Source organism: Verrucomicrobiota bacterium, from assembly GCA_016200005.1.
Taxonomy (GTDB): Bacteria; Verrucomicrobiota; Verrucomicrobiia; order Limisphaerales; family PALSA-1396; genus PALSA-1396.
Genome location: JACQFP010000010.1, coordinates 1 through 50,428, shown reverse-complemented (window position 1 = coordinate 50,428; position 50,428 = coordinate 1). Strand labels below are relative to the sequence as shown.

The 50,428-nt window shown below is 58.2% G+C and carries 41 protein-coding genes; 17 read left to right on the top strand and 24 right to left on the bottom strand.

Annotated elements, in window-relative coordinates; all coding sequences use genetic code 11:
* Positions 1 to 167: 167 nt before the first annotated feature.
* From HY298_03465 to HY298_03455, 3 genes are all read right to left on the bottom strand, one after another.
* Positions 168 to 1,826, bottom strand: coding sequence for a hypothetical protein (locus tag HY298_03465; protein MBI3849341.1), 1,659 nt, complete (start codon positions 1,824 to 1,826; stop codon positions 168 to 170).
* Positions 1,827 to 1,999: 173 nt separating this feature from the next.
* Complete coding sequence (locus tag HY298_03460) at positions 2,000 to 2,956, bottom strand: ABC transporter ATP-binding protein (GenBank protein ID MBI3849340.1); 957 nt, start codon at positions 2,954 to 2,956, stop codon at positions 2,000 to 2,002.
* 13 nt (positions 2,957 to 2,969) lie between these two features.
* Entirely contained in the window at positions 2,970 to 5,231 is a 2,262-nt protein-coding gene (locus tag HY298_03455; GenBank protein ID MBI3849339.1) for a hypothetical protein, read from the bottom strand.
* 149 nt (positions 5,232 to 5,380) lie between these two features.
* Here HY298_03455 and HY298_03450 point away from each other — a divergent pair, with 149 nt between their 5' ends.
* A complete protein-coding gene (locus HY298_03450; GenBank protein MBI3849338.1) occupies positions 5,381 to 6,184 on the top strand; it encodes a hypothetical protein in 804 nt (267 codons plus the stop codon).
* Positions 6,177 to 7,244 (top strand): site-2 protease family protein, encoded by a 1,068-nt coding sequence (locus HY298_03445; GenBank protein ID MBI3849337.1) that lies wholly within the window; start codon positions 6,177 to 6,179, stop codon positions 7,242 to 7,244. The genes HY298_03450 and HY298_03445 overlap by 8 nt, the downstream gene beginning before the upstream one ends.
* A 30-nt stretch (positions 7,245 to 7,274) precedes the next feature.
* On the opposite strand, the gene HY298_03440 is transcribed toward HY298_03445, so the two are convergent.
* From HY298_03440 to HY298_03405, 8 genes are all read right to left on the bottom strand, one after another.
* Entirely contained in the window at positions 7,275 to 8,084 is an 810-nt protein-coding gene (locus tag HY298_03440) for a response regulator transcription factor (protein MBI3849336.1), read from the bottom strand.
* Positions 8,048 to 9,337: a GAF domain-containing sensor histidine kinase gene (locus tag HY298_03435; GenBank protein MBI3849335.1), complete on the bottom strand. Its 1,290-nt coding sequence runs from the start codon at positions 9,335 to 9,337 to the stop codon at positions 8,048 to 8,050. Before HY298_03435 ends, HY298_03440 begins: the two co-directional genes overlap by 37 nt.
* 201 nt (positions 9,338 to 9,538) lie before the next feature.
* The gene (locus HY298_03430; protein ID MBI3849334.1) at positions 9,539 to 10,009 is read right to left on the bottom strand and encodes a rubrerythrin; all 471 of its coding nucleotides are present in this window, start codon (positions 10,007 to 10,009) and stop codon (positions 9,539 to 9,541) included.
* 72 nt (positions 10,010 to 10,081) lie between these two features.
* Positions 10,082 to 11,374 (bottom strand): 2-oxoglutarate dehydrogenase complex dihydrolipoyllysine-residue succinyltransferase, encoded by a 1,293-nt coding sequence (odhB, locus tag HY298_03425; GenBank protein ID MBI3849333.1) that lies wholly within the window; start codon positions 11,372 to 11,374, stop codon positions 10,082 to 10,084.
* A 2-nt stretch (positions 11,375 to 11,376) separates the two neighbouring features.
* Entirely contained in the window at positions 11,377 to 14,271 is a 2,895-nt protein-coding gene (locus tag HY298_03420) for a 2-oxoglutarate dehydrogenase E1 component (protein ID MBI3849332.1), read from the bottom strand.
* 61 nt (positions 14,272 to 14,332) lie between these two features.
* A complete protein-coding gene (locus HY298_03415; GenBank protein ID MBI3849331.1) occupies positions 14,333 to 14,743 on the bottom strand; it encodes a CBS domain-containing protein in 411 nt (136 codons plus the stop codon).
* A gap of 3 nt (positions 14,744 to 14,746) precedes the next feature.
* Positions 14,747 to 14,950, bottom strand: a complete 204-nt coding sequence (locus HY298_03410; protein MBI3849330.1) for a hypothetical protein — start codon at positions 14,948 to 14,950, stop codon at positions 14,747 to 14,749.
* Between the two features lie 19 nt (positions 14,951 to 14,969).
* On the bottom strand, positions 14,970 to 15,140 hold the full coding sequence (locus HY298_03405) for a hypothetical protein (protein ID MBI3849329.1): 171 nt from the start codon (positions 15,138 to 15,140) through the stop codon (positions 14,970 to 14,972).
* Positions 15,141 to 15,646: 506 nt separating this feature from the next.
* On the opposite strand from HY298_03405, the gene HY298_03400 reads away from it, so the two are divergent.
* The 4 genes from HY298_03400 to HY298_03385 are packed head-to-tail and all read left to right on the top strand — an operon-like array spanning position 15,647 to position 16,785.
* Positions 15,647 to 15,796, top strand: a complete 150-nt coding sequence (locus HY298_03400; protein MBI3849328.1) for a lmo0937 family membrane protein — start codon at positions 15,647 to 15,649, stop codon at positions 15,794 to 15,796.
* 50 nt (positions 15,797 to 15,846) lie between these two features.
* A complete protein-coding gene (locus HY298_03395; GenBank protein MBI3849327.1) occupies positions 15,847 to 16,068 on the top strand; it encodes a DUF3185 domain-containing protein in 222 nt (73 codons plus the stop codon).
* The gene (locus HY298_03390) at positions 16,068 to 16,532 is read left to right on the top strand and encodes a DUF948 domain-containing protein (GenBank protein ID MBI3849326.1); all 465 of its coding nucleotides are present in this window, start codon (positions 16,068 to 16,070) and stop codon (positions 16,530 to 16,532) included. Before HY298_03395 ends, HY298_03390 begins: the two co-directional genes overlap by 1 nt.
* Positions 16,519 to 16,785 carry a YtxH domain-containing protein gene (locus tag HY298_03385; protein ID MBI3849325.1) on the top strand — a complete coding sequence of 89 codons (267 nt, stop codon included), beginning with the start codon at positions 16,519 to 16,521 and terminating at the stop codon, positions 16,783 to 16,785. The genes HY298_03390 and HY298_03385 overlap by 14 nt, the downstream gene beginning before the upstream one ends.
* Before the next feature lie 271 nt (positions 16,786 to 17,056).
* Here the strand turns inward: HY298_03385 and HY298_03380 are convergent, their stop codons facing one another.
* Complete coding sequence (locus tag HY298_03380) at positions 17,057 to 17,734, bottom strand: hypothetical protein (GenBank protein ID MBI3849324.1); 678 nt, start codon at positions 17,732 to 17,734, stop codon at positions 17,057 to 17,059.
* 127 nt (positions 17,735 to 17,861) lie between these two features.
* Between HY298_03380 and HY298_03375 the strand changes: the two genes are divergently transcribed.
* Complete coding sequence (locus tag HY298_03375; GenBank protein MBI3849323.1) at positions 17,862 to 18,620, top strand: SDR family oxidoreductase; 759 nt, start codon at positions 17,862 to 17,864, stop codon at positions 18,618 to 18,620.
* 304 nt (positions 18,621 to 18,924) lie between these two features.
* On the opposite strand, the gene HY298_03370 is transcribed toward HY298_03375, so the two are convergent.
* The 3 genes from HY298_03370 to HY298_03360 all read right to left on the bottom strand — a co-directional run bounded on the left by HY298_03370 (position 18,925) and on the right by HY298_03360 (position 22,221).
* A complete protein-coding gene (locus HY298_03370; protein MBI3849322.1) occupies positions 18,925 to 19,857 on the bottom strand; it encodes an efflux RND transporter periplasmic adaptor subunit in 933 nt (310 codons plus the stop codon).
* A 53-nt stretch (positions 19,858 to 19,910) separates the two neighbouring features.
* Positions 19,911 to 21,485 (bottom strand): hypothetical protein, encoded by a 1,575-nt coding sequence (locus HY298_03365; GenBank protein ID MBI3849321.1) that lies wholly within the window; start codon positions 21,483 to 21,485, stop codon positions 19,911 to 19,913.
* 91 nt (positions 21,486 to 21,576) lie between these two features.
* Positions 21,577 to 22,221 carry a hypothetical protein gene (locus tag HY298_03360; protein MBI3849320.1) on the bottom strand — a complete coding sequence of 215 codons (645 nt, stop codon included), beginning with the start codon at positions 22,219 to 22,221 and terminating at the stop codon, positions 21,577 to 21,579.
* A gap of 233 nt (positions 22,222 to 22,454) precedes the next feature.
* Between HY298_03360 and HY298_03355 the strand changes: the two genes are divergently transcribed.
* The 3 genes from HY298_03355 (at position 22,455) to HY298_03345 (ending at position 26,556) form a co-directional block, all read left to right on the top strand.
* Entirely contained in the window at positions 22,455 to 24,260 is a 1,806-nt protein-coding gene (locus tag HY298_03355; protein ID MBI3849319.1) for a 2-oxoacid:acceptor oxidoreductase subunit alpha, read from the top strand.
* 5 nt (positions 24,261 to 24,265) lie between these two features.
* Positions 24,266 to 25,186: a 2-oxoacid:ferredoxin oxidoreductase subunit beta gene (locus HY298_03350; GenBank protein ID MBI3849318.1), complete on the top strand. Its 921-nt coding sequence runs from the start codon at positions 24,266 to 24,268 to the stop codon at positions 25,184 to 25,186.
* A gap of 92 nt (positions 25,187 to 25,278) precedes the next feature.
* Positions 25,279 to 26,556 carry a hypothetical protein gene (locus HY298_03345; GenBank protein ID MBI3849317.1) on the top strand — a complete coding sequence of 426 codons (1,278 nt, stop codon included), beginning with the start codon at positions 25,279 to 25,281 and terminating at the stop codon, positions 26,554 to 26,556.
* Positions 26,557 to 26,786: 230 nt separating this feature from the next.
* On the opposite strand, the gene HY298_03340 is transcribed toward HY298_03345, so the two are convergent.
* The 4 genes from HY298_03340 to HY298_03325 form a co-directional block, all read right to left on the bottom strand.
* Complete coding sequence (locus HY298_03340; protein MBI3849316.1) at positions 26,787 to 27,398, bottom strand: YceI family protein; 612 nt, start codon at positions 27,396 to 27,398, stop codon at positions 26,787 to 26,789.
* Between the two features lie 2 nt (positions 27,399 to 27,400).
* The gene (locus HY298_03335; protein MBI3849315.1) at positions 27,401 to 27,679 is read right to left on the bottom strand and encodes a hypothetical protein; all 279 of its coding nucleotides are present in this window, start codon (positions 27,677 to 27,679) and stop codon (positions 27,401 to 27,403) included.
* 92 nt (positions 27,680 to 27,771) lie between these two features.
* Positions 27,772 to 28,110 carry a hypothetical protein gene (locus HY298_03330; protein MBI3849314.1) on the bottom strand — a complete coding sequence of 113 codons (339 nt, stop codon included), beginning with the start codon at positions 28,108 to 28,110 and terminating at the stop codon, positions 27,772 to 27,774.
* A gap of 234 nt (positions 28,111 to 28,344) precedes the next feature.
* Entirely contained in the window at positions 28,345 to 29,019 is a 675-nt protein-coding gene (locus HY298_03325) for a lipid-binding SYLF domain-containing protein (GenBank protein MBI3849313.1), read from the bottom strand.
* A gap of 372 nt (positions 29,020 to 29,391) precedes the next feature.
* Here HY298_03325 and HY298_03320 point away from each other — a divergent pair, with 372 nt between their 5' ends.
* On the top strand, positions 29,392 to 30,105 hold the full coding sequence (locus HY298_03320; GenBank protein ID MBI3849312.1) for a hypothetical protein: 714 nt from the start codon (positions 29,392 to 29,394) through the stop codon (positions 30,103 to 30,105).
* An 85-nt stretch (positions 30,106 to 30,190) separates the two neighbouring features.
* On the opposite strand, the gene HY298_03315 is transcribed toward HY298_03320, so the two are convergent.
* The 4 genes from HY298_03315 to HY298_03300 all read right to left on the bottom strand — a co-directional run bounded on the left by HY298_03315 (position 30,191) and on the right by HY298_03300 (position 34,315).
* Complete coding sequence (locus HY298_03315) at positions 30,191 to 30,763, bottom strand: HDIG domain-containing protein (GenBank protein ID MBI3849311.1); 573 nt, start codon at positions 30,761 to 30,763, stop codon at positions 30,191 to 30,193.
* Between the two features lie 59 nt (positions 30,764 to 30,822).
* Positions 30,823 to 31,776 (bottom strand): D-2-hydroxyacid dehydrogenase, encoded by a 954-nt coding sequence (locus HY298_03310; protein MBI3849310.1) that lies wholly within the window; start codon positions 31,774 to 31,776, stop codon positions 30,823 to 30,825.
* 220 nt (positions 31,777 to 31,996) lie between these two features.
* Positions 31,997 to 33,016 (bottom strand): phosphoglycerate dehydrogenase, encoded by a 1,020-nt coding sequence (locus HY298_03305; protein ID MBI3849309.1) that lies wholly within the window; start codon positions 33,014 to 33,016, stop codon positions 31,997 to 31,999.
* Positions 33,017 to 33,184: 168 nt separating this feature from the next.
* A complete protein-coding gene (locus tag HY298_03300) occupies positions 33,185 to 34,315 on the bottom strand; it encodes an exo-alpha-sialidase (protein ID MBI3849308.1) in 1,131 nt (376 codons plus the stop codon).
* Between the two features lie 254 nt (positions 34,316 to 34,569).
* Between HY298_03300 and HY298_03295 the strand changes: the two genes are divergently transcribed.
* From HY298_03295 to HY298_03270, 6 genes are all read left to right on the top strand, one after another.
* Positions 34,570 to 36,558 carry a hypothetical protein gene (locus tag HY298_03295; GenBank protein MBI3849307.1) on the top strand — a complete coding sequence of 663 codons (1,989 nt, stop codon included), beginning with the start codon at positions 34,570 to 34,572 and terminating at the stop codon, positions 36,556 to 36,558.
* Positions 36,559 to 36,756: 198 nt separating this feature from the next.
* Positions 36,757 to 39,789 (top strand): tetratricopeptide repeat protein, encoded by a 3,033-nt coding sequence (locus HY298_03290; GenBank protein MBI3849306.1) that lies wholly within the window; start codon positions 36,757 to 36,759, stop codon positions 39,787 to 39,789.
* Between the two features lie 276 nt (positions 39,790 to 40,065).
* Positions 40,066 to 40,629 carry a sigma-70 family RNA polymerase sigma factor gene (locus HY298_03285; GenBank protein ID MBI3849305.1) on the top strand — a complete coding sequence of 188 codons (564 nt, stop codon included), beginning with the start codon at positions 40,066 to 40,068 and terminating at the stop codon, positions 40,627 to 40,629.
* A 206-nt stretch (positions 40,630 to 40,835) separates the two neighbouring features.
* A complete protein-coding gene (locus HY298_03280; protein MBI3849304.1) occupies positions 40,836 to 41,735 on the top strand; it encodes a PD40 domain-containing protein in 900 nt (299 codons plus the stop codon).
* A 43-nt stretch (positions 41,736 to 41,778) separates the two neighbouring features.
* Positions 41,779 to 43,539, top strand: a complete 1,761-nt coding sequence (locus HY298_03275) for a hypothetical protein (GenBank protein ID MBI3849303.1) — start codon at positions 41,779 to 41,781, stop codon at positions 43,537 to 43,539.
* A 235-nt stretch (positions 43,540 to 43,774) separates the two neighbouring features.
* Positions 43,775 to 44,944 carry a DUF1080 domain-containing protein gene (locus tag HY298_03270; GenBank protein MBI3849302.1) on the top strand — a complete coding sequence of 390 codons (1,170 nt, stop codon included), beginning with the start codon at positions 43,775 to 43,777 and terminating at the stop codon, positions 44,942 to 44,944.
* Positions 44,945 to 45,058: 114 nt separating this feature from the next.
* On the opposite strand, the gene HY298_03265 is transcribed toward HY298_03270, so the two are convergent.
* The gene (locus tag HY298_03265; GenBank protein ID MBI3849301.1) at positions 45,059 to 50,026 is read right to left on the bottom strand and encodes an Ig-like domain repeat protein; all 4,968 of its coding nucleotides are present in this window, start codon (positions 50,024 to 50,026) and stop codon (positions 45,059 to 45,061) included.
* Positions 50,027 to 50,428: the final 402 nt, after the last annotated feature.

Sequence of the window (50,428 nt, the reverse complement as noted above, 5' to 3'; positions counted from 1 at the left end):
TCTTAACAGCGTCTTTAGCGCGACCAAACGCAAAGCGCGCGGCTATCGTTCCACCACGCACCTGATCACCATGCTCTACTTCGTGGCCAGCAAGCTCCGCTTCCCCCAGTTCTGAGGCTCCACCGACAACAGCGAAGAACCAATATGCTGATCGTGGCGTGCCGGGTTCAGCTCAGTGCCCGGTCCAAAGCGAAAGTGCGCCCTGTCAGGTTGCGGTGAAGCCGTTGCCAGAAGTGAGCAGCAAAAACAAGCTGGATAATAATGGTAAAGAAAGTGGCGCTCGGATGGTTATACGCCCTCCCGTAGAAATAATTTTCGGTCAACGTCGAAACATACCAGCCAGCCACCCGCCCCAGCATGACCGGCAACAGCAACCCGACCAGAATGGTCACCAGGAACGCGCTAACGAAGTTGGTGCTCCTTAACGAAAAATAAAGCCCGATGACCGGCAAGGTCAGGAACGTGTTCCCGAAAAATAAAATCTCCCCGAAGGCCACGCGTCCGCCGGGCACCGAGCTGTCGCCCAGAGAAAAGATGTTCGCGAAGTAGAGCCAGATGCCGAGCAGTAGCGCCATGGCCGGCAGAAACTGTCCCCACAATCCACGCACCCGCCCGCCGATGATGTGGCGCACACCCACCGGCGACACCAGCAATAACTCCAACACGCCGGTTTCGCGTTCGCGCCGCAGGCTCCCCGCCGCGCTGAAGGCAATGGTGCCGACCAACAACCACGCCATGAACGATTGCAACGAGCCAAAATGCTGTAGATAAACGCCCGAATTCGACATCACGGCGCTATACAGCGAAATCATCACCGCGAACCAACTCCACGTGACCAGCCGCCCGCTCCAGGTGCGTTGCTCCAGCCAGCCGATGGGATTCCGTTCCAGTTTGTGCCGCATCATGCGCCGGAAAAAAGTCAGCCAGATGATCGGCGTGCAAAACGTCCGCTCCCACCAAAGGATTCGCGCCGAAGGCGGCTCTTCGCGCCACGTTTGGTCCACGCGCCGCGCCGCCAGCAACGCAACAAAAACAAAAAGAAGCATGGAGAGAGCAAACATTTGACCGAGTATCAGAAACCAGAATTGCACGACGCCCCCGGGGATTCGGACAAAATAATTACTCCAGCCACTGTTCCAAAAGTTTATCCCACCAGCTCCTGTCGATAAGATCGCTCCTTCGATTAGCTGGCCCAAACCAAAACGAAAGCCGTTGGAATAGGTCGAGGCGGGCAGGTTACCTCTTATATTAAACCAAAAAATGAACGACAGCAGACAGCCAAACACTATCGCGAAAAACATCGAATTGATCTCCGCCAGTACCAATGCCCGCGTCCAACGTTTGGCTGATGAAGAAGCCAGCAATCCCGCTGTGAGCGCCAGCAAAACGGCGCACAGTTCCAAAGTAAACGCAGTGACGACGTCCAGCCATCCGACACCCCCAAGCAATATTGGAATTGCCAGAATCGGCACCGCCGCGAGCCACAACGTCATCGACCGCAAGGCGTGCACCAGACTCTTGCTGACGACGATGGATCGTGCTGTCAACGGCGTCAAAAACAATAGCCCCAATGTTCCCTCTCGTCTTTCCCGGCTCAAACAGTCCGCCGTCAACGCGGGTACCATCACCCAAATGGTGAGCAAGATCGTCGAGTGAAGAATCGCGAACAGCCGAGCACCAAGTTTTGCCGGAGGCACATGGGAATCCCAAATCAGACTGGCGCAAACCAAGAACGCCGCTGCCGCGCCCATCACGCGCAGCCAGTAGTTGAACGGTCTCCGCGCTTCGGAGCGCAATTCGCGTTTGATCACGGGCAGAAAGATCATATCAACTGCCTACGATGATCGGCAAAACCAGTAAAGCACCCCTCACCCCTGCCCTCTCCCCATCCGATGGGGAGAGGGTGGCCGAAGGTCGGGTGAGGGGCTGGTGTTGCATTCTACCGTTCTTTTTCCGCGATTGGTATCCTTGCTTACGTCGTCGAGCGGTTCAACGAGCATTACTGCGTTTCGCCGCGTGTGACGCGCATGAACACTTCCTCCAGACCAAGTTCTTCTTCCCGCAGTCCCACCAGTTTGATTCCGCCATTGACCAGTGTTTCCGCCACGCAACTGGCGTCCATCTGGTGATCGTTCATCGTCACCTTGATCCTTCCAGCCACGGATTCTGCCGCGGAGATTTCGGAACGCGCCTTCAACAACTCAATGGCGCGCGATTCGTCGCCCAGCACCTTGACCCAGACCACCAGCCCGGTCGCCAGTTGATCGCGCACGCCTTGCACCGGCCCGCTGTAAATCAACTTGCCTTTTTCGATGATGGCGACGCGATTGCAGAGTGTCTGGAGTTCGCTGAGGATATGCGAGGAGATGATGATGGTTTTGCCGAGACGCTGAAGTTCTTGCAAAACCGCCATCATCTCGATGCGGGCGCGCGGGTCGAGGCCGCTGGCGGGTTCGTCCAGCAGCAAGAGTTGCGGATCGTGAATCAGCACCCGCGCCAGACCGAGTCGCTGTTGCATGCCGCGACTCAGCGCGCCGATGAGCGCGCCTTTCTTCTCGCTAAGGCCGACGAGTTCCAAAACGTCGCTGACCGTTTTCTCGCGCTGGTTGGTGGGAATCTTGTAACAGGCACCGAAGAAATCGAGATATTCGGTCACTTCCATGTCTTTGTACACCCCGAAGAAATCGGGCATGTAACCAATGACGTGGCGCACCGCGTCCGCATCACTCACCACATCATGCCCGAGAATCACCGCACGGCCGGCGCTCGGCGCAAGAAACGTGGCGAGGATTCGGAGCGTGGTCGTCTTGCCCGCACCATTCGAGCCAATGAAACCGAACAGATCGCCGCGATTCACCGTGAGGTCAAGCCCGTAGAGTGCCGCAAGGCTGCCGTACATGCGCGTCAAGCCGAACGTCTGAACGGCGGGCATCGGAGGAGCGGAATCGTTGGCCATAATTTTTCAACAGTTAGTTGGTTACGGGAATGGCAAGCCGCAGAAGTGTGTCGTGGGTTGAGCGGCGCGGCGTAAAACGGTTCATCGCGGTGGTGAACAAATGCCCGGCATCCCACGCCAGCAAAACTGCGTCACCTCGTTCCGTCAATGCACTCAGGTCAAAACCCGGCGGCACCAGAAACGAGTTTTGATAATTGTTGGCGACATTTCTCCGACCGCCCAGTTGCGTGACGAACGACGCTGCCATCGCACTGAGCGGCACGTTGGACAGGTGAACCGATTCACCGAACGCCGCACGGCGACGTTGGGCCGCCGACTGGAATTCGTTTCCATACTGCTGCACAAACGCTGTCAATTCCGTCCACGGCAATTTTTCCGACTGGAATTTTTGGGTCTGCCGGGCCGGCAATTCATTCAGCGTGTACACGCGTGCGCCCAACACCAGCCGCGCTTCGGTCAATTTGCGGTCGAGCAGATTCTCCACCGTGACTTCGAACTCATCGCCCACGCGGGTGACGCTGGCTTTAAGCGGCAGCGCCGCCGACTGCCACCAGTCGCTGATATAAAGTTGACTGGTCCAGACCGGAACAAAGATGTCCGCGCGATAACCATCGCCTTTTTGTTCCACGTTGCCCCGCCCACTTTCCTGACCTCCGCCCCAGGAACTCTGGAACTCGCCACGCAACGCGGCGTAGCGTTGTTCCCCCACGAGCTGGTAGCGGGCGTTGACCGGAGAATAAATCGAACCGTAGGCGCGACCGCGTAATTCCGCCCGCTCCCCTTTCTGCAAAACATCGAGGACGTGCAGTTCGTTCCATTCGGATTCGCCGGCGCGTAATTTGTAGCCGATGAAATATATCAGCAGTGAGAAGAGCACCACGTAAATGGGGAACGTCACCCAAGTGAGCATCTGCCGGTTGATGCGCTTGAGCCAGCGTTGGTCCAGCGGCCCGATGACCAGCAGATACACCGCCAGCAACAAGAGCAACCCGGTGACCGGCAGTTTGCGCACCTGCTTGCTGTCGATCATCGCGCCGAACACCCCGTCCAGACTCCAGCCGCCCGGCTGGTTGAAATCCGCCGAGGTGTACCAAGCCATGGGAACGTCCGCCAACCGCGCCCAAAAGGAAGGACTGTTTTTCCAGGATCGAAACGGCTCGCGTTCCGGACTGAACAGCAACGCCGTGATCCGGCCGCGCCCGCGCTTGGCCGTGACGATGAACGGCGTCCCCGGGGTGCCGGCCAACACTTTTCCGTCGCGCATTGCGCCGACGGCGACGGGTAATTCCGCCTTTTCGAAATCCGGATCGTCGGCCATCTCGGAGAACGGGACGGGGGTTGGTGCAGTTGGTCGATTCGCTCCACCTCTCAAACGTCTCGTCTGCTCGCTCGCTGTGACAGTGGAAAGCAATTTGTTGGTCTGGCTCGACCCGCCGCCCGCCGCCCGCAGCCATTCCTGAATCTCAGAATGACCCTGCACGGTCCGCACGCTTGTCACCTCGCAGGGAAAAACATTGCGCAACCAGGGACTCGAATTGATGTCCGAAATTTGTTCGACGCCAACAATCAAATGCCCGCCAGCGTGCATCCAAGTCAGCAGGGCGTTCACCTGGTTCACATTGAGTTCCACCGCCTTTTCCGAATTCAAGTAGAGCGCGTCGAGTCCTTCCAGCACCAGAGGGTTGTCGGGAATAAGCGCCGGTTGCAATCGTGCCGATGTCGGCTGCAGGTCGGTCTGGCGAGGGAGAATCTGTTGGATGACGGGCACCCCACCGACGGTCCGAGCCAGCGCGCCGATCAACGGACTTTCCCAAGCCATCTGTTTTCTGGGCCGGAGATTAGGCTGCTCGCCACGCACCTTGCCGCGCTCATCGAGCAGCCGCGCGCTCCACATGCTGTTGTAACGGGTCGTGGCGAAAACCGGCATCACGAAACGTTTGAGCGTGCCAGTAGGCAGTTCCACGACCATCGTCCGCGTCTGGCTTTGATTGTAAGCTCCCGACGACAACTCGAAGGTGGCGGTGAACGGCGGCCCGTCATTTTTCACCTCGCAAATCACGGGAAACCAACTCGCCTCCGGCACCACGCCGTCGTAACCGAGGAACACGTCGAACTGCAAGGCCGCCCGAGCGTTGATCGTGACCCCACCGCCAACGCTCAAGAGCCAGGCGAGCGCAAAGAAGAAACAAAAGCGGCGATGCCTCCGGGTCGTCCGGCAGGAAACCTTTCGCGAAGACAATTTGTTCAATTGCTCCAAAGCAACAGTTGCGGGCACACGGTTTTGTACTCCGGGTTGCGCCGGTTCGCAACTTCAATTCAGCGCGCTTGACCGCGCCCGGGGATTTTGTTTCTCTCGCCTCAATGCCATTCCGCTGTCCATTGGAATTGTCGCGAACGGAGTTAACCAACCAACCAACCTGAGCCATGAATGATCAACCACCCACGCCACCGACCAGTGACGGCGGACTGCAGTTTGAGCACGCCGAATACGCAAGCCCCGCCGCCAGCCGATCGTGTGTTGTTTGCAAACAGCCGATCACCGACTCGTATTATCAGGTCAACGACAAGAGCATCTGCCCCAGCTGCCGGGAGCAGATCGAGAAAACGTGGACGGGCGGTTCGGGCGTGGCTCGTTTTGGACGCGCGACAATTTTCGGGGCGGTGGCAGGAATTTTGGGGGCGGCGATCTGGTATGCGATTGCGGCGACGACCGGATACGAACTGGGTTTGATTGCCATCTTGGTTGGTTTCATGGTGGGCTGGGCGGTACGCCGCGGCGCGAACGCCCGCGGCGGATGGCTTTATCAGGCTCTGGCAATCTTACTGACTTACACCGCCATCGTATCAACATACATTCCGCCTTTGCTGAAAGAGTTTCGTAACGCAGCATCCGAAAGAAACCATCCCACAGTGGCGTCCACCAATGCCGTCGTGAAAACCGCGCAAGCAACCGAGCCTGCGCAGCCCGCCGCCGACCAAAAGCTCGAGGTGCCACTGGAACAAGTCGGACGTTCGGGACCGGGTGGGCTCGTTGGTTGGGCGGTCGCTGGGGTGGTGGTCTTCGCCATCGCGTTCATGGCGCCGTTCCTCGCCGGATTTGAAAATTTCATCGGCTGGATTATCATCGCCATTGCCTGTTACGAGGCGTGGAAGCTGAACAAGCGCGCCTTACTCCAAATCACCGGTCCGTTCCAGATTGGCGCCACTGCAGTGCCGCCGGCTGCCTAGCGTGCCTGAACCGGAAATAATCTGTCCCCAATGCAGCACGCAGATCGCACCGACGCTGCTCAGTTGCCCGCGTTGCCAGCGGCTTGTGCACACGGAAAAATTAAATCACCTGGCGCGTGAGGCGGAGCGGCTGACGCAACAGCGTGACCTGTCGGGCGCCCTGACCACGTGGCGCGACGCCCTTGAACTCCTTCCGCCCGGCTCGCGCCAACATCAGATTGTCCTCGCCTGGATTAAGAATCTGAGCGGGCAAGTCGATCAAGAAACCGCGCCGGCCTCCACCTCTCGAACGCCCGCCCTGCGTCAAGCCTCAACCCAGAAGAAAACCGGCATGCAGGCGGCGGGGCTGGGTGCCATTGGTTTGTTGCTTTGGAAATTCAAATTCGCCGTCATCTTCGTTCTGACCAAACTCAAGTTCCTGCTGCTGGGATTGACCAAGGCCAGTACGCTGTTCTCAATGCTGCTTTCCTTCGGCGTTTACTGGGCCGCTTGGGGATGGACATTCGCGTTGGGATTGGTGCTTTCGATTTACGTCCACGAGATGGGTCACGTTTTCGCGCTTCGTCGTCTCGGTATCCGCGCCACCGCCCCAATGTTCATTCCAGGTTTCGGTGCGATGGTCAGGCTCAAACAGTATCCCGCCGATCCACATGAAGACGCCCGCATCGGTTTGGCCGGTCCGCTCTGGGGTCTCGGTGCCGCGGTCGCGGCATTTGCCGTCTTTCTGATCAGCGGCGGACTCTACTGGGCCGCGATTGCGCGCGTCGGCGCGTGGATCAACCTGTTCAATCTTCTGCCGGTCTGGCAACTGGATGGCGGCCGCGGCTTCCGCGCCTTGTCGCGGGCGCAACGCTGGCTGGTCGTCGCGAGCTTGGCGGTCATGTTCGTGTTGACGAATGAGGGTTTGCTCCTTCTGCTATTGCTGGCTGCCGGATTTCGCGCCCTGCAAAAGACCGATGCGCCCGCGTCGGATCGCCTCGCCTTGCTGCAGTTTATTTTCCTCGGGGTGACGCTATCGTTACTCTGCACGATTCACGTGCCGATAGAGTCGGCGCCTTGAAAAGGGCGCAAAGCGCTTTTGCGTTAAGCATCAACGCAATTTCGCACCCGATTTCACAATGGGCGCCGCCTTCAGTGCTTTGGTTGGTGCCAATCTTTCCGCAGGTTCGCCGGCGCCGGACTCGCGATGGCGTTGCCAGTGGATCGCGAAGCGGGACAGCTCTTCGATGGATTTGAGATTTAACTTCTTCTTTATGTTCTCCCGATGGGAGGCAACAGTTTTCGCGCTGAGGTGAAGGCGATCGGCGATTTCATGCGTGGCAAAACCATCGCCAATCAATTGGAACACCTGCAGCTCGCGGTCGCTCAACTGCTGGGCGATGGTCGTGATCTCGCCTTCGGGCGGGTTGCCGCCGAGACGATTCACGATGGCGTCCTTGACCTTCTCGCTCAGATAAACCTGGCCGCCCAACACCTGACGGATCGCGCGCAACAACACGTCGGCTTCCTCCTGCTTCATCACGTAACCCTTGGCGCCCGCGTGCAAACTGCGTTCGGCATACAACGCCTCATCGTGCATGGACAACACCAGCGCCGGCAGTTTCGGAAAGCGCACCTTGATGTCTTTGATCAACTCGATGCCGCTCGTATCTCCCAACGCGATGTCCACCACCGCAATGTCCGGTCGCAACTTCTCGATGGCTTCCAACGCAGCGTGAGCGTCGCGCGCCTGCCCGCAGACCATCAAGTCCGGTTCGCCATTGATCTTTTGCGCCAGCCCCTCGCAAAGGATGGGATGATCGTCCACCAACAAGACCCGATGCTTGTCGTTGGCCGCGTCTGCCGGCTTGCCGCGAGCGTGTTTCACTGGTGACTCTCCTCCTGTTTCAAGACTGCGCATTTCATAATCGTGCCGCCACGATCGCGCGGCGCGAACTGCAGTTGCGCGCCGATGGCCCGCGCGCGGTAGCTCATGTTTTCAAAGCCCATGCCGTCACCACCGTTCGTGACCCTGGAAAGTCCGCGGCCATTATCTTTGACGCTCAGCACGATCCCTTCGGGCGCGCGGCCGAGCGACACAACAATCTCAGAGGCCTTGCCGTGGGTGATGGCGTTGTGGATGGCTTCTTGCGCGATGCGATAAAGGTGAACCGCCGTTTCATGATCGCGCACAAAGACGCGATGCTGACATTCAAACCGGCAGGCAATGGAGAACATCGAGCGGATGGTGGCCGCCAGCTCATTCAACGCGGCGATCAAGCCCACGCTGCCCACCTTCACGGGGTTCAATCCGCGCGCGATCTGGCGCGCCTGGACGCTCGTCTCCCGAGACAGCTCGGCGATGCGCGCGGCGATGGCCATTTCGGGGACTGATCCTTTCGCCAGCCGGCTTTGTAGATCGCTTGCCATGTAAGCGATGCCAGTCAGTCGCTGGCATAGGCCATCGTGCAAGTCTTGGCCGATGCGCTGCTGCTCACGCTCGCTCACCTCCAGCAACTGCCGCTCCGCCCGTCGCCGTCCCATCACCTGACCAATCTGGCTGCAAATATCCCGGAGCACGCGCAACAGATGTTTGTCTGGTGGCAACACCTGACGGCTGAACATGGCGATGACCCCGAGCACTTCCTGATTCAGCCGAATTGGTAAGGCGAACACCGTGCGTAGTCCATGCCGGGCGACCGTCGCGCGTTGATAGCCGGGTCGCCTGGTGACATCGGTGATCCAGAGCGGTTTGTTGCGCGCCCACACGGTGCCGGCGATTCCTTCGCCGCGCGCAAAGGCCGCGTGCCGCGCCACCCCGCCTTCGATCCAGGCCGGCGCTCCGGGGTGCCAGATTTGTGCGCAGCGCAGCAGATTCTCTGATGTGTCCACTCGCCAGAGTTCGCCCCAGTCGCAACCGAGCGTTTCGCACAGCGCCCGGAAAATCTTGGGACTCGCCTCCGCCACGGTTGAAGAGTCGGCCAGCGCCCGGGTGACGGCGTGTTGCGCGCGGGCGAGCACTTCGTGTCTGGACTTCGACTCACCAACCTCACGAAATATGCCAACCGCGCGTTTGACTTTGGCTGGAAGGGAAAGAAAAGGAAGTCGCGGTTCCCCGTCGGCGCTGTTCGCCCGCAACACTTCGCCGTAACTTCGGTTAATCCCTCCGATCATGGTTGCCACGAGTTACACCCAAACTTTGGCTACCGTCAACCAGTTTCCAATCAGTTTTTCAGGCTGCTTGCCGACCGCGGTCCGGGTCGTTGAAGTGAACAATGGCCACCGCGTGCTCTTGCTGGCTTACAACAGGTGATCGGAAAAGGACAGCAGAGTTGCCTGACCGAGCGCGGGTATGCGTTGCTTATTGTCCTGATTCTACCGTTTGTATTCCTTCAGAAAGCCGACGAATTCGCGGTGATGGTCCTCTTCGCTGCCGAGGATTTGAATGACCAGTTCTTGGGTGACGTAGTCCCGCTTTTCACACAACTTGATGAGCGTGTTGTAATGGGTGATGGCGGTCTGCTCGGCGGTGATGACGCCTTTGATGACCGCGACGACGTTGGTCGGATCTTTGGGCGGTTGGAGGTAGGTTTGCGTGCGGGTGAGTTCGAGCGAGCCGGGCACCCGGCCGCCGAGGGTCTTGATGCGATGCGCCAATAGCTGCGCGTGGCCCACTTCAACCGGCACATCCGCGGCCAGTTCTTTTTTGACGACTTCGGAGCGCACGCCATCCAGATGAACCGAGTTGGCGATGTAGTTTTGCACGGTTTCCACTTCCATGCCATAAGCGAGACGCAATTCGCGGATGATGTCCGCGTTGTTCTTACCGTTCGTTTTGTTTTTCATAAACTTCCTTCTTGTTGTGTGAGGCGAATGAACCACCTCATCATTCTAAAGTTTCCGCCGATGCTCGAAATGTCAAATCTCCATCAACATCCGCGCCGGTGTTTCGACGATCTCTTTCACGCGGCGAAGGAACAAAACTGCTTCGCGACCGTCCACGATGCGGTGGTCGTAAGTCAGCGCCAGATACGTCATCGGACGAATGACCACTTGTCCGTCCACGGCAACGGGCCGTTCCTGAATCGTGTGCATGCCGAGAATTCCCGACTGCGGCGGATTGATGATGGGCGTGGAAAGCAACGAGCCGAACACGCCGCCGTTGGTGATGGTGAATGTGCCGCCTTCCAGTTCGTCGGGTTTCAATTTGCCATCCTTCGCGCGCTGGGCAAAATCGCCGATGGCTTTCTCCAGCTCCGCGAAACTCAAACGCTCGGCGTTTCGCAACACCGGCACGACGAGTCCGCGTTCGGTGGCAATGGCCACGCCAATGTCGAAGTAATTATGATAAACAATATCGTTTTCGCGAATCTCGGCGTTGAGTTGCGGGAATTGTTTCAATCCATCAATCGCCGCTTTCACGAAAAACGACATCAGGCCCAACTTCGCCTGGTAACGTTTTTCAAATGCCTCCTGATGCTCCTTGCGCAACGCCTGCACGGCGGACATATCCACTTCGTTGAACGTCGTCAACATCGCCATCGTTTGCTGCGCTTCGACCAGACGGCGCGCAACGGTGCGGCGCAACATGGTCATGGGCACGACCTCCTCTTCGCGGTCGGCGGAAGGCTTCGCGGACGCAGGCTGCGCCGAAGTTGGAGGTTTGGCCTCCGGGACTTTTGTTTCTGTTTTGCGAGCCGGCTGGCGATTTTCCGGTTGAGCTTCTTCCGGCGCGGTCTCTTTTTCGTCGCGGTCTTTTGGTTCTTCTTTTTTCACTTCAGCCCGTTCGCCTTTTTCCTCTTTGGGTTTTTCGCGGTCAGGCTCGCGTTCCTTGGCAGGTTTCTCGGCTGGACTGGTTTTCTCGGCGGCTTTCTCCGTCGTGGCTTCAGACTTGGATTCGTCAGGACGTTTTGATTCCGGCTTGGACTCGACATCGGTTTTCGCTTCGGCAGGCTCCGCTTTGGCCGTTTCGCCGTCCGATTCAATGTGCGCGATAACCTCGCCGACCCTGACTGTGGCTCCCGCCTTATGCAAAATCTTTGTGAGCCTGCCACCCATCGGCGCGGGCAACTCGAAAGTCGTCTTCTCGGAATCAATGACCGCCACGCCCTCGTCCTGCTTCACAATGTCGCCTTCGGACTTCAGCCATTCACTGATTTGGACTTCAGTGATGGATTCGCCGACCTCTGGGATTTTCAGTTCGTTTGGCATGGTCAAGTCTCCTTTGGCTTGAAAGCTTGGGATTGCTCCTGGTCTTCCTTTTCTGGTTTTGCCTTGGGCTTTTCGGCGAGGAACACATCATCGGCATTGGGTTCAGGGTCGCCAAACGCCCGGGCAATGAGTTGCGCCTGCTCCAACTTATGGGCATGAGCAGAGCCGGTCGCCGGGCTGGCAGATTCAAAACGGCTGCTGGGGGCGAACGGAAGACGGTCGAAAAGTTTTTTGCCGAACCGTTCGTGCAGATAGCGCCATGCGCCCATGTTCGCGGGTTCTTCCTGAATCCAAAGTGTTGGCGTGTTGTCCGCGTAAGGCTTCAGCGCCTCCTCCAACAGTCCGGCGCGCAACGGATAAAGTTGTTCCAGGCGGATGATGGCCACGTCGTTGCGCTTTTTTTCTTCACGGTAGCTCGTCAGCTCATAAAACACTTTGCCGGTGCAAAGCAGGACACGCTTCACATCACGCGGCTTGGAATCGTCCGGCAGCACGCGCCGGAAACGGCCCTGCGCACAGTCCTCAATGGTTGACGCCACTTTCGGATGACGCAGCAGACTTTTCGGTGTTAAGACCACGAGAGGCTTGCGCCATTTGCGGAGCGCCTGTCGTCGGAGCACGTGAAAATACTGCGCGGGCGTGGTGGGCTGGACGATTTGGATGTTGTCCTCCGCTGCGAGCGTGAGAAACCGCTCCAGCCGCGCGCTCGAATGTTCCGGTCCCATGCCTTCGAATCCGTGGGGCAGAAGCAAAACCAATCCCGACAGCCGACGCCACTTGTCTTCAGCGCTGGAGATGAATTGATCCAGGATGACCTGCGCGGCGTTCACGAAGTCGCCGAACTGCGCCTCCCAGAGCACCAACCCGTCCGGGCAATCGAGACTGTAACCATACTCAAAGCCGAGCGCGCCGGTTTCGCAAAGCGGGCTGTTGTGAATTTCCACAGGCGACTGTTCGGACGCGAGGTGTTGCAGTGGCACGAACGGATGACCGTCCTGCTGGTCGTGGAGAATTGCGTGGCGCTGGCTGAATGTGCCGCGTGCGGTGTCCTGTCCGGTGAGGCGAATGGGCACGCCTTCCGTCGCGAGCGTGGCGAGAGCGAGAGCTTCAGCGGCAGACCAGTCGAGCGGGTGTTTGCCGTTGGCCATCTCGCGGCGGGTTTTCAATCCCCGCTCCAGTTTGGGATGGACGTGAAATCCGGCAGGCAGGTCGGTGAGTTTGTGGAGTAGCGTGGCGAGGTGGTCGATTTCCACGCCAGTATCGGGTTCGTCCTCAGGTTCAGGGCCGCCCGTGTAATCGCGCCAGACATTGCGCTGTTCCGGTGCGGGCGGGCGTTGGTCGTCGTGAGCGGCTTTCAACTGCGCTTCCAGTTTCGCGTGGCGCGCGGTCATGATTTCATCCGCTTCCTCGCGCGAGACACTTTTGAGTTCGAGCAGATGTTTAAGATAACCTTCGCGGACGTTCGGTCGCTCATTGATGGCGCGGTAAAGGAGCGGTTGCGTGAAGGAAGGTTCGTCGGTCTCGTTGTGTCCCCATCGCCGGTAGCCATACAGGTCAATGAAGACATCGGTCTGAAACTCCGCGCGGAAATCCATCGCGAGACGCACGACTTGTGCGACAGCCTCCGGATCTTCACCGTTCACATGGAAGATGGGCACTTGCAAAATGCGCGCCACATCGGTGGCGTAGGTGGTCGAACGTCCTTCGCTCGGCGGCGTGGTGAAGCCGATTTGATTATTGACGATGATGTGAAGCACGCCGCCCACCGAGTAGCCGGAAAGTTTGCTGAGGTTGAGCGTTTCCTGGACCACTCCCTCGCCGGCAAACGCCGCGTCGCCGTGAATCAGGAGGCCCATCACCTGGCGGCGGTCGCGGTCACCCAGTCGATCCTGTTGCGCGCGCACGCGACCGGGCACTACTGGCTCAATAAACTCAACATGGCTTAGGTTAAAGCATAGGGAGAGATGGATTTTTCGGCCATCGGTCGCCATCCAATCACCGCTGTGGCCGAGGTGATGTTTCACGTCCCCGCGTCCTTCCCAAAGTTCCGGTTCAGCGTCCGCAAACTCCCGGAAAATTTCGCGGGGGTCTTTGCCGATAATATGGGCGAGGATGTTCAAACGACCACGATGCCCCATGCCGACGACGATATTCCGCACGCTTTGATGACCGGCTTTTTCAATGGCGAGGTCGAGTAACGGGAGGAGTGTTTCGCAGCCTTCGAGTGAAAAGGTTTTCGCGCCGAGAAATTTTTTGCGCAGAAATTTCTCGAAGACCACCGCGTCCGTGAGGCGCGTGAGGATGCGGAGTTGCTCATCGCGGGAAAGTTCCAGACGATTTTGGGAGCTTTCCATGCGCTGTTGAAGCCATTGCCGCACGGTCAAATCGTCAATATGCATGAACTGCGCGCCGATGGAACGGCAGTAAGTATCGCGCAACCGCTGAAAAATCTCGCGAATGGTGAGGGGCGTGTCGTAATGGAGCGTCGGGGAATTCGTGAGCAGTTCGAGTTCGCTTTGGGAGAAGCCGTAAAAATCCAGCTCCAGTTCCGGCGGACACGGGCGCGTCATTCCCAACGGGTCCACGGCGGCAATGATGTGACCGCGCACGCGATGGTTGCGAACAAGCTGATCCAGCCGATCGCTCACATTTGCCGCACGCGGGTCGGCTCGAAACTGAGCCCGCCCGGTCGAGGCGGATGAAGTTGGGTTGAACACGCTGCGCGGTTTGAATGAAGGGCCAAGTTGCACTGTGCCGTCAGCATCGCCATCGCCAGCCGCAGCGAAATATTCGCGCCATTCCGCCGGCACCAAACTCGGATCGCGCCGGTAGTCTGCGTAAAACTGCTCAATGTAAGCGAGACTTTGAATCCCGGTTTTGTTTCTCAATTCACTCATACGCCCGAATGATTATAGCCGGTAGTCCGGACTCACCTGCCCCCGAGTCGGTTCAGGTCGCTCATTGACGGCGATCCAGGTCACTGAAGTAAACCATTCCGACGAGGTCCTGCTGCCGGTTCACAACGGGCAAATGAAAAAGATTGTACTGTTGCATAATGGCGACGGCCTGCCGGAGGTCTTCGTCTTCCTCGACACACAGGACCCGGCGGGTCATCACTTCGCGCACAGTGCTGGTTTGCGGATCAAGGCCTTCGGCAGTGGCGCGCATGGTGAGATCGCGAGCGGTGATCACGCCGACGAGTTTCGGACCGTCGCAGACCGGCAACCGCGTCACGTTCAACGCCCTCATGCGCCGCGCCGCCTCACCCAACGGAGTGTCCACCCCGACCGCGGTCACCTGCCGATGCATGACCTCCCTTAGTTGCTTGCGCAATTTTCTACCGGTGCCCTGCCGTTCTCTGGTTCGCATACTTCACATAACGAGTTCGTCGGTTAGGATTAGTTCGCGCCGGTTTACCCGAATGGCTGCAAAATACGGGCGTTCCGCGCCCGACAACGAATCGTCGATGACGCGTGACGGGACTGGCGGCTTCTTCACCGGAATAAGGTGCAGGCGTGAAGTGAACCACTGCACCGGGATGCGCAGCGCATGGTTTGTTGGATTCCGATTCATCATAATGCTCCTTTCCAGACTGTCATTGTCCTCTGCGGTGATGCTTGAGTTTATGGTGTTTCAAGACGGTGCGGGCGGCCACCTCCTTGGCGCGTTTGCCGTAGCGACCCGATCGTCGGGAGCTTTCCAAGATGTGCTCAAACATCCGTTGCTCCTTCGTGCTTACCCCGCGCACATGTTGTTTGACTGGCATGTCTCATCACCTCGTCTCTGTTCTGTTTTGATTAAATCTTAAATGCGGCCGCGAGGAGTTCAATTGGCGCCGTCGCCGGTTGCGCCCTCGGACAAGCGCCGGGGGTGGGTCGGACGCACGCCCAAGAGACGATCAGCCTTGGTGCCAATTGTTCCCTGGCAAACTGCGGGCTAAACTTGGGACAACGAAAGAACTGGAGGGAAAGTTCAATGAAATCACTGCAATTAATCATGCTGACAGGAGTTCTGGCGATGTCCGCGTTGTTCTGCGGCTGCGTGGTTCATGAACATGGCTATCTTCGTACGGGAGCACGCGTCAGGATCGAGACGGGTCACGTGTGTTCGGGCCGTTGCAATCACTATTATGGATCAGGGTATTGGTACTCTGCAGGCCATGTGCACGGCCCCCGGCTGCGGACACGTATTGCGCGGGGGCATTTGGGTGGTGGGACCTTAGCTGGTTCGGAGACGTAACGACAAAAACAGAGACTAACGAAAGGGAATCCTATGTTATGGACGATCGCGATGATACTAATAATTCTGTGGCTGCTGGGGTTGGTGACCGGCTACACGATGGGGGCTTTTATTCACATTCTGCTGGTGATCGCCCTCGTCATGATTCTGGTGAGGATCATTCAAGGGAGGAAGCCTTTGTAAACAGCGGTGCCTGAAATCAAGTAATCGGCAACGCGCACAGAACCAACCGGATGAAACCAAACACACTAATCGGAGTTGCACTGATTGCTCTGGGAATTGTCGCTTTCGCATATCAAGGCATCAGCATCAAAACCCGGGAGAAGGCGGTTGATCTCGGCCCCATCCAGGTGACGCATGATAAAACAAGAACCCTGCCGCTGCCGCCCATCGTCGGAGTGGTGTCGATGGTTGGCGGCATCGTATTGCTGGTCGCACGAAATCAAAGAAGCTGATGAAGGAGACAATGGAAATTTCGGTTGCATTACAAGTTGCCCTGTTTTGCGCGTCAGTGTCGGTCATTGTGCTGGCGGCCTGTCTCATTCCCATTGAGTTTCGGACACGACGCAATTCGGAACAAGTGTTGCGAATCATCGAGGAACTCAAATCGAACACGCAGTTTCTCGTGCAGGATGGCCGTGAATTGGTCCGCAGCCTGAACGACCTCTGTCGGGGAGCCAACCGGCAGATGGATGAGATGGGCCAGATAGTGCATACCGCGCAACAATGGGCGATGCGAGCAGACCGGATCGTGGAGGAAGTTGGCTCAGCGATTGAGCCGCCGGTCTTTTCGTTCGCCCGCAACATGAATCTGCTTCGGCTAGGAGCGACCACGTTTCTGCAAACTCTGTTTCATTGGAATCATCACAACCAGACACATAACCAAACAAAGGAAAGGGAAAACCATGTCAGACAATAATTCATCTCAAGTGCGCGGTTTTTTGACCGCGTTTGCAGTCGGTGCGCTCATGGGCGCCGGGATGGCGCTGCTCTATGCGCCCCGATCGGGGAAGGAGACACGCGACCTGTTGGCCCAGCGGACGCGTGAGCTGAAAAACAAAGCCGGTGACGCTCTGGATCAGGCGAAGGAAACGTTCCTCGGCAAGAGAGCGCAAATCACAGCGGCCATCGAAGCGGGCAAAGAGGCCATGCGCGAACAACGGCAAACATGAAGAAAGCTGCGAATTCAAATTAGGTAAAACAAGGAGAAAGGGTCAGCCATGAAACTTATGAAACTCTGGATGACTGTCGCTATTTGCACGACAGTCACTGCGGCAACGGCGCAATCCAATGTGAGGAACGACTCCATCTTTCGCGCCGACGAAACATCACTCGACTTGTTTGGCTCGGTGTCGATAGGCCAGGAAACGATCAACCACATTTCCGGTCGCCGAGTGGTGGACGACGGACGATTAGGGGCGGGTTTGGGCATGAATCACTTTTTCACCCGTTATTTCGGCATCGGGGCTGATGCTTACACGGAAAATACGGAGCATCGCTTTCTGGACAATGCCTCGGGCAAGTTGATCGGCCGATTTCCCTTCGAATCAATACACCTCGCGCCTTACGTTTACGGCGGCGGCGGACGTCAATTTGATCCGTCCGAATTGTGGTTCGGGCAGGCCGGCGCCGGACTAGCCGTTCCTCCAGCCACTTTGCCAACTTCAAATGCGCCACTTCATGAGTAAGTTGATGAACGGACTCGTGCAGCATCCAGTGGTAGGGGTTGATCTCGCCGGAGGAAAAGTAGGCGCGGCAATACGATTCGCGATAGTAGGCTTCCGCCCAGCCCAGTCCAGGATTGATTCGCCGAAACTCCGCACGGTCCTTGAACAAGTTGACTTTGAGCTTCGGATGGTCGCTTTGAATATCCTTCAAGGTTTGGAAACGATTCGAGTACGCTTTGTAAAGCAGTTCCATGGCGTGGGCGGTGTCCTCGGTTTGTTGCCGTGTCGCGCTTGAATAAATTGTGTGATGCGTGCCTTCGAACGTGATTGTAGGATGCCACGGTCGCGGAATGAATTTCCAGCCCACCACACCGAGCACCACGAGCAAATAGAGCAGCATCCGCGTTTCGCGCGCCTTCAATTTCCAGCGGATGGACTTTTTCTCCGCAGTCATGGTTTCGGTCAAGGATTGCCGTTCATTCCATCACACGCAAACGCTAATGTGGCAGACGGAGTTTTCGTCACCAGGTCACGCACTGACCGCTTTGCCTTATGACATTTGAATGCTATGACTTACGCGCATGAACAATAAAAAACTCCAGGGCAAGATCGCGTTGATCACCGGCGCGAGCAAAGGACTCGGCAAGGCCATGGCGCTCGCCCTCGCCGAAGCTGGCGCGCGCCTTGCCTTGGTTGCGCGCAACCTCGATCAACTGAATGAAACCGCCGCCGCTGTGCGCAAACTTGGCGCGGAGGCTGTCGTCTTTCAAACGGACGTCACGGACGAGGCCCAGATCGCGTTGCTGGAAAAAGCTGTCGCTGAGCAATTGGGGCGGTTGCAAATCCTCATCAACAACGCCGGCATCAACATCCGCAAGTCCGTCACGGATTTTACCCTGGCGGAATGGCGGCAGGTGATGGACACCAACCTCACCGGCGTGTTCCTGATGTGCCGGGCGTTCGTTCCGCAGATGAAGGGACAGGGCTACGGTCGCATCATCAACCTGACGTCAATCATGAGCCATGTTTCGATTGCCGGGCGCACGGCGTATTGCGCGAGCAAGACGGGGCTGCTCGGCTTCACCCGCGCGCTGGCGCTCGAACTGGCCCCGGAGAAAATCACCGTCAACGGGATCAGTCCCGGCCCGTTCGCCACCGAAATGAACACGCAACTGATGCAAAACCCTGAACTGAATCAGCAGTTCCTCTCCAGGATTCCGCTGGGCCGCTGGGGTAAAGTCGAAGAAGTCGGTCAACTCGCCGTTTACCTTTGTTCCGAGGACGCGGGTTTCGTCACCGGCACGGACTTCCTGATTGATGGTGGGTGGACGGCGCAGTGAGTTGGACGGCCGATGGACACGGAGGAACAGGAGTTCAAGGCAAGCCGCCATCAAACGACATTTCCAACGGTTCGCCTGCCTCTCCCCCAAGGAGAGGGAGAATCGCTAGCCAACTTGTTGCGCCGATATGTCGTCACGCAATTCGTCCGTCTCCCGCTTCGCACCACCGGCCGGCGGCGACAGGCAAACAGACTGCCGAAAATTCAGAGTCGCGCGACTGCTATTCCCTCTCCCCGGGGGAGAGGGTAAGGGTGAGGGCGAGCCAAACAACCATTTAGATCCGTGTCCCTTCGTGGTCAAAGATTCACTTCGGCACGTTCGAAAAAGACACATCCGCCGCCATGCCGGCGCGGAGTTGGCCTTCGGCATTGACGAGCTTCACTTTCACGCCGAAGACCTGCTTCACACGTTCGCCCACGGTTTGCACGTTGCGCGGCGTGAACTCGGCGCTGCGCTGGATTTGCTCGATGCTTCCGCTGAAATCTTTTCCGGCAAACGCATCCACGCGCACCTTCACCAGGTCGCCGAGCGTGATATGTCCCAGCCACGGCTCGGGCACGAACACGCGCACCCAGATGTGATTGGTCAAGAGCAGCGTGGCGACTTGTTGATTCGGCGCAAGCACGTCGCCCACCTTCACGCTGAGAACCTCCAACACGCAATTCGTCGGCGCGTAAATCTTCATCTCGCGTAGCTGCGTGTCCAATTCAGCCAGTTGCGCGCGTGCCTGCGCGATTTGTTCCGGCCGCGTGCCGGCCAGCAGCAAATCGTAATGGCTCCTGGCGGACGCGACGGTTTTTTCCAGCGCAGTGGCTTTCGAAACTGCCAGATCGCGTTCGGACGCGGAGATGGTTTTCTGGGCGAACAATTCCTGCGCACGTTTCGCGTCGGCGCGGGCGAAGTCCAGTTGCGCGATCTGCGCTTCCCAATCCGCCTTGGCTGCGGCGATCTCTTCCTTGCGCGGACCGGCCACCGCTTCGTCGAGTTGTGCGGCGATGCGGTCGTGTTGCGCGTGAAGTTCCGCCGCGTCGAGTTCCACGATTACCTGACCGCCGCTCAAGCTGTCGCCTTCCTGTGCCAAAGTTTTCTCTACGCGACCGCCATAGCGCGACGCGACGTGGACTTCGTCCGTTTCAATGGTGCCGGAGACGGAGATGGGGTTTGAACCCTTGTTGCAAGAAGTTGCGAGGAGGGCGAGTGTCAGCGCCCCGACTTGAAATAAAGGTTTCTTGTCCACGTGGACAAAAGCTTAACCACAGAACCACGGCGATTCAACATCGCAACCCAGGTTCAAAGCCCGTGGTATTTGCGAACCAGCGACCGGACCATCCAGGCAGTCAGCAATGTCACGGTTGTTCCAATCAACGTGAACCAGGGCCAAAAGATTTCCACTCCGACCCATCTCATCCAGAAGTCTTTGCTCCATTCCAACTGTGGCAGGAATTGGATGGCCGTCATCACAGTCAGCGACGCCAGCATGCCGGCCACGATGGCGGTGGCGCGTCCTTTCTTCCAAAAGACTGCGAGCAACAAGCCGCCGAGCAGTGCACCGCTCGTCAAGCCACGCAACGAAAACGCCGCGTTCAGCACGAACTTCACTTCCCGGCTCAGATACGCGACGAGAATCAGCGCCGCGGCCCAAAAAACGGTCGAGTATTTGCTGAACCGCAGAAAGAAATCCTCGCTGCGCTGCTTCCCGGAAAAATGTTTGACGAAATCCATGGTGGAAACCGAGGCCAGCGAGGTGAGCGCGGAACTCACCGACGACATCGCCGCCGACAGAATCGCGACAATCAGAAACCCTTTGAGGATGTGCGGCACTTCCGTCATCATGAAAATCGGGAAGGTGAAGTCATTCGCTTTGATGCCGGAACCGGGGCGCGGTTCCGGCAGCGGAATCTGAAAGGGATGGGTTTGGTAAAAAACCCAGAGCATCGCGCCCACCATGAGAAAAATAAAGAAGAGCGGGAAGATCACAACGGCGCTCAAAGCCAGCGCTTTTCTTCCGTCGGCCACGGTTTGGCAGGCCAGCACGCGCTGCACGATCAATTGTTCCGCGCCGTGCGAGGACATCACCATTACGGTGCCGCCGATGACGCCCATCCAGATATTGAAGGGCGCGCCCAGCAAGAATTTTGGAAACGAGGTCCCCGGCGGTGGAGCAAAATTAAGCCAGTGAAGTTTACCGCCTTCGGCGGCTACGCTTATGACTTTACTGAGTCCGCCGTCCACCAATGTCGGGATGTAATAAAGCGCGTAAAGTCCACCGACCAGGAACAAACCGAACTGCACGGCATCGGTCCAGATGACTGCTTTGACGCCGCCGACGTAGGTGTAGAGCAGCGACAAAACAACGAACAACAAGATCGCGCCGAGGATCGGATCGCCGGTGCCGAAGCCGAGAAGTTTGTCGCCCAGCATCAGTTTCACCGGAATCGAGGCGACGTAAACGCGCACCCCCGCGGCCAGCGTTTCGCTGATGAGAAAAAAGCCGCCGGCAGTCTGGCGCGCGGAAGGACCGAACGTATTCGCGAACAATTGGTAGGGCGAATAGATTTCGCCTTTCAGATAGTGCGGCACCATGACGATCGCCAGAATGATCCGGGCAATCACGTAGCCAATGATCATCTGAATGAAGGCCATGTCCGTGCCGTAGGCCATCGCGGGAACGCCGATGATGGTGAGTGCGCTCGTCTCGGCGGCCACGATGGACAGTCCGATGCCCCACCATGGGATGTTTTTGCTGCCGAGAAAATAATCGCGCGTGTTCTTCTGGTCCTTCCCAAACCAGAAGCCGAGTCCAATGATGCCCAGCAGATAGATGAGAATGACCGACCAGTCGCCGAAATTAAAGTAGCTGTTCATGGATGAAGGCGTTTCATTACTGAAGAAGCGGGAAAACAATAGCCAGAAATATTTCCGGCCGGGACGGGGGTTCTCGGGACGAAGAAGTCGATCAAGCCGCGGCGCGCGGCGTCAATAAACCCTCCACTGCGGCGGGCAAACCAGCGCAATGGTCGTCCAGCAATGACTGGCAGTCGCCTTCCGATAGCCGCAGCAGTCGCGCAGAACTGTGGATGAAACCGCGCAGCGTTTGCCGTGCGTAGCCCATCAGACCCTGGCGCAACGGCAACGAATACAGCACCAGCGTGACGCCATAAACCAGGTTGTGCCAGCCGTGGGCTTCACCCTGCTCCACCGCTTGCAAGTAACGCTGAACGAACCGTTGGTCGCGCAACGGGCGAAGCCGCTGAAGCTGATATTGCCCGATGCGCCGACTCGCGGCCGCAAACTCCCGCAAGATCGGTTCGCGCGTCAGCCGTTGATCCAACTCAATCAGTTCGCTGAGTTCGTTCCGGCAGGCATGCTCATAAGCGTGATGCAGGGACGCCAGTTCGATGGGCACGAGAACCTGCGCTTGATAATGTTGAAGGAAACGGCGCAAGGCGACGGGGCTGTCCACCGACGGGACGTGCAATGTCGCGGACGCGGCACCGAGCGTGACCAGGCCCTCCAGCGAGCCGAGTTGTTCCATCAGCGGATGCAGATCACCAAGCCACTCCGCCGCTTCCGCCGCCGCAATGTTTGTTTGCTTCAACATGTTTGATAACCAGCAAGTCTTCCGCCAAACTTCGAGCATCCAACCTGTCGCCTGTTACGTTGCCTTGACTGGTTGGCGAGCGCGAGAAGTAAAAGTTCAAACGAAAGGATAAAATCCTTGCGCGTGAGAAATGAGATTGTTAATTTCAATTGAAGTCTAGTTGTCCGGCGCGGCCGTTCTACCCGCGGCCCGCTGAAGGACTCAAGCCAGTTAACAACCGAACAGAAAAGACCATGGCCAAAGTTGATTTTGCAATCGGGATCGGCGGTGAAGCCGGTCAGGGTATCGCCACTCCGGGAGACATTCTCGCGCGCATCTTCGCGCGGCGCGGCCTCAACCTCAATGCCTACAACGCCTACCAATCCATCATCCGCGGCGGGCACACATTTCTGACCATCCGCGTCAGCGATGGCCCCGTGCGCAACATGGGTGACAAGATTGATATATTGATTCCGCTTAATCAGGACACGATGAACCGGCATCTCAAGCTGTTGAAGTCCGGCGCCTGCGTGCTGTTTGACAATGAAAAAATCAAACCGGGCGACGCCGCCGACGGCGTGCAAGTTTGTCCGCTGCCGATCAAGCAACTGACGGCGGGCAACAAGCTGGCCGCGAACACCGTGGCGATTGCCGCCACGCTGCAAATGCTCGGCGTGGAGTTCGAAGGACTCCAGGACGCGTTGACGCGCATCTTCAAACGCAAAGGCGACGCGGTCGTCGCCGAGAACGTCGGGTTCGCGCGCGCCGGGTATGATTACGCCGCTGCGAATTTCAAATCGTTCCCGTTCAAAGCACCGAATCTCGACAAGGGTCTGGCGGTCCTCACCGGCAATCAGGCCACGGCGTTGGGCGGCATTGCGGCGGGAGTGAAATTTTACGCCGCGTATCCGATGAGTCCTTCCACGGGTGTGTTGATGTATATGGCCAGTCACGCGCGCCAGTTGGGCATCATGGTCCGTCAGGTCGAAGATGAAATTGGCGTCATGAATATGGTTATCGGCGCGGCGCACGCCGGTTGCCGCGCCATGTGCGCCACGTCCGGCGGGGGCTTCGCGCTCATGACGGAAGCCATCGGCATGGCCGGGATGATTGAAACACCGGTCGTCTGTGTCGATGTTCAACGCGCCGGACCAGCCACGGGTGTGCCGACCAAAACCGAGCAGGGCGACCTGTGGCAGATTCTTGGCGCGGGTCAGGGCGATTACCCGCGCATCATCGTGGCGCCGACTGACCAGAAGGATTTGTTCAAGACCATTCCCGAACTGTTCAACCTTTGCGACCGATACCAATGCCCCGGCCTCGTGCTCGCCGACCTCCTGATCTCCGAAGGCACGGCCAGTGTTGATCCGGCGGATCTGAATTTCAGAGCCGAGATTGATCGCGGCGAAATTATTTTCCCGAATGGCAACGGCAATTCCGACAATCCTTTCGGCGGCTACAACGACATGGCCTATCTGCGCTACAAACTGACCAAGAGCGGCATTTCGCCACGCGCGGTGCCGGGCACGCCGGGGCACATCCACATCGCCGCCACGGACGAACACGACGAGGACGGCACGCTGATCAGCGATGAGTTCACCAACCCCGCCAAGCGCCGCCTGATGGTTGAGAAACGGGCGCGTAAAATGGAAACAGTGGTGACCCAGATTGCCCCCCCCAAACTGGTCGGCCCGGAAAACGCCGCCGTCACATTGGTCGGTTGGGGTTCGACCGAGGGCACCATTCGCGAAGCGGTCGAAAAACTTGCCGCCGAGGAAGGCATCGTGGCCAATCAACTGCACATCAAATGGATTGTGCCTTTCCACACGGACGAAATCACCCGCGTCCTTTCGCGCAGCAAGAAAGTCATCATTATTGAAAACAATTACTCCGGCCAGTTCGCCCGCTACCTTCGCTCCGAAACCGGCATTGCCGCGCATGGTCACATTCGCAAATACGACGGCGAACCGTTCATGCCGCATCACATCGTCAACTCCGTGAAAGAACAACTTGCAGGAAAAACCCAGCTCTCCGTCCCCACCCACGAAATCTACGTATAAAAAATATGAGTACCGCCATTGAAACTGCCCCAGCGCCAGTCGTTACATCAGCCGCCCAACTGATCAAGGACAGCTACAAGGGAAAAATCCATCCGGACTGGTGTCCCGGTTGCGGCGATTTCTCCGTTCTCACGGCGCTCCAGACCGCGCTGTTTGAACTGGGACTCAAGCCGCACCAGGTCCTCGTCATCAGCGGCATCGGTTGTTCCTCCAACCTGCCCGGCTTCATCAACACCTACGGCATGCACACGCTCCATGGCCGTTCGCTCGCCGTGGCCACCGGCGCCAAACTCGCCAATCACGAACTCAAAGTCATCTGCACGGGCGGCGATGGCGACGGCTACGGCATCGGCGGCAACCATTTCGTCCACACCATGCGCCGCAACATCGACCTGACCTACATCGTGATGGACAACCAGATTTACGGCCTCACCACCGGCCAATGTTCGCCCACCAGCGTCAAGGGGATGAAAACCAAGAGCACTCCGCATGGAAACGTCGAGAACCCCATCAATCCGCTGCCGATGGCGATTGTCGGCGGCGCAACTTATGTCGCGCGCGGCTTCAGCGGAAAACAAAAGCATCTTGTCGAATTGCTCAAAGGCGCGATCATGCACAAGGGCTTTTCGCTCGTGGATGTCTTCAGCCCGTGCGTGACCTACAACAAGGACAATACCTATCAATGGTTCAACCCGCGCGTCAAAATTCTGGAAGACCAGGGCCACGACCCGACCGATTTCCACAAAGCAATCGACAAGGGATACATGTGGGGCGAAGAAATTCCCATCGGGTTGCTTTGGAAACGCACTGACCTCCCGTCGCTGGAAGAACTCGAGCCAGTGTTGGACGATGGTGGCCCGCTCGCCTTCCGCCAACTCGGCATAACCGATGAGCAGGCCAACGCCCTCATCAAGGAATTGCTGTAAACGAGCAGAGGCGGTTGTTGCGCCTGGCGCGTGCAAACGTCAGTCCTCCATTCCTTGTTGAATTGCGCGATTTGCCGGAGCGTCTGGTAATCATGACCAACTCAACCCGCATTCTTCTCGCCCTTCTCGGTTCTTTACTGTCGAACGCTGTCGTTGCATCGGATGCCCTTTCGGTCCGTGACTTCGGCGCCAAAGGTGACGGCACGACCGACGACACAGCAGCGTTCCAACGCGCGCTCGACGCGGCCACCAAAGCCGGCGGCGGCATTGTTCACGCGCCGCGCGGCAATTACTTCTTCGCCGGCCACCTCAACGTGCCGAATGCGGTTACGCTGGAAGGCATCTGGCAATCGGTGCCCGCGCACTCCGGTGTGCGCGACGCGGGTCTGCCGAAACCCACGGACGACGGCACCACGTTCCTGGTGACGGAAAATGCGGGCAACGTAACCGGCAGCCCGTTCATCACCTTGAACAACAACAGCACACTCAAAGGTGTCGTGCTGTTTTATCCGAACCAGAATCCGACCGACGTTCCCAAACCCTACCCGTGGACGATTGCGATGCGCGGCAAGAACCCCGCCGTGTTGCAGGTCGAGTTATTGAATCCCTACAACGGCATCGACGCCAGCCAGAACGAACGTCACCTCATCCGCGATGTGCAAGGCCAGCCGTTGCGTCGCGGCATTTTTGTGGATGCGATCTACGACATCGGGCGCATTGAGAACGTCCACTTCAATCCCTGGTGGAGCATGTCGCCGAAACTTTTCGAGTGGCAGCAACAGAACGGCGAAGCGTTCGTGTTCGGTCGCTCGGACTGGCAGTACGTCTTCAACACCTTTTGTTTCGGCTACAACATTGGTTACAAATTCATCAAGACGAAAACCGGCGTCTGCAACGGCAACTTCCTCGGCATCGGCGCGGACGATTGCTTCACGGCGGTGGTGGTGGAGGAATCGGCCCGCATGGCGCTCCTCATCTCCAACGGCGAGTTCGTCTCCTTTCACGGCCCTGATCCGACGATGGTCGAGGTCAAAACGTCCAATTCCGGCAGCGTGCGCTTCGTGAACTGCGCGTTCTGGGGACCGTGCAACCAGATCGCGCGGCTGGCCGGCAAAGGCGCGGTTGGTTTTGGCGATTGTACGTTTGTGCAATGGGACCGGAAGAAGGAAGGCCGGTCCGCGTTGCGCGTGGACAGTGGCAGTGTGATCGTGCGCGGTTGTGAATTCCAGGAAGACAAACCGCAAATCGAACTGGCCGAAGCTGTCCAGCGCGCGGCCATCAGCGGAAATCTTTTCAAAGGCAAACCTCGAATTGCCAACCGCAGCAAAGGCCAGGTCACGATCACCGACAACGTGAGCGATACGAACTAACGCGAATCCTTAAACTCCGAAGTTGGGGGATCACGCCCGCCGCGGGCGTCGCTGGACGCGCCCTCGCGTCCGGCCTGCGATGCGTGATCGCTTATCGAGGTGTTGGAAAATTCCGTGCGCCAAGCGTTTTCCGCGAAGGCGCGGAAAACAGCGCCCGAGGCGGGCGCGCTCCCTGTTCTGTTTCGGAGTTTGCGTTAAACGGCAGTGGTGCATTGGTGGCTGCCTGCGCCTCACCGAGGTGACGCGCCAGCGATGCTCAGAGTGAGTTCAATCACATCCGAAACCTTCTCCTCGAATTGACCCGGATTGATGCCGAAGTCGCTGCGCTTGATGTTGAAGCTGGCGCGGATGACGAGCAGGTCGCCGTTCATCCTGGGCACGCGCTGGCCGAGCTTGTCCTTAAGGTAAGTCATCTTGACCGGCACGGTGATCACTTTTGAAATGCCCTTGAGCGTAAACGTGCCGGTCACATCGGCGGTCGTCGTATCGCCAGCGGTCTTGGCATTCTTCAATTCTGTTGTTTCAAACGTGATCTCAGGATGCTTGGCCACGTCCAGCCATTTGTCACTGTGCAGATGCGTTTGTTGCATGGGATTGCCAACGTGCAGCGAAACGCTGGCAACGGTGATTTTTCCTTTAGTGGCCGACGGGTTGGCGGGATCAAAGGTGACGGTGCCGGAAATACCGTTGGCGCTGCCATTCACGGCCTCCAGCGGCGCATCCAGCTTGAAGACGGCGTTATTGACGCCCTTCGGATCTTTGAAGTCGAAGGTTTGCGGCGCAGCCAGCGCGACGGTGTGAAAGCAAGCGAAAGCAAGCAGGCAGTTCAGTTCGTGTTTCATGATTAATCGATTTTTTGATTAGAGGTTTGAGTTGGTTTATTACGGAACAGAAACGAAGCAGCCATCAGGACTCCGGCTCCCAGCAGCGCCGTCCCGAGAAAATCCACGCCCGCGACGAAGCGCTTCTGGTATTCGGGATTAGTGATGCCGGTGACCTCGTCGGTCTTGTCGATCGGCACACTCGTCTTGGTCCAGCCGCGACTCGCCCCGGTGGCCAACCATACGCCCACGGCGCCCACGAGCAACGCCAATGCAAGGACGCGCAAAATTTTCCGGTTCATTTGTTCTCCGAGTTGGAGATGGTGATTTCACTTCCCACAGGATTTCGCGTACGTCAACCCAAGTCAAAAAAAAGTAGTTGGCCAGTTTGAAACTAAACTGTTGGCGTCGCGGTGTTAGGAGAGGTTGAGTGCTCGTCTTCCGTAAGTTTCAGATAAGCGCTCTCATTTTTGCTCCAATTCCCCTGGCCGAACAAATAACCGAAACTCAGAATTGAAATCACGAAGGCAGTTACAAGGTTGTACCACCAAGGAAGAACAAGCGGTGTCTCGGCCCCGTGCTTGGCAATGTCATAGAGAATGTCAAAGAGAATGGGGCCAAAAGTCGTGACCATTCCGAACGGAATCCCCCAGCGAACCATGCTCTGCATAATAAAACGAGTGCGTCCTTTTGCTCGAACCTTCTCCCACGATTGCTTTCCCGTTGCTGTCATAACGAACGAGGTGGCCTGATGGACTAAAGTTGAGCCAAAATCACCGTTATATCAAGACGCAAGATGGTCTATTTCCTTCAAAGTCCACAGCAGCGGCAACACCCGCCTATCGCGTCTTGGGCGCGCGGAGGTTTGCTCGCCACTGCGGGCAACACCGCATGACCCTAGCCTAACAAATCAGGCCGTCCGGAGTGGACGGCCTGAAAGTTAGTTGATTATTGAACCGCAGTTGACTTACTGCCCAAAGTATTCCGTGATTTTTTTGATCAGTTCGGATGTGGCCTCGGTCGGCTTCACTTTGTTCTCGAACAGGATTTCCTTCATGGTCACTGCCTGCTCGTAATACGCGACGTTGGCGTCCGTGTCGGGCGCGAGAGTGTCGCCCTTGATGGCGGCGCCGCCGTACAGCCCTTTGCGGTCGCTATAGACGAGCACGGGCGCCTCGATCGAGGAGACGACACCTTCAGCCCCAGCACTGTCCTGACCGGCGGTTCCGCTCGCTTCGCCACCGAACTTATAGTTCAGATCGGTCAGCATGTCCTTGGCGGTGTTGTTCATCAGGAGAATCACGACAAACGACTGTTGGCCGCCAATTTGAAATCCCAGACTGGCTTCGCTCGCCCTCACGAATGCCGCAGGACTCCACTGTTCGGACTGTGCGTCTTTGACCAGCGCCACGCCATTGCCGCCCTGGTAGGCGAATAGGAAGCCGGCCTTGGTCCTCTCCATCAGGACGATGCCTCGCGCCTTGCGCAGCGTTTCGGCCGGGATGCGCTTGTCCGGCTTTTGCTGCAACGCCACGAATTTGGCCGTCAGCTTGTTGATTCGATAGTCCAGCTCCACCTTGTCGAGCGCCAAAGCCGACGCGGCGAAGCCCAGCATTGTCAAACTAACGATGATTGCTTTCATACGCGGGAAATATCGCCTTTCGCCATGAATTGCGCAAATAATTCGTCCGGCTAAAAAAGGGAACCCAATCTCCTGCCGTCGCGAAACAGGCACAACCGGTAATCACACAACTGCGAAAGCCGCCGATGACCGGTCCCCTGCGCGTTGTGTCTGCGGAAAAAATGCCAGGCCATCCACCAGATTCCCTTTGGCCCATCGGACACGCTAAAGCGTGAACTCCAACGCCGCGCCGGCCGTTTCTGCTGGAGTTCAACCTTTAGGTTGTTCCTGTCTGCATCAAAGGGAGTCAATAACCTGATCCAATAAAAAGTTTTCCAACACGCAAGCTGGACATCGCCCGCCGCGTGCGCCATTAAGTGGGAAAGAATCGTTATGAAAAAATATTTATTGATTGGATTGACGGTTGTCACGACGGCCACGCTCACCGCCGCGGAGTCCGGCGCAAAAGAAAAAATCATCGCCGCCGCCAAAAAACTCGGCGACAGCCCCAATTACAGTTGGACCACGACGCCCAAAGACGAGACCGGCAGCTCAGGGCGCAACATCGGGCCGATTGAAGGCAAGACCGAGAAGGCTGGTTACACTTACTTGATAATCACACCGGGCGGTGTGTCCATCGAGATATTTATGAAAGGGGAAAAGGGCGCGGCAAAAACTTTGGAAGGCTGGCAATCGTTTGCCGATATTGAACAGGCCGGGGGCGGCGCGGCGGCCATTGCGCGTCGCATCCGTCAATGGAAGACGCCCGCCGCCGAGGCCGTCGATCTGCTCGGCGGCGTCAAAGAATTGAAGGAAGCGGACGGAGCTTATGCCGGCGAGCTGTCGGAAGACAAAGTCAAGGAATTGATATTGCTGGCCGCGCGTCGCCGCGAAGGTCAACCGCCGCCGGAGATGAAAACACTGAAAGGCTCGGTCAAATTCTGGCTCAAGGACAGCGCGCTGCCAAAATACGAGTTCAACCTCCAGGGCAAAGTCACTGCCGGCGAGCGCGAGATCGACATCAACCAGACGATGGTCGTCGAAGTCAAGGATGTCGGCTCGACCAAAATCGAACTGCCCGACGAAGCAAAGACAGCGTTGAAATAACAAAGTCGCCAAGAACATCAGTGCCGGCGGGAATGATCCTGTTGCCCGAAGCAAACGGTGGCTGATTACGTTGACTCCTCGTTCCTTACGTCGGCGAAGCACCCTCGAAGCCCAACTCTCTTGCGATTCCCTGCATCGCGGTGATGACGTGCGTGATGTGGTTGTCGAGTGAGAGGCCGAGCAACGTCGCGCCTTGTTCGATGTCCTCGCGCTTGACGGCGGCGGCAAAGGATTTTTGTTTCATCTTCTTGCGCACGCTGCTGGCGGTCATGCCGGTGAGCTTTTCCGGTCGCACATAAGCGACGGCGGTGATGAAGCCGCACAGTTCGTCCACCGCGAAAAGCGTTTTGCGCAAGGGCCGGTCGCGGGGGAACTGATCCTGATTCCATTCGGCGTGGGAAAGAATTGCGCCCACAATTTCCTCATCCACTCCGCGCTCGCGCAGGATGCGCGCGGCTTCGCGGGTGTGGTCGGGCGGATTGGGCCAGCGTTCGTAATCGAAATCGTGAATGAGGCCGGTGACGCCCCAGAGATCAATGTTCTCGCCGAAGTGGGCAGCGTAATGGCGCATCGCGGCTTCGACCGCGAGCGCGTGTTTGATAAGTGACTCGGACTTCGTGTATTCCCTGAGTAGGGCCAGAGCAACATCGCGCGTCATATTTGCATCTCGATTCTCCATGTGGCCAGTGTTAATCCACGAGTCCAGAGGGGCCGCCGTTAGTTGATGACGTTCTCCAAACGTCCGTTCAGAAACGCGCGAACATTGGTGACGGCAATCTGCATGAGACGCGCCCGTGCGGATCGCGTTGCCCAGGAGATGTGCGGTGTGATCACACAATTCCTGGCGCTCAACAGCGGATTGTCGGCGGGCGGCGGTTCAACAGAGAGAACATCCAAAGCCGCGCCGGCGATTCTTCCTGCGTCCAACGCCGCAGCCAGCGCAGCGTCATCAATCAGAGGCCCGCGACTGGTGTTGATCAGGAAGGCGGTGTGTTTCATCCACGAGAGCCGTTCAGCGTTCACGAGCTGTTTCGTTTCCGGTGTCAACGGGCAGTGCAGACTTACGACATCGCTATTTCGGAAAAGATTTTCGAGATCGACAAAAGAAACATTTGCCGGAAGTTGTTGCGGCCGCAACGAGTCGTGAATAAGAATTTTCATCCCGAACGCGGCTGCCAGATCAGCAACGGCGCGACCGATGCGGCCGAATCCGACGATTCCCATCGTCAAACCGTCCAGTTCGATCAGCGCGCCGTCCCAGTAACACCAATCTATGTTGCGCGTCCACCGCCCGTCGCGCACGGTTTGTGCGTGATGCCCGACTTGTTGCGTCAACTCCAGCAACAGTGCGAAGGTCATCTGCGCCACCGATTTTGTTCCATAGGTCGGGATGTTGGTGACTGGAATGTTTTGCTCACGGGCGGCAATGACATCCACGACATTTGTTCCGGTGGCCAGCACGCCGATGTATTTGAGCTTCGGCAGACTTTGAATGAGTTCGCGGGTCAATACAGTCTTGTTCGTAAGAACAATTTCCGCACCGGCGGCGCGCGCCAAAACTTCCGGCGGCGGCGTGCGGTCATGGATTTCACAATCGCCCAGAGATTTGAGTTCATCCCAGCTTAAGTCGCCCGGATTGAGCGTGTAACCGTCGAGTACAACGATTTTCATATTAGGTATTTGCACTTGATTCCCTTTCTACCTTCGGAGTGCGGAACGTCACTCCCTCTCCTCCTGCTGAAGGAGGAGAGGGACGGGGAGAGGAGGGGCTTATGCTCGCAAACCCCTCTCTCCGGCTCTCTCCCCGCTCGTCCCTCGCGGGGAGAGAGAGACGAACTTCGTTCAGCTCACGTTCCGGTTCGATTAGGTGAATCAAGTGCATAGTCCTAATTCATTTTGTGTCTCGTGATGGTTTAAGTTTTGTTCGCAGGCTGGCGGAGTTGAACACTTCAGGATTCAAAACATGCTGTGGCCGTTTTCCATCCTTGAGGTCCACGACAGCTTGGGCGGCTGCCATGCTCACGCGTTCACCGGTTTCGCGCGCGAACGATGCCTGGTGCGGAGCGAGCAGCACGTTCGGGGCGCGGCGCAACGGATGCTCGGCAGGCAACGGCTCGGTCACGTAAGTGTCGAGCGCCGCGCCGGCAATCCAACCTTCCTCCAAGGCGCGAAGCAACGCCGCCTCATCCACCAGCGCACCGCGCCCGGCGTTGATGAGATATGCGGTCGGTTTCATCTTCCGCAATTGCGCTTCGCCGATCAGGCCACGACTTTCTGGTGTGAGCGCGGCGTGCAAAGAGACGTAATCGCTTTCGGCCAGTAGTTCATCGAGCGAAACGAATCGAACACCCAGTTTCTCCGCCGTTGGACTGGGCGAAACATCGCTTGACAGCACGCGCATCTTGAAGCCGCTGGCGCGTTGGGCGACGGCCTGGCCAATGCGTCCGCAGCCGACGATGCCAAGGGTTTTGCCGCTCACATCGCTTCCCCAAGTGACGCGCCATTCGCCGGCGCGCATTGTCAGATGCCCTTCGTGAACCCGTCGCGCCAGCGCGAGCAACAGAGCGAATGTGTAATCGGCAACGGCATCATCGAGCATGCCAGGTGTGTAGGTGACGACGATGCCGGCCTTGGTCGCCGCTGCCAAGTTGATTGAATCGTAACCCACACCCCAGCGCGAAATGATTTTCAGGCGGGCCGCAACCGGTGATTCGATCACTTCGGCGGAGTAGGGATCCACACTGGCTAGCACCGCATCGACTCCGTTGAGCAGGCTCATCAAATCGGCGGTATTGAGCGGGCCAAACTTGGGAGGCGTGATCAGATCGCAATCCGCGCGCCGCAACATTTCCTGTGCGCGTTGACCCACTTTGGCAACGGCAGATGAGGTGATCAGGACGTTCCAGGACATTGAGCAAAGTGTAGCGACCGCGCTGAATGGCGCAAGTGTCCGGTGCGAAACATCGGAAGGTCCAGCTCTCGGTGTCGTTGTTCGGCGGGGCAACCAGCTTTCACGCGGTCCGCAAAAGTTCTCGGGTTGAAGCCTCTCACACCTTAAACCTGATCTCGTTCTCGTAGCTCAATTTCTTCCATCCGACGCATGGCAAAAATCCTTGATGCGATGAAACGTCAGATAATTCGCGTCGTGCTGATTGTGTGCGCCGCCGAGACCGTCGTCGAAGGCTGTGCGTACAGCGGCAATGATGTCGTCGCCCTCAAACAGCCAGTCCACGTATTGAAAACCATGCTTCACGCTGTCCGGATGCTGGAGGATGATGCTTCGTACGCTCCAGGTTTTCAAATCGGGCGAATTGATCAATGCAAGCGTGTTGCGCGTCCGCTCCGGATTCTGGTTGCGCTGGGAATCGGGAACGTAGTTCGCCAGCGACCAATAGTGTTTACTCTGCGGATCGTAGCGAATGGTGAATTTCTTGCAGCCGCCGGGAAAATCAATGAAGCCGGTCTTGGGATCGAACGTCGCACGTTTGCCATCCGCGCTGATGGAAATGATCGCCGCCTTTTCCGCGCCCAGCCGATAATCCACGCGCAACACGTCCACAATCTGTCCGTCTGGCGTCACCACCGCGTTGCCTTCGAGCCAGCCGCCGAAATGTCCGTCGAGCCATTCCGCATTGCCTTCGAGATAATTGCTGCTCGTCCAGTTCGTGGCGTTAAGGAGATCGGCGTCCACCGGCGCCGACATCATGAACGCGCGGAAGTCACGACCCCAGCCTCCCGGACCAGAAACGTTCTCCATCGCGCGCCAGAGTCGGCTATTGTGGATGACCACCGGCACTGGCGCGCAATGATACTTGCCGTCGCCAAGCAGCAGACCGGAGTTGGCGTCGCGCGGTGTCGTCCAGTTCTTCCCGCCATCTGTGGAGCGGCGGATGACCGCGTACCCGCCGTCACGGCTCGTGCCCATGATATAAAGCGCACCACGGTGAAAGAATAGCGTGGACCACCATTGCCCTTCGATCTCCGTCAACTGTTTCCACGTCTGTCCTTTGTCGCTGGACGCGAAGACCACGGTGCGATTTTGCGTGCTGCCCGGCCCGAACCAATCATGCGACGCCACGTAGTCGCCGCCCGGCAGGACAGCGATACTCGGCGAGCCGACGTATTGCCGCGTGCTGGCAGCCCGGTGATCGATAACGATTCCCGGCGGTTTCGCGTCTTCCGGTTTGTTCGTTTCCGCTGCCTTCAGCACTCCGTCTAGGGCGCAAAGCGCAACAAAGGCAAAAAAAGGGACCGTGTGTCTAAATTGTTTGGTCGAGTTCATGATGATTTATCTGCTGCATTCTGTCCATGTTCAGGCAGTGGAATGCCGAAATAATAGAGGGGAAATCAAATATCGCAAGTAGCGTCCGCGAAACTTGCCCTCGCCTTGCGTAGCAAGCATTGGCTATCGTTTCTTCCCGAATTCAGTTGGGACGCGTTTAAATGAATTGCCGATCCGCATTGATGAAAACATTCCTCACGTTGCTTTCGCTAATCGTGTTGGGTCTTTGCGGATGCGTCCGGCACACGACGGTGGCGCCGAACTCGCCGCAACCGGGTCTTGATCGAAGGGACTCTTTGAGTCGGGTGACCGATTTGGATTACGCCGAATCGCGCCATGTTGATTTGTGGTTGCGACATCCGGTTTTTGGCGATCCTTCGTTCGATTCCTTCAAGCGCGCGTCGGGCAATCCAATCCATCGCGGCTCGCCGCCTTTCGAGTGGCCGGTGAACGGTTTCTTTTTCGCCGATCCGGTCAGCGGGAACTGGTATGTCTATGTCGGCGACTATTGCCGGGGTTACGGCGCTTGCGCGAGTCGTTGTCTGCTGCATCGCTCCACGGATCGCGGCCGGCGCTGGCAAAATCTTGGCCCGGTGCTCCAGGGCGACGCAAAACTTTTCGACAAGAACGGCCACACACCGGACGTGAGTGTCGTCTTCGCCGAGGGGCGTTATCACATGATTTACGACTGGGGCGAGCTGAACTTCAACCAGGAAGGCGGCCTCGCCTATGCCTGGGCTGAAAAACCGGAAGGCCCGTTCCATCGCGCGACGCAACCCATCACCCGCAACACCACGCTGACGCCGTTGCTCGGAAAATACCAGCGAACCTACGCCGCGACGTTGGTTCGGCGAAAGGCCGATTGGCTGATTGCCGGGATGATGGACAGCGCTCCGAACAGTTGGGTCTTGTTCACGATGACGTCACCGAAACCGGACGGCCCGTACTCGGAACGGCAACTCGTCCGCAATGTCGAAAGGGATGAATACCATCCACCGTTGATGGAGTTTTTCCCGGCATTCACGCACGACGGTTACTTGTATGCGCCGGCGACATCGGTGGCGCTCAACCGCAATTTCAATGTGATTTTCCGCGTGCCATTGGAGCGCGCCACGGAGCCGGACGCATGGGAGATTTTCCGGCACGGTTCGGTCTGGCACGCGGAGGATGTGGAGAACGAGTTCTTTGGTATCTGGGGACAAACTTTCTCCGGCTGGGTGGACGCGAGCGGAACATTTCAAGTCATGTTCAACAGCCGCGATGCAAAAGGTCTCGGCACCGTCAATCTCGCCCGCCGTCCGTGGAAACAGCCATTACGCAAACGTGGCTTTGTTCTGACCGGGCATGAGGGGCCAAGTTTCACCTGCTTGCGGCGCGAATACGGTGATTTCAAACTGGACGCCACGATGCAGGTGCGCGGAGTGGCTCGGCTTTTCTGGGATTACCGCGGTGTCCTGGGGCCGAATGTCCCGCAATCCGACGCGACGCTTCATCCCTTAATGCGCTCACACTATCGCGGTGTTGAACTCGCGCCGGATGGTTGGCGGATTGTCATGGTTAACAAACCGGGAGAAGAAACGACGCTGGCTTCGGGTCGGGTGACCAATTCTTCATTGTGGAATTTCACCTTGGAACATCGGGCGAACGGCGATACGCGGCTGCTGGCCAACGATCGGATTTTGTGGGAGGAACGGAATCGCGTGTTGGAGGATGAGCCCGCTCCCGGCGCGCTCGGTCTGATGGTGGAACCGCACAGCCATTTATCCGTCGAACAATTTCGTGTTTCGGGACAACCGACGTCGGCCAAGCTTTATTATCTCTACACCGAGGCGTTGCTGGGCGCGGGTGAGAATCAAGCGAATTGGCAGGAGCGGCGCGAGTCCGCATTTCGGCACGGAGTTGGAGTGCTGTCGCGTCGTGAAAACGCGCGCGTCAAATGGAACGTCGTCGGTCGTAGGATGGCGCTGTGGAGTCCGCGCGGTCCAGAGTTCGGACGGGTTGAAGTCCTGGTGGATGCCCACTCGGCTGGAGAGATCGACTTGCACGCGGAGCAACCGGCGACCTCGCAGGTCGTCTGGACAAGCGCAACTCTGCGCGATGGTTTCCACGCAATCGTCATGCGCGCCAAAGCGGGCCTCCTGCCGGTTGATTGCCTGGAAGTGGAGAATTAACCACCAAAGCGGTAGTGCGTCGGCTCTTGTACGAGGTGTTGGTTTCAGTCAAACTGCTGGTGTAGGAATCTGTGCGCTAATTGGCAAAAAGTCCGTGCGCCAAAACTTAACGCAACCAGGCGGTCCGATCTTTTCGCAACGGTGGCCCTTTTTCTTTCCGAATCTCGCTTTATGTGGTAAATGCAGAACCGTCATCCCATGAGCGAATCGCACCAACGGGAAGCCGCCATCTTTGATGCGGCGATGGAACTGCCAGCCGGGCAGCGCGCGGCGCATCTCGATCACGCCTGTGGCGGCGACGCCGCGCTCCGCCAGCGCATGGAGTCGCTGCTCAATGCGTGCGAGTCCAAGTGTGAGTTTCTGGACTCACCGATGGATCCCGCGGCGGCGAAAACAATGAACGCCCTGCCCTTTGAAAAGGCCGGCGATCGGATTGGCCGCTACAAGCTGCTCCAGCAAATCGGCGAGGGCGGCTGCGGCGTGGTCTATATGGCCGAGCAGGAAGAACCGGTGAGCCGTCGCGTCGCGCTCAAGGTCATCAAACTGGGCTTGGACACCAAATCCGTCATCGCCCGCTTCGAGGCCGAGCGGCAGGCCCTCGCGTTGATGGACCATCCGAACATCGCCAAGGTGCTGGACGCGGGCGCCACCGAAACGGGCCGGCCCTACTTCGTCATGGAACTCGTGCGCGGCCTCAAGATCACTGAGTATTGTGACGAAGCCCGGCTCTCGACCCACGCCCGGCTCGATTTGTTCATCCAGGTTTGCCAGGCCATTCAACATGCGCACCAGAAGGGTATCATTCACCGCGACATCAAACCCTCGAACATCCTCGTCACGATCAACGACGGCGTGCCCGTGCCCAAGGTGATTGACTTCGGCATCGCCAAGGCCACCGGCGGCCTCAAGCTCACGAACAAAACCGTCTTCACCGCCTTCGAGCAATTCATCGGCACGCCGGCCTATATGAGCCCCGAGCAAGCGGTCTTGACCAGTCTGGACATTGACACGCGCAGTGACATTTACGCGCTGGGCGTGCTGCTCTACGAAATGCTCACGGGCAGAACTCCGTTTGATGCGAAGGAACTGCTTGCAATTGGTCTCGACGAAATGCGCCGCACGATTCGCGAAACGGAACCGCCTCGTCCCTCGACTCGCGTCAGCACGCTGGCGCAAAACGAACTGAGCACTACGGCGCAACGCCGCGGGATTGAGGCGCCGAAGCTCGCGAGTGAACTCCGCGGCGATCTCGACTGGATCGTGATGAAGGCGCTGGAGAAAGACCGCGCCCGCCGCTATGAGACTGCCAACGGCCTGGCGATGGACATTCAGCGGCATCTGAACGACGAACCGGTCGTGGCCTGTCCGCCCAGCAGGTTTTACCGGCTTCAAAAAATGGTGCGGCGGAACAAGCTGGCCTTCGCAGCCGGCAGCGCAGTCGTGGCGTCACTCGTGATTGGCACAACGCTCTCGACGGTTTCATTTTTCCGCGCTGCCGAGCAGGCGGCCATCGCCCAAGCCGTAAATGACTTTCTACAGGACGATTTGTTGCGGCAGGCCTCCAGCTATTCCCAGGCGAACGCGCACTTCACGCCGGACCCCAACCTCACCGTGCGCCAGGCGCTGGACCGCGCTGCCGAGCGGATCAGCGATCGTTTCAAAAACCGGCCGCTGCAAGAAGCCGCCATCAAATGGACGATCGGAGTGGCATTGACCGATGTGGGCGAGTCGGAGCGAGCCGTAGCGCATCTCCAACGGGCCTTGGAATTGCGCCGGGCAAAACTGGGGCCGAACCACCGGGACACGCTGACTTCAATGCACAGTCTTGCGACCGCTTACGAATCGGCGGGGAAACTCGATCAAGCTCTGCCGCTGCTGGAGGAGACGCTGAAACTTCAGAAGACCACGCTGGGGCGGGACCATACGAACACCCTGCGGTCCATGAACAGCCTGGGCAATCTTTATAGAACCGTTGGCAAGCGCGATCAGTCTCTGGCCCTTCGAGGGGAAATGCTCAAACTGGCGAAAGCCAGACTGGGGCCTGGTGATTCGCTCACGCTCGTCGCCACGTGCAACCTCGCGCTGTCGTATCTGGAATTGGGCAAGGTCGACCAGGCGGTGTCGCTTCTGGAAGAAACGCTGAAACCGCTGAAAGCCACTCTGGAAACGGGCCACCCCGTCATCCCAACCGCCATGGAAAATCTGGCGTCAGCCTATCGAGCGGCTGGCAAGCTGGATAAAGCTATCTCGGTCGCGGAGGAGGCGCTCAGACTCCGAAAGGCCAGCCAGGGGCCGGATAATCCGGAGACGTTGGGCACGATGATGGTCCTGGGCAACATTTACGGTGAAGCCCGCAAGTTCGATCAAGCTGTCCCGCTCCTGGAGGAAACACTGAAACTCACAAAAACCAAACTGGCACCGGACCATCCACTGACGCTGAACGTGATGGCCAATCTCGGCACCGTTTACAGCCAGGCCGGTAACACCGATAAAGCTTTGCCGCTCCTCGAGGAAGCGCTCAAGTTGACGAGAACCAAGACGGCCTACGACCTCCCCGATACGCTGGTACCAGCGATGAACAACCTCGCGATTGCTTATCGGCGCGGTGGCAAAACTGAATTGGCACTGCCCCTGATGGAGGAGGCGCTAAATCTTCAAAAGACCAAACGGGGCGCGGATCATCCGGAAACCTGGAAAGCGATGTGGAACCTGGCGGTCGCCTACAAGGCGGCCGGCAAGTTCGACCAGGCGGTGCTGGTCCGGGAGGAGATGCTTGAACTCGTTCGAGCAAAAAATGGACCGGACAGTCAGCAGACGTGGGGCGCGATGGCGGACCTGGCGATCGCTTACGGAGCGGCTGGCAAGTTTGACAAAGCCCTGCCGCTCTTCGAGGAGACGGTGAAACTTCGGAAGGCCAGGCTGGGGCCGGACCATTCGGACACACTGGCGTCAATGAATGAACTCGCCTGGATCTTAGCCACGAGCAGAGATTCGGCAATCAGGAACGGGAGTAATGCCCTATCGTACGCGGAACAGGCCGTCGAGGGGACAAAGCGGAAAGATCCGGAGTTTCTGGACACGCTGGCGGCTGCCTACGCTGAGGCTGGCGAATTTGCAAAGGCAGCCGACGTTCAACGGGAGGCCATCGGCCTTTGTCAGGATGAGAAAACGAAAAACGACCTCACGACGCGACTGAAGCTGTACGAGTCGAATACTCCATTCCGAGAGTAACACATGAACGGCGTGACTCGCGACCTCGATGCGATTGGCAGAGGGAGAATCTTTTCCAGCGCTGGAGAAGGCCCACCGGCCATTAACTTTTCCCAACGTGTCCATAGGAGATGCCCTCTCCTGGGGGAGAGGGTCAGGGTGAGGGCGAGCCTTGTTTCTGTTTGCAAAGTTACGGCTAAGACCTTGTCGGCGCTTTTGCTTTGTTTGTCTTGCGCAGAAAAGCGGGACCGAGCTTCCGCGCACTCCAAACGCTGCGCGACATAGCAACCAAAGCCCATGAGCGAAGTTACACAAATCCTTGAAGCCATCAGTCGCGGTGAAGCGAAAGCTGCCGATGAATTGTTGTCACTCGTTTACGAGGAGTTGCGGCGACTCGCCGCGGCGAAAATGGCGTCGGAAGCGCCAGGCCAGACACTTCAGGCGACCGCGCTGGTTCACGAAGCGTGGCTGCGACTCACCAGCGACGGAAAACGGAAGTGGAATGACCGCACGCACTTTTTCAACGCTGCCGCCGAGGCGATGCGACGGATTCTCGTGGACAACGCCCGCCGCAAACGCGCCGCACGACACGGCGGCGGTCAGCGGCGCGTGGAAATGCCGGAGATCGCCTCGGCGGTCATGGAAACCGACGACAAGGTGCTGGCGGTGAACGAGGCGTTGGAAAAATTTGCCGTGCTCGATCCGCAAAAAGCCGAACTGGTGAAGCTGCGGTATTTCGTGGGCCTGACCCTCGAACAGGCGGCCGGAGCGCTCGGAATTTCGGAGCGCACGGCCAAGCGCCATTGGGCCTTCGCCCGCGCCTGGCTGCACGAAGAAATCAAAGCGCAGCAGGACCGGTAGGGAGAAAACACCACGGATAGACACGGATTCACACGGATAAAAAGTGTGGAGTGCGACTTCGCGTCTTCGTATCCGCGTTCATCCGCGTTCATCCGTGGTTAAAACCCCACCAAAAAATCTTCCATTTCCGTGGCCCGCTTTTCCCCGAAATTCCGCTTATGAGAGTGAATGACCGCACAACTTGTAAAACCAAAACCATTTGAATCATGAAAACCAAAAACAAAATCAACCCTCTACTGGGAGCGGTGCTTTCCCTGCTCGTTACGTTTGCAATCACCCACCGCGCCACAGCACAAACGCGCATCGCGTTTTCCGCGCCGGTCACGGACCGCAAGACGCATCAAACCTCTTCCCAAGTTTTCTCGATAAATTCGGACGGCTCGGGCGTCGCGCAATTAACCCGTGTGGAAGGCGCTTTCCCGGCGTGGTCCCCGGACCAGAAATACATTGCTTTCCATCGTGCCACCTCGCTTGAAAGCACGATCTATGTCATGGAAGCCAAAGGCGAAATCAAAGGCGGACGGATATTTGCCGTCGCACCGGCGGAGGGCAGCGGACATGATTGGTCTCGAGACGGCACAATGATTCTTTTCACGGGCACCAGTGCAGTCGGAGGTGGCCTGTGGCTTGTGAGCGTCAACCCTGCTTCCGGAGCGGTCGGCACGCCGATTCTGCTCCGGGCCGGGGCTTGTTATGCGCCCAAGTTTTCGCCGGATGGAACCAAAATTGCCTATTACGGCGGCGGGTATGTGAGAGTTCTCGACCTGAACACCGGGTCGGAGATCACAATTCCGGGGAATTCGAGCATTGCTCCGAGTTGGAGTCCAGACGGGACCAAGATCGCTTTCGGTGGAGTGGTGTGTTACGGCAGCACGTCGAACTGTCATCTTGAAATCGTCATCGCCAATCCGGACGGCACCGGATGGACGCCGGTGACGGCCCTTCAGAGCTACAGCGGCTTTCCGACCTGGTCTCCCGACGGCAGAGAGTTGGCTTTTTACAGCCAGGTCAGTGGCTCGAAAGCCATTTACAAAACCACGATCGGCAGCGGCACCGTGAGCTTGCTGTACAATGGAGGTCAAGAGGGGCTTGATTGGGCACCGTAGGAATATCAGCAAGACATCTTCTGTTCACAACCAAACAAGAGCTATGAAGAAAAGCACCGGACTACTCGCAGCGATCGTGGTTCCCGCAGCATCTTTGAAATTGGTTTCGCTTGTGCTCCTCTCGCTCTTGTCCCCGGCCCCGCTCTCCCAAGCCCAGACCAATCGCCCTTCCGGCACCGTGGTGAGTTGGGGTAGCTCTTTCCTTCCCTCAGTGGAACCAGGCACCCGGTTCACCGCGATTGCGGCAGGATATACTCACACCGTGGCCTTGAAGAGCGACGGCGCCGTCGTCGTGTGGGGAGCGAGGAACGACGCCCAGATAACGACCGTCCCCGTCGCGGCGCAGAGCGGGGTAGTGGCGATTGCGGCGGGATTTGATAATAGCGTGGCCTTGAAGACGAATGGCGCGGTCGTAGCGTGGGGATACGATACCTTCGGAAAGACGACGGTTCCCATCGCGGCGCAGAGCGGGGTGGTGGCAATTGCGGCAGGCTATGGTCACACCGTGGCCTTGAAGAGCGACGGCTCGGTTGTGGCGTGGGGAAGGAACGACTCCGGCGAGACGACCGTGCCCGTCGCGGCGCAGAGCGGGGTGGTGGCGATCGCGGCGGGATGGGCTCACACCGTGGCTTTGAAAAGTGATGGCTCGGTCGTGGCGTGGGGAGACAACAGCTATGGCCAGACTGACGTGCCCACCGCAGCCCAGAGCGGAGTCGTCGCGATTGCGGCGGGAGGATTCTTCGTTGTGACGCCGGGGATCGGCGTCACTGGCCTCGCCGGAGACACCGTAGCTTTGAAAAGCGACGGCTCGGTGGTGGCGTGGGGAGACAACAGCTATGGCCAGACTGATGTGCCCGTCGCCGCGCAAAGCGGGGTGATGGCGATTGCGGCGGGAGGCGGTCACACTCTCGCCTTGAAGAGCGATGGCTCGATCGTGGGATGGGGAAGGAACGGTGAGGGTCAGGCGGAGGTGCCCGCCTCGACGCGCGGGGTGGTGGCGATTGCGGCCGGCCCCAGAGCCTTGAAGCGCGACGGCTCGGTCGTGGTGTGGGGAGGGCCAGCGGTGCCGGTCGCGGCGCAGAGCGGAGTGGTGGCGATTGCATCGGGGGATCGTCACAACGTGGCCTTGAAGAGCGACGGCTCGGTCGTGGCGTGGGGATGGGACGATTTCGGCCAGGCGACGGTGCCCGTCGGGGCGCAGAGCGGAGTGGTGGCGATTGCGGCAGGAGGTACTCACACCCTGGCCTTGAAGAGCGACGGCTCGGTTGTGGCCTGGGGGTTGAACGACTTCGGTCAGACGACGGTGCCGGTCGCGGCGCAAAGCGGAGTGGTGGCGATTGCGGCAGGAGCCGCTCACACCTTGGCCTTGAAGAGCGACGGCTCGGTTGTGGCGTGGGGACGGAACGACTTCGGTCAAACGACGGTGCCCGTCGCGGCGCAGAGTGGGGTGGTGGCGATTGCGGCGGGAAGGTTTCACACACTGGCCGTGAAGAGCAACGCCTCGATCGTAGCGTGGGGGAGGAATGATTTCGGCCAGACGACGGTCCCGGTGGGTCTTCCCCCGGCCCTTGCGCTCGCGGGGGGAGGCGGTTATACCCTGGCGCTGGTCCGTGACCCTGCGCCTTTGCTGACCCTGCTCCGCAACGCGAATCAGACCGCGACCCTTTCCTGGACCGGCGCGGGCACGCTCGAACAGACCACGAGCCTGGCCGCCCCGAATTGGCAGCCGGCCCCCAATCAGGCCAATCCGCAGACTTTCAGCACGACCGGCGCGATGAAGTTTTTCCGGGTGAAGGCTGATTAGCCAGTTGGAAGAGTCTCTCATCGGCGTGAGCGCTCCTCACTTATGACATAGCTTTCTTGCCTTCGGCGTTCTGATCGTGCCTGCCTTCGATTCACTTCGGCGCGGCAAGCGGTCGAGGCAAGAAGTTCTAGTTGGTCGGCGGTGTGATCGACAACTGTGCGCACGCTGCCCAACGCCGATACCATCGCCTGCCTTTGAGCGTGCATTCACACAGCGAGGCTGGCATGATGGCGGTATGAAACGGATCCCCCTGATTCTGCTGATGGCGGCAGGTGTCACCGCGCTCGCCGATGACAACGACGGTTTTTTTCCGCTCTTCAACGGTCACGATTTGACGGGCTGGGTGAACGCCAACTGCGCGCCCGAAACCTGGAGCGTGCGCGACGGCATGATTCATTGCACCGGCCAGCCCACCGGCGCGCTGCGGACCGAGCGCCAATACGAGAACTTCATTCTCGAAGTCGAGTGGCGGCATTTGACCAGCGGCGGCAACTCCGGCGTGTTCATCTGGGGCACGCCCATCGCCGCGCCGGGGGTGCCGTTCCTGCGCGGCATCGAGGTGCAGGTGCTCGATCACGGTTACGCTGAGCAATACGAGAAGCAGCACGGGAAGAAGTCCGACTGGTTCACCACGCACGGCGACGTCTTTCCCATCCATGGCGCGAGCATGAAGCCGTTTAGTCCGAATCATGGTGACCGCAGTTTTCCGTCGGAGAATTGCAGCAAAGGCTTTCCGGAGTGGAACCACTATCGCATCGTTGGCAGCAACGGCGTGCTCCGATTGAGCGTGAACGGCAAGGAAGTTTCCGGCGGCGAGGATTGCAACTATCGCAAAGGTTATCTCGCGCTGGAGTCGGAAGGCGCGCCGGTGGAGTTCCGCAACCTTCGCATCAAGGAACTACCGTCGAGCAGTGCGGCTGACGAACTGACCGCACCAGCGGACATCGGCTTTCGCACGCTTTTCACCGGCCTCGATTTGCGCGGTTGGAAAACGAATGCGGCGACCGCGTTGCGTTGGCAGGTTGGCGGCAACCACATCGTGCTCAATGCAGGCGAGGCAAGCCCAGCGGCTGTGTTATGGACGGAAAAAGATTTCGGCGACGCGGAGTTCGTGTTGGATTGCCGTCCGGCCAAACCGTCGGACGGCAAGGCGGCGGCAGTGCCGTCGATTCAGCTTCGTGCGGGCACTGGCCAGGGAACAACGGTCAATCTTGAAGGCGCGACGCCGGCGAATTTTCAACGCTTCATCATTACGGTCAAGGCACGTGAAGTAATCGTGAAACGTAATGATAAGGAGAAGCAACAACTCACGTTGCCCGCGGATGCGCCTGCGCGCGGCGCGTTCGGCCTGCGCGATGTCGGCGGTGGGGTCAGGTTCATGAATCTTTACGGGCGGGAGTTGTGATTTGGCGCGGCCGAAAACTCCGCTCGCCTTCAGCGGCCTTATTTCTGTTTTTCACGGCGGTCGCAAGCCGTGCATCCGCTCCATCCCGCTCAAGCTGCTCGTGAAGACGATTCCTCACGGCTCCCACGGTGACAGATCATACCAGCGCAATTGATAGTTAGCGGGGTTCAGTCCTTCATAGATAGAAAGGGCATCCATGTCCGCTTGCATTTGAGAACTGAACCCACTGGTAGCCCGGCCCGAAAACATGATCAACTTATTGTCTGGCGAGGGGATCATGTTCGGAGAACCGCTGTCTCCCCCCTTCACAATTGGAAAAACAAATGGAGGGACCCCAGCCGCGCAGTGTCCCAACTGCTCCGTGCCGAGAAAAAGGTAGGGAAGATCGGGAGTGTTCCAGTAATGTATCTCGAGGTCCGCCGGAGAGATGACCGAGATCGGGCTGATGCTCTCTGGAACATCTTCCGTGAAAACCAATAGTGCGTAATCATAGTTGCTACCTGCCGCAGAGTCCAGCCGGATCAAGTCTGCCGCGATGGTCATTTGCACAACGGTGTTGCTGGCGGTGCAAAACCACACCTTGTTTCCGGCAAGATGGTTTGTGCGCAACCCATTCACGCCCTCCCCGTGCCCCCGTGTATAGGCGTGCCGGCGAGTCAGAAGCGTCACGGGACCCTGACCCGGCGAACCTTCGAACTCATTGCATTGCGAAATGGCCGTAAACCCATTGAGACCGTAGAGCAGGCAGTTGGTGTTCCACGCCAACACCGGCGGAGTGGCGGGCCACCCCGGCGGATAAACTCTTTCGGACCACATGTCCATCGTACGCCCGTTGGTGTGCGCAATGAAATTCGTCCACGCCGCAAATTGAAACGGGGAAGCGGTGACCCCCGCGAACGGGGAAACCGAGCGATAGAATCGCGACGGTGTTCCCGGCGGCAGGGCGTCTTCATATTCGAACAGGCCGTTGGAATCAGCCGTGATGGTCGCGATGGCCTGCCAGTTGGGTTGCTCCAGGCTCTCCGTGTATTCGATGGCGTAACTCCGCCATGGGATGCCCGAAAAGACAATGCGGTAGGTCCCGTTGCCCAGATCCACGAGCATCAAATTGGCGGATGGCTCATTGCCCACGCGGGGGACAATTTCAACCGTGGCGGTTGCTGTCACACCATGGCTGTCCCGCACCGTGTAAGTGAACGAATCGGCATTCACGAATCCGGCTGGCGGTGTGTAAAAAATCCAACCCTCGCTCTTGGTGAGATTTCCGCCCTCGGTCGTCGTGGTGCTGAAGCTGTCGAACACCAGCGGATCGCCACCCGGCTCCGAATCATTGGCCAACAAGTCGCTCACACTCACTTTTGTCCCGTAGAACGGGTCGCGTTGAATGACGTCTCCGCCGGCCACCGGTGGGCTGCTGATCTCTTGAGGGACGCTCAGAAAACACGTGGCATTGCGGAAGTTCCCATCACCGGAATACTCGGCGCCGACGCTGTGCTTTCCCAAGGGGAGCGTCGCGGTACTGAAGCTGGCAATGCCGCCAACCAACGTCACGGGACTTCCGTAATCCACTCCATCAACTCTGAATTGGGCTGTGCCCGAAGGCGTGACGTTCTCGGAAGCAACCGTGGTGACGTTGACTGTAAACGTTACTGTCGAACCTGGTAAGGCCGGATTGGCCGAGGAGGAAAGGGCAAGGCTGAACGGCAAGGATAGGGGCCCGTCCCCCTGGTAATTGGCCCGGTAGAATCTTGAATGCGTCCCCTTGGGCGGCGTGTCCTCCACGGCGAAATTGCCCCATACATCAGCCGTCCCCAATGCTACAACCACCCAGTTCTGATTTGTCGGACGTTCCGCAAATTCAATCGTGTAGTTTCCCCAAGGAGTACCGGCAGACTCAATCCGGAAAGTCCCGTTGCCCAAATTCCTAATCGTCAGTCTCGCCGGTGACGCCCGATCCGCCAACGTTGACACGGCAACACTTCCGGTTGCCATCCCGCCGCGGCCATCGCGCACGGTGTAATTGAACGAATCGTCATTGGTAAATCCGGCGGGTGGCGTGTAAAAGACCCAGCCGTCGGCCACGCTGAGTGTCCCGCCTGCAGCGCTGGTCGCGTCCACGGCGTCGAACACCAGCGCATCTCCATCCGCATCCGAATCGTTCACCAGCAGGAAGCTCAAGGGCACCCGCGTTCCACCGCTCGAAACTCGTGCTATGACGTCGTCGATAGCTATTGGCGGTGTATCGATGACTTGTGTTGGAACAAGCACCGCCGTGTCACCAAGGAAATTACTGTCACCGGCGTAATCGATGCTGACGGTGTGCTCACCCGCCGGGAGTGTTGCGGTGCTAAGGCTGGCATTGCCGTCCACCAACGTTATTGGGGCGCCGTAGTCGGCTCCATCAATCTTGAATTGCACTGTGCCGGAAGGCAGGCCACTGCCTTGAGCCAGTGAGGTCAAGTTGATTGTGAACGTGACGTTCGAACCTACCAACGCCGGGTTAGCAGAGGAGACGAGGACGGACCGGCTCGCTGCTTTGGTGATGGTAAGCGTGCCGAGGTTGGTGAGCACGGTGTAGCTATCCAGCTTCCCATCGGGATCGTCGAATACGGGCGTGATTGGATATGTGCCTACCGGACTGTTTGTGTCGGCCAGAGTGTGGAACGAGGCGGTGATGATGTCGCCGTTCTGCACGCCCGCCAGCGTGCCCGTCAGCGGCGGATTGGCGGCTCCGTAGGTTCGGGACTGATTGTCGGCGCTGACAGTCAGTGCGAAGGCCGTCACGGTCAGCGTGCCGTTGGAGAAAGTGATGGCGTAGTTGGTCGAGGTCAGTCCGCCTGGCTCGATGGCATACGTTCCGACCGGGCTGTTGGTGTCGGCGGTTGTGTTGAAGAACAACGTGCCGCCCAGTGCATTGGTGTCTTCGCCGTTAACCAGCCCGCGGCAGGTGGCTGTGAACGGCGGATTCGTCTGGCCATAGGCGCGGCGGGTATCGTCCGCCGCCACCATTAGAGCCGCTGGTGTCACCGTCAAAGTTCCATCCAAATAATGAACCGTGTAGTTGGGTGCGCTCTGGTCCGACATCTGGATGGGATAGTCACCGACCGGGCTGTTGGTGTTGGCAATTGTGCCACCACTGAGCGTTCCGGTTAATACGCCGGCGTTCTCTCCGTTGACAAAACCCGTGTAGCTCACGGTGAACAGTGGGTTGGTCTGGCCATAGAACCGGATCTGGTTATCAGCCGTGCCGGTCAACTGTGCAGGTTCAATGGTGAGCGTCCCCGTGTTGGCCGGCACGCTGTAGTTGCCCAGCTTCCCATCGGGATCGTCGAATGCGGGCGTGATTGGATACGTGCCCACCGGACTGTTTGTGTCGGCCAGAGTGCGGAACGTGGCGGTGATGTTGTCGCCGTTCTGCACGCCCGCCAGCGTGCCCGTCAGCGGCGGATTGGCGGCTCCGTAGGTGCGGGACTGATTGTCGGCGCTGACGGTCAGCGCAAAGCCTGTGACGGTCAGCGTGCCGTTGGAGAAGGTGATGGCGTAGTTGGTCGAGGTAAGTCCGCCCGGCTCGATGGCATAGGTCCCCACCGGGCTGTTGGTGACCGCGGTTGTGTTGAAGAGCAACGCGCCGCCCAGCGCATTGGTGTCCTCGCCGTTGACCAGCCCGCGGCAGGTTGCGGTGAACAGGGGATTGGTCTGGCCGTAGGCACGGCTGGTGTCGTCGGCCGCCACCACGAGCGGCGCCGGCGTCACAGTCAGAGTTCCGTCAACATAGCGGATCGTGTAGTTGGGCGTGCTCTGGATCGACCCCTGGATTGGATAATCACCGACTGCGCTGTTGGTGTTCGCCACTGTGCTGCCCCCCGGCGTGCCGGTCAAGACACCGGCATTCTCTCCGTTGACGAATCCCGTGTAGGTCACGGTGAACACGGGGTTGGTCTGGCCATAGAACCTGATCTGGTTATCAGCCGTGCCGATCAACAGCGCTGGTTCAACGCTGAGTGTCCCGGTGTCGGTGAGCACGCTGTAGTTGCCCAGCCTCCCGTCGGGATCGTCGAGTACCGGCGTGATCGGATAATAATCCACCGCGCTGTTGGCGTCGGCAACGGTGTGGAAGCTGGCGGTGATGTTGTCGCCGTTTTGCACACCCGTCAATGTGCCCGTCAGGGGTGGATTGGTGCTCCCGTAAGCTCGTGACTGGGAATCGGCAGTGACGATCAGCGTCGCGGTCGCCACGGTCAGTGTGACATTGGCCGTGGCGACGACGTAAGAATTCGTGTCATCCGGGATGAACGTTACAGAAAGAGTCTGATTACTGCCGGCAGCGAGGACTGTGTTGGCGGAAGGATTGTAATCAAATTTGCCCGGCACATCGGCGGTGGCATTCAACTGGTCGGTGCCCAGTGCCACGCCATAAGTGATGGCCGCTGGATTGGTCCATGCGATCGAGGGCATCGCCTGACCGTTGATTTCAAGCCCCCAACTGTTCAGGACATTATTGGAGGCGCCCCCACTCACGTCTGCCAGGAACAATGTCCACTCCCCATTAGCGCTCAACCCTTCGAATTCATTCAAAAACAAGGTTCGCGGAGAACTCGTGGTTACATTTACCGGATCCACAAAACGGGCATCCGGTTGCCATTCCCCAGACAAGGCAAAACCGGCGGGCGGGGTTGTCACCTCACGGTACGAGTGGACATCGTTGGCAGCCGAGTCGGCAAAAGTCACATCAAAGCCGCTGTCGGGGTAACCATAATAACCAGGAACGTCGGATGGGTCGGTGGTCGTCCGTCCCGGCCGGTTGAGTAATACACTGATGCGATTCGTGGTCCCGCTGCTGTGGCGCACCAAGCCGTAAAGGTCTCCATTGAACTCACCGGAAATCTTCAGCCGGACCCGCACCGATGTGATACGAACGATGTCGGAGACAACGCTGCGGAGGTCCTGCACGCCAACTGGATTGGCATCGGGAATGGATAAGTTGAAACCGCTGAAGATGTTTGTTTGAGCGAATTGCCCGTATAATGCCGCCACGCCTGCATTCAAAACGAGCAGTGCTGTCACTGCCTTTTGAACATTCACAATGACAGAGCCTCAACTTTTATTTCAAGAGAGCAACCTAATACTTTACTCAAAATTGCCGTGACGATTCCTCGTGGAGACAAAACCCACGGATGCAGCAACTTGTCCCTTAACTGGTCCAGACGTGAACCGATCTTTTTTTTGACCCAGGTCAATCTACAGAGCACTGGTGAAAGTTGGAAATGTCGCCGTTCCATCTGAAAACGTGAGCAACAACTCTCCGATGAATTTGGCTGGGATAATATCCGGGGGGCAACGGAAAGAGAAATTTCCAAAAGTTGTGGATGGCGGGGGGTGGAGGGCATCCCAAGGGTAAATGTGTTTACGCTGCTATTGCCTTGGGGTTGAGTTCGACACCATCGACGAACTTCACTCCCGCGATCACGCGATCCAGTAACTCAT

Excerpts from the sequence above, each read along its gene's own strand:
- HY298_03395 (MBI3849327.1), top strand. The coding sequence starts at position 15,847 with ATGAAACCAAACACACTAATCGGAGTTGCACTGATTGCTCTGGGAATT.
- HY298_03320 (MBI3849312.1), top strand. The coding sequence starts at position 29,392 with ATGAAAAAATATTTATTGATTGGATTGACGGTTGTCACGACGGCCACG.
- HY298_03275 (MBI3849303.1), top strand. The coding sequence starts at position 41,779 with ATGAAGAAAAGCACCGGACTACTCGCAGCGATCGTGGTTCCCGCAGCA.
- HY298_03390 (MBI3849326.1), top strand. The coding sequence starts at position 16,068 with ATGAAGGAGACAATGGAAATTTCGGTTGCATTACAAGTTGCCCTGTTT.
- HY298_03405 (MBI3849329.1), bottom strand. The coding sequence starts at position 15,140 with ATGCCAGTCAAACAACATGTGCGCGGGGTAAGCACGAAGGAGCAACGG.
- HY298_03325 (MBI3849313.1), bottom strand. The coding sequence starts at position 29,019 with ATGAAAGCAATCATCGTTAGTTTGACAATGCTGGGCTTCGCCGCGTCG.
- HY298_03340 (MBI3849316.1), bottom strand. The coding sequence starts at position 27,398 with ATGAAACACGAACTGAACTGCCTGCTTGCTTTCGCTTGCTTTCACACC.
- HY298_03305 (MBI3849309.1), bottom strand. The coding sequence starts at position 33,016 with ATGTCCTGGAACGTCCTGATCACCTCATCTGCCGTTGCCAAAGTGGGT.
- HY298_03430 (MBI3849334.1), bottom strand. The coding sequence starts at position 10,009 with ATGAAAAACAAAACGAACGGTAAGAACAACGCGGACATCATCCGCGAA.
- odhB (MBI3849333.1), bottom strand. The coding sequence starts at position 11,374 with ATGCCAAACGAACTGAAAATCCCAGAGGTCGGCGAATCCATCACTGAA.
- HY298_03410 (MBI3849330.1), bottom strand. The coding sequence starts at position 14,950 with ATGATGAATCGGAATCCAACAAACCATGCGCTGCGCATCCCGGTGCAG.
- HY298_03365 (MBI3849321.1), bottom strand. The coding sequence starts at position 21,485 with ATGAACAGCTACTTTAATTTCGGCGACTGGTCGGTCATTCTCATCTAT.
- HY298_03380 (MBI3849324.1), bottom strand. The coding sequence starts at position 17,734 with ATGACTGCGGAGAAAAAGTCCATCCGCTGGAAATTGAAGGCGCGCGAA.
- HY298_03440 (MBI3849336.1), bottom strand. The coding sequence starts at position 8,084 with ATGCGCAGTCTTGAAACAGGAGGAGAGTCACCAGTGAAACACGCTCGC.
- HY298_03335 (MBI3849315.1), bottom strand. The coding sequence starts at position 27,679 with ATGAACCGGAAAATTTTGCGCGTCCTTGCATTGGCGTTGCTCGTGGGC.
- HY298_03345 (MBI3849317.1), top strand. The coding sequence starts at position 25,279 with ATGACCAACTCAACCCGCATTCTTCTCGCCCTTCTCGGTTCTTTACTG.
- HY298_03355 (MBI3849319.1), top strand. The coding sequence starts at position 22,455 with ATGGCCAAAGTTGATTTTGCAATCGGGATCGGCGGTGAAGCCGGTCAG.
- HY298_03435 (MBI3849335.1), bottom strand. The coding sequence starts at position 9,337 with ATGATCGGAGGGATTAACCGAAGTTACGGCGAAGTGTTGCGGGCGAAC.
- HY298_03270 (MBI3849302.1), top strand. The coding sequence starts at position 43,775 with ATGAAACGGATCCCCCTGATTCTGCTGATGGCGGCAGGTGTCACCGCG.
- HY298_03400 (MBI3849328.1), top strand. The coding sequence starts at position 15,647 with ATGTTATGGACGATCGCGATGATACTAATAATTCTGTGGCTGCTGGGG.
- HY298_03310 (MBI3849310.1), bottom strand. The coding sequence starts at position 31,776 with ATGAAAATCGTTGTACTCGACGGTTACACGCTCAATCCGGGCGACTTA.
- HY298_03360 (MBI3849320.1), bottom strand. The coding sequence starts at position 22,221 with ATGTTGAAGCAAACAAACATTGCGGCGGCGGAAGCGGCGGAGTGGCTT.
- HY298_03280 (MBI3849304.1), top strand. The coding sequence starts at position 40,836 with ATGAAAACCAAAAACAAAATCAACCCTCTACTGGGAGCGGTGCTTTCC.
- HY298_03330 (MBI3849314.1), bottom strand. The coding sequence starts at position 28,110 with ATGACAGCAACGGGAAAGCAATCGTGGGAGAAGGTTCGAGCAAAAGGA.
- HY298_03315 (MBI3849311.1), bottom strand. The coding sequence starts at position 30,763 with ATGACGCGCGATGTTGCTCTGGCCCTACTCAGGGAATACACGAAGTCC.
- HY298_03465 (MBI3849341.1), bottom strand. The coding sequence starts at position 1,826 with ATGATCTTTCTGCCCGTGATCAAACGCGAATTGCGCTCCGAAGCGCGG.
- HY298_03450 (MBI3849338.1), top strand. The coding sequence starts at position 5,381 with ATGAATGATCAACCACCCACGCCACCGACCAGTGACGGCGGACTGCAG.
- HY298_03290 (MBI3849306.1), top strand. The coding sequence starts at position 36,757 with ATGAGCGAATCGCACCAACGGGAAGCCGCCATCTTTGATGCGGCGATG.
- HY298_03350 (MBI3849318.1), top strand. The coding sequence starts at position 24,266 with ATGAGTACCGCCATTGAAACTGCCCCAGCGCCAGTCGTTACATCAGCC.
- HY298_03415 (MBI3849331.1), bottom strand. The coding sequence starts at position 14,743 with ATGCGAACCAGAGAACGGCAGGGCACCGGTAGAAAATTGCGCAAGCAA.
- HY298_03420 (MBI3849332.1), bottom strand. The coding sequence starts at position 14,271 with ATGAGTGAATTGAGAAACAAAACCGGGATTCAAAGTCTCGCTTACATT.
- HY298_03460 (MBI3849340.1), bottom strand. The coding sequence starts at position 2,956 with ATGGCCAACGATTCCGCTCCTCCGATGCCCGCCGTTCAGACGTTCGGC.
- HY298_03385 (MBI3849325.1), top strand. The coding sequence starts at position 16,519 with ATGTCAGACAATAATTCATCTCAAGTGCGCGGTTTTTTGACCGCGTTT.
- HY298_03285 (MBI3849305.1), top strand. The coding sequence starts at position 40,066 with ATGAGCGAAGTTACACAAATCCTTGAAGCCATCAGTCGCGGTGAAGCG.
- HY298_03375 (MBI3849323.1), top strand. The coding sequence starts at position 17,862 with ATGAACAATAAAAAACTCCAGGGCAAGATCGCGTTGATCACCGGCGCG.
- HY298_03295 (MBI3849307.1), top strand. The coding sequence starts at position 34,570 with ATGAAAACATTCCTCACGTTGCTTTCGCTAATCGTGTTGGGTCTTTGC.